General features: G+C 39.4%; 37 protein-coding genes and 6 pseudogenes. 2 read left to right on the top strand and 41 right to left on the bottom strand.

What is annotated here, in order from left to right:
• From H540_RS32740 to H540_RS35020, 9 genes and pseudogenes are all read right to left on the bottom strand, one after another.
• A pseudogene (locus H540_RS32740) lies at nt 1-244 on the bottom strand (IS4 family transposase); the annotation flags it as partial.
• A 421-nt stretch (nt 245-665) separates the two neighbouring features.
• The gene (locus H540_RS0126370; protein WP_034671981.1) at nt 666-1,511 is read right to left on the bottom strand and encodes an alpha/beta hydrolase; all 846 of its coding nucleotides are present in this window, start codon (nt 1,509-1,511) and stop codon (nt 666-668) included.
• Nucleotides 1,512-1,774: 263 nt separating this feature from the next.
• Nucleotides 1,775-1,906, bottom strand: a complete 132-nt coding sequence (locus H540_RS35330) for a hypothetical protein (RefSeq protein WP_281172549.1) — start codon at nt 1,904-1,906, stop codon at nt 1,775-1,777.
• A gap of 144 nt (nt 1,907-2,050) precedes the next feature.
• Complete coding sequence (locus H540_RS0126360) at nt 2,051-2,686, bottom strand: NAD(P)H-binding protein (protein ID WP_028403120.1); 636 nt, start codon at nt 2,684-2,686, stop codon at nt 2,051-2,053.
• 303 nt (nt 2,687-2,989) lie between these two features.
• On the bottom strand, nt 2,990-3,358 hold the full coding sequence (locus tag H540_RS0126355; protein WP_028403119.1) for a nuclear transport factor 2 family protein: 369 nt from the start codon (nt 3,356-3,358) through the stop codon (nt 2,990-2,992).
• Nucleotides 3,359-3,647: 289 nt separating this feature from the next.
• A complete protein-coding gene (locus tag H540_RS0126350) occupies nt 3,648-4,391 on the bottom strand; it encodes an SDR family oxidoreductase (protein ID WP_028403118.1) in 744 nt (247 codons plus the stop codon).
• 66 nt (nt 4,392-4,457) lie between these two features.
• Entirely contained in the window at nt 4,458-5,480 is a 1,023-nt protein-coding gene (locus H540_RS0126345; RefSeq protein WP_028403117.1) for an NADH:flavin oxidoreductase/NADH oxidase, read from the bottom strand.
• A gap of 523 nt (nt 5,481-6,003) precedes the next feature.
• Entirely contained in the window at nt 6,004-6,432 is a 429-nt protein-coding gene (locus tag H540_RS0126340) for a MarR family winged helix-turn-helix transcriptional regulator (RefSeq protein WP_028403116.1), read from the bottom strand.
• A 690-nt stretch (nt 6,433-7,122) separates the two neighbouring features.
• Nucleotides 7,123-7,248, bottom strand: coding sequence for a hypothetical protein (locus H540_RS35020; protein WP_425388187.1), 126 nt, complete (start codon nt 7,246-7,248; stop codon nt 7,123-7,125).
• 77 nt (nt 7,249-7,325) lie between these two features.
• Between H540_RS35020 and H540_RS0126325 the strand changes: the two genes are divergently transcribed.
• Nucleotides 7,326-8,540: a cytochrome P450 gene (locus H540_RS0126325; protein ID WP_028403114.1), complete on the top strand. Its 1,215-nt coding sequence runs from the start codon at nt 7,326-7,328 to the stop codon at nt 8,538-8,540.
• Between the two features lie 510 nt (nt 8,541-9,050).
• Here H540_RS0126325 and H540_RS0126320 read toward each other — a convergent pair.
• The 6 genes and pseudogenes from H540_RS0126320 to H540_RS35775 all read right to left on the bottom strand — a co-directional run.
• Nucleotides 9,051-9,461, bottom strand: a complete 411-nt coding sequence (locus H540_RS0126320; RefSeq protein WP_051317291.1) for a DUF7003 family protein — start codon at nt 9,459-9,461, stop codon at nt 9,051-9,053.
• Nucleotides 9,462-9,633: 172 nt separating this feature from the next.
• Complete coding sequence (locus tag H540_RS0126315; RefSeq protein WP_028403112.1) at nt 9,634-10,419, bottom strand: 4'-phosphopantetheinyl transferase family protein; 786 nt, start codon at nt 10,417-10,419, stop codon at nt 9,634-9,636.
• Nucleotides 10,420-10,591: 172 nt separating this feature from the next.
• Entirely contained in the window at nt 10,592-11,869 is a 1,278-nt protein-coding gene (locus H540_RS0126310; protein WP_051317290.1) for an MFS transporter, read from the bottom strand.
• A gap of 145 nt (nt 11,870-12,014) precedes the next feature.
• A pseudogene (locus tag H540_RS35785) lies at nt 12,015-15,941 on the bottom strand (non-ribosomal peptide synthetase); the annotation flags it as partial.
• 108 nt (nt 15,942-16,049) lie between these two features.
• Nucleotides 16,050-17,411 (bottom strand): annotated as a pseudogene (locus H540_RS35780) (amino acid adenylation domain-containing protein); the annotation flags it as partial.
• 141 nt (nt 17,412-17,552) lie between these two features.
• Nucleotides 17,553-22,034 (bottom strand): annotated as a pseudogene (locus H540_RS35775) (non-ribosomal peptide synthetase); the annotation flags it as partial.
• On the opposite strand from H540_RS35775, the gene H540_RS35015 reads away from it, so the two are divergent.
• Nucleotides 22,016-22,165, top strand: a complete 150-nt coding sequence (locus H540_RS35015; protein WP_245592365.1) for a hypothetical protein — start codon at nt 22,016-22,018, stop codon at nt 22,163-22,165. The pseudogene H540_RS35775 and the gene H540_RS35015 sit on opposite strands and share 19 nt — an antisense overlap.
• Here the strand turns inward: H540_RS35015 and H540_RS30975 are convergent.
• From H540_RS30975 to H540_RS0126190, 26 genes and pseudogenes are all read right to left on the bottom strand, one after another.
• Nucleotides 22,156-24,642, bottom strand: a complete 2,487-nt coding sequence (locus H540_RS30975) for a non-ribosomal peptide synthetase (protein WP_051317289.1) — start codon at nt 24,640-24,642, stop codon at nt 22,156-22,158. The genes H540_RS35015 and H540_RS30975 overlap by 10 nt on opposite strands.
• 167 nt (nt 24,643-24,809) lie before the next feature.
• Nucleotides 24,810-25,529, bottom strand: coding sequence for a thioesterase II family protein (locus H540_RS0126295; protein WP_028403109.1), 720 nt, complete (start codon nt 25,527-25,529; stop codon nt 24,810-24,812).
• 43 nt (nt 25,530-25,572) lie between these two features.
• Nucleotides 25,573-26,754, bottom strand: coding sequence for an aminotransferase-like domain-containing protein (locus H540_RS0126290; protein WP_051317288.1), 1,182 nt, complete (start codon nt 26,752-26,754; stop codon nt 25,573-25,575).
• A gap of 18 nt (nt 26,755-26,772) precedes the next feature.
• Complete coding sequence (gene hppD, locus H540_RS0126285; protein WP_028403107.1) at nt 26,773-27,897, bottom strand: 4-hydroxyphenylpyruvate dioxygenase; 1,125 nt, start codon at nt 27,895-27,897, stop codon at nt 26,773-26,775.
• Nucleotides 27,898-27,928: 31 nt separating this feature from the next.
• Nucleotides 27,929-29,290: an FAD-binding oxidoreductase gene (locus tag H540_RS0126280; RefSeq protein WP_028403106.1), complete on the bottom strand. Its 1,362-nt coding sequence runs from the start codon at nt 29,288-29,290 to the stop codon at nt 27,929-27,931.
• Between the two features lie 29 nt (nt 29,291-29,319).
• Nucleotides 29,320-32,883: a beta-ketoacyl synthase N-terminal-like domain-containing protein gene (locus H540_RS31610; RefSeq protein WP_051317287.1), complete on the bottom strand. Its 3,564-nt coding sequence runs from the start codon at nt 32,881-32,883 to the stop codon at nt 29,320-29,322.
• Nucleotides 32,868-34,121 (bottom strand): ACP S-malonyltransferase, encoded by a 1,254-nt coding sequence (gene fabD, locus H540_RS30965; RefSeq protein ID WP_211241935.1) that lies wholly within the window; start codon nt 34,119-34,121, stop codon nt 32,868-32,870. The genes H540_RS31610 and fabD overlap by 16 nt, the downstream gene beginning before the upstream one ends.
• 313 nt (nt 34,122-34,434) lie before the next feature.
• Entirely contained in the window at nt 34,435-35,124 is a 690-nt protein-coding gene (locus H540_RS0126265; protein WP_028403105.1) for a hypothetical protein, read from the bottom strand.
• Between the two features lie 263 nt (nt 35,125-35,387).
• Entirely contained in the window at nt 35,388-35,513 is a 126-nt protein-coding gene (locus H540_RS35325; protein WP_281172548.1) for a hypothetical protein, read from the bottom strand.
• 175 nt (nt 35,514-35,688) lie between these two features.
• Nucleotides 35,689-36,954, bottom strand: coding sequence for a helix-turn-helix domain-containing protein (locus H540_RS0126255; protein ID WP_028403104.1), 1,266 nt, complete (start codon nt 36,952-36,954; stop codon nt 35,689-35,691).
• A gap of 696 nt (nt 36,955-37,650) precedes the next feature.
• Complete coding sequence (locus tag H540_RS35010; RefSeq protein ID WP_245592363.1) at nt 37,651-37,866, bottom strand: helix-turn-helix domain-containing protein; 216 nt, start codon at nt 37,864-37,866, stop codon at nt 37,651-37,653.
• Nucleotides 37,847-38,203, bottom strand: a complete 357-nt coding sequence (locus H540_RS35005; RefSeq protein ID WP_028403103.1) for a hypothetical protein — start codon at nt 38,201-38,203, stop codon at nt 37,847-37,849. Before H540_RS35005 ends, H540_RS35010 begins: the two co-directional genes overlap by 20 nt.
• A gap of 169 nt (nt 38,204-38,372) precedes the next feature.
• Nucleotides 38,373-38,507: pseudogene (locus H540_RS32730) on the bottom strand (SDR family oxidoreductase); the annotation flags it as partial.
• Nucleotides 38,503-38,690 (bottom strand): annotated as a pseudogene (locus H540_RS35770) (DDE-type integrase/transposase/recombinase); the annotation flags it as partial. The pseudogenes H540_RS32730 and H540_RS35770, both read right to left, overlap by 5 nt.
• A gap of 22 nt (nt 38,691-38,712) precedes the next feature.
• Nucleotides 38,713-39,894, bottom strand: coding sequence for a pyridoxal phosphate-dependent aminotransferase (locus H540_RS0126245; RefSeq protein WP_028403102.1), 1,182 nt, complete (start codon nt 39,892-39,894; stop codon nt 38,713-38,715).
• Between the two features lie 210 nt (nt 39,895-40,104).
• The gene (locus H540_RS0126240; RefSeq protein WP_028403101.1) at nt 40,105-40,497 is read right to left on the bottom strand and encodes a VOC family protein; all 393 of its coding nucleotides are present in this window, start codon (nt 40,495-40,497) and stop codon (nt 40,105-40,107) included.
• A gap of 48 nt (nt 40,498-40,545) precedes the next feature.
• Nucleotides 40,546-41,331 carry an SDR family oxidoreductase gene (locus H540_RS0126235; RefSeq protein WP_028403100.1) on the bottom strand — a complete coding sequence of 262 codons (786 nt, stop codon included), beginning with the start codon at nt 41,329-41,331 and terminating at the stop codon, nt 40,546-40,548.
• Between the two features lie 26 nt (nt 41,332-41,357).
• Nucleotides 41,358-42,233: a fumarylacetoacetate hydrolase family protein gene (locus H540_RS0126230; RefSeq protein ID WP_028403099.1), complete on the bottom strand. Its 876-nt coding sequence runs from the start codon at nt 42,231-42,233 to the stop codon at nt 41,358-41,360.
• 317 nt (nt 42,234-42,550) lie between these two features.
• Nucleotides 42,551-43,576 (bottom strand): homoserine dehydrogenase, encoded by a 1,026-nt coding sequence (locus H540_RS0126225; RefSeq protein WP_028403098.1) that lies wholly within the window; start codon nt 43,574-43,576, stop codon nt 42,551-42,553.
• Nucleotides 43,577-43,618: 42 nt separating this feature from the next.
• On the bottom strand, nt 43,619-43,804 hold the full coding sequence (locus H540_RS0126220; RefSeq protein WP_028403097.1) for a hypothetical protein: 186 nt from the start codon (nt 43,802-43,804) through the stop codon (nt 43,619-43,621).
• A gap of 289 nt (nt 43,805-44,093) precedes the next feature.
• Nucleotides 44,094-45,347, bottom strand: coding sequence for a dicarboxylate/amino acid:cation symporter (locus H540_RS30960; RefSeq protein WP_081415288.1), 1,254 nt, complete (start codon nt 45,345-45,347; stop codon nt 44,094-44,096).
• Between the two features lie 888 nt (nt 45,348-46,235).
• Nucleotides 46,236-46,367, bottom strand: a complete 132-nt coding sequence (locus H540_RS35315) for an RAxF-45 family protein (protein WP_281172546.1) — start codon at nt 46,365-46,367, stop codon at nt 46,236-46,238.
• 42 nt (nt 46,368-46,409) lie between these two features.
• Complete coding sequence (locus H540_RS0126205) at nt 46,410-47,582, bottom strand: MFS transporter (protein ID WP_028403096.1); 1,173 nt, start codon at nt 47,580-47,582, stop codon at nt 46,410-46,412.
• A 228-nt stretch (nt 47,583-47,810) separates the two neighbouring features.
• Nucleotides 47,811-48,665, bottom strand: coding sequence for a class II fructose-1,6-bisphosphate aldolase (gene fba / locus H540_RS0126200; RefSeq protein WP_028403095.1), 855 nt, complete (start codon nt 48,663-48,665; stop codon nt 47,811-47,813).
• 38 nt (nt 48,666-48,703) lie between these two features.
• On the bottom strand, nt 48,704-49,549 hold the full coding sequence (gene iolI, locus H540_RS0126195) for a 2-keto-myo-inositol isomerase (RefSeq protein WP_028403094.1): 846 nt from the start codon (nt 49,547-49,549) through the stop codon (nt 48,704-48,706).
• Nucleotides 49,550-49,732: 183 nt separating this feature from the next.
• The coding region (locus H540_RS0126190) for a sugar phosphate isomerase/epimerase family protein (RefSeq protein WP_028403093.1) at nt 49,733-50,236 on the bottom strand (504 nt) is incomplete at its 5' end.

Below are 50,236 nucleotides of genomic sequence, written 5' to 3'. Positions count from 1 at the left end.
GCCCCTCAGGGCTCAATAAGATTCCTGTTGAAGTTTCTAATTGACTACAAAGTTGAGTAAGCGAGGTAGTAGCGATTTGTTGATTTAACCATACACACAAAGATAAAAAATGGTGTCCATAACACTTCCGTTTTCGTTTCATTCCGCCTGCTTCTATAGCTAATTGATTCAATGCAGCGGGAGACATATACCGATACAACTCTTCGGCAAATAAAGACAACTCTTGTTTTTGACGCATATTCATAAAAAGCACGTCACCCTTTCTCATTAACATAAGAGAATAGTAACGTGCTTTTAACTTTAAGAATAGCCTAAATGCTTAAGTTGATGGATGTGGGGTAGCACCACATGCCCATCAAGCTAATATTTTGAAATACCCCCAAAATGAAAATTTATCTCTTCATCGTTGTCCGTGGGAATTCAGCTCATTTTTTTCGTTTTGGGGAACAATGAATTTCTAAGCTTGATGGATATGGGGTCCTGCCGACATTTCGCGGATTTTATACACTAAGAAACAACCAACAGCCCTTTTGGGACTGTTGGTTGACATAAGATTCGGGAAGCGGAAGTAAATTTTCCTTATTCCTCACCTTCGTGTTCGCCGCGCAGAAAAAATAAAGGAAGTCTATGTACAAATTGATACAAATCTAACAACCAAATTTTACTTATTTATTATGTGTATTCAAAAAAGTAAGCATAGCATTTGTTATCTCCCTCGCTTCAGTACCTGCAGAAGGAACTCCGATCAGCTTTGTTACATCACTGTGAGAAATATTGGTATATCCGTAGAACGATGCTTCATTTCGGTTCTGCTTTACAATGTCAATAAAGCGAAGAGTAGAAGTGTTTTGTTTGCTCGTGACAAAAAAAGAAGGCGGAAGCTGCTGGTGTCCTGCGTATGTGATCGGGGAAGCCATAGCCCACTCTTCTTTGTTCTCTCCAAATACTTTTTTGTAGGATGGAAATCTTTGTATAAAGGATTCGAGATCAACAGGCCCGTCTAAATCTACGAGTGAGTGGATAATACCGGCTGGTAAGTTGCTGGCTTGTAAATACTTAGGATTCGTACCGATAAGCATAATAAGATGGCCTCCGGCGGAATGTCCCATTAGGTTAATCCGCTCTTGGTCTAGATTATATTTATCAGCGTTTTCGTATACCCAACGAAGGGCTGTTACAACATCCTGAGCCATTTCTTCGTATGAAGCTTTCGGATGCAGGCGATAGTTCACCGATATGAACGCGTAACCATTTTTAGCAAAAAACGCAGGCTTAGCCGATACATTCTCTTTACCGCCTCCTGACCATCCGCCCCCGTGCACGTAGAGGATTACAGGTATATTCGTTCCTTTGGGAGTATACAGGTCTAGTGCTTGCCCATCTTCTCCGTATGTAATATTAGATATTGTCTTATATTGCTTTCTATCTATCGGAAGGAAATAATACCAAGTGACAGCTATCATCAGAAGGAAAGCAGCCAGTACATATACATTTTTTCTTTTTAGTCTCAATCTTAATTTCTCCTCTATGGTTCTGAAAAATGAATGCCAGGGCGCAACAATTTTGCGCTCTGGCATTTTTGGAATCAGAAAACATGTAATTTAGCTATACACAATTTCGTGCTCTTCGCGTTTCTCATACAGTTCCCAATATTTCTCTGTGATTAATTCAGGCGCAAAGTGAGTACCCGGAGCGACGTTTCCGGCAATTATTAGAAAAATTTATTAGCAATTCTATTTAGCGACAAGACTGCTATTTTTGTAGAAATCCCATTTTACTCAATTACTTTGAACCAGCCTGGAGAGGATTGAATTACATTCCAAAGTTTTTCCGGAATGTCAAGTTCCTCTACCTTTGAAGCTTTCAAGACCGGCTCAATTTCATCTTCTCGTCCATTATCAACCATTTCAACCCAATTTGAATTTATAATTAACGCCCTATTCTAGTAAGAAAGAATGAAGCGCTGAAATACTTATCCTTCTTGCTAAATGAAAAGTTACAGTGCAGCCTCCACTACCCAATACAATGCATGTTGGATTAGTTCCAAATATTATAAATTCCGCAAAGCATCTGCTATAGGAGTTTTGCCATCGCTCATTGTTATGACTTTACCAATGGCAGCTGGCTCTTGCAAACTTTGGACTAAAGTATCAACTACATTTTCTATAGAGTTTTCAGCAGGATAATCAATATTGACATTAATTTTTCCAGATCCAGGGGTTTCTTTTAAAACTCCGGGCTGTAATATTGTATAGTCTAGCTTTGTATTATTTATAAGCCACTGATCAGCAAAATGTTTGGCAATATTATAGTCCGTTATATCTTTTAGAAAAGACTCATTCCATTTGTCTTGATCTAGAGAAAAAACTGAACTGAGCATGATAAATCTCTTTATGTTCTTGTTCTCAGCGGCGCGCATAACTTTAACAGCACCATTCAAGTCAATCTTCAATAAATCTTTTCCCCTAGAACCAGCCACAAAGAAAATTGCTTCTGCATCATACATCTTTTCAGCCATTTCCTTAGGACTAGCTAATAAATCAAAATGAACATAACGAACATTGCTCGAATTACTAGCAAGGTTATCTCTTCTTGCTCCTGCGTAAACGAAATGTCCGTTTTTAACTAGTTTATCAACAAGGCACGATCCTACTCGACCATTAGCGCCTACTACTAACACCTTCATAAAAAACCTCCTAAAAAATTAGTTCTAATCAGAACCTATAGTATAGTGAATAATTCAATCAAAGGCCTAACTTTAGCTTACTTTCTCAGAAGACACCACTTTTTCTTCCTTTCGGACCATGGGTGTCCACATAATTTTGATCTATTTCTTTTTCAATAGCGTGGTGTAAAAGTCCATGAATCATCGACGCCACTTCCGCCGATAAACACGTCAATAAGAAAAACTAAATCAGAACGACAAACCCGTTTACCCTACATCAAGTAAGGTTGAACGGGTTCGTTTTTTCTGATGGGAATCTGCTTTTTAGGAATGCCGGTGGAATAGTTTCGAAATCACTTTCCATTCACCGTCTATTTTAAGTAATTGATGAAAGTCAGTGTACGTAGCACCATGCGCATTCTCTAAAGCTATACGAGCTGATGCGACTGTGCCTTCAACATCTAGGATATCAATCCTTGCTTGAAGATTTTGCGCGGACCCCGCTTGATCAACAAAATCATATAAATTTTGAATAGATCCTTCGACTAGACCATCAACTTCAAATCCATACATAATCGCATCTTTATGGAAAGCTGGTTTCATTACTTCGCTTTTACCCGAAGTAACTCCATCAACATACTTATTAATTGCTTCAATAATTTGGTCATGATCTTTTATTGTTGCTTTACTCATTTTTCCTAAATCCTCCTTTAGTAGATGTTAAGTTATTATCTGAAACACTGCTTTTACAATTTCCAAACCAAATAATTATTATCTCTTTAACTTAAAGAATACTAATGATATCATGGTCAGACCATCGTAGGTACATACTTACCCCACTAAGTTTAAACAACACTGTAAAACCCGAAGCTCATTATTTCAGATTTTTATTTCATTCTTATGGAGATGATCAAGCATGGCCAATCGGTCAAGCAGATTCCTTTGCTTTAGTAATCAGAACTACTCCTTTGTAATTATTTAATTACCACTCTTGAGCAGTAGGTGTAACAATAACATCATTAATCATCACGTCAGCAGGCTTATTAACAACAAAACCAATTGTTTCAGCGACATGCTGTACGTCTATAGCAATCTTGTTCAACTCTTCAAGTACTGGTTTTACATCTTCATCCGTAACTGCATCCTGCCATTTAGTTGCAATTACACCTGGTGATACTAAAACTGCTTGAATATTATGTTTTACGGATACCTCTTTACGTAAGCTTTCTGTAATGGCTCTTACAGCATACTTGGTAGAACTATACACGCCGTGACCTGCTCCGATAGCATGACCTGCAATCGAACCTACATTAATAATTTGGCCACTTCCTTGTTTTTTCATATGAGGCAGCACTGCAGCTATTCCATACAGTACTCCTTTAATATTAAGGTTGATCATTTTTTCCCACTCTTCTACGTGTGCATTATCCCACATAGAAAACAACATGTAACCTGCGCTATTAATTAGCGTATCTATGCGTCCAAATTTATCCAGTGTAAAATCCACCAAAGATTGGACTTCTTCGTTGACAGTGACGTCTGTTACCTTATAAAGGGCAGTGCCTCCTTCATTTTTAATACGTTCTGATAAATCTTTTAGCTTGTCTTCATTTCTTGCTGCTAGTACCACTGATGCACCATGCTTTGCAAGATAAATTGCTGTCGCTTCACCGATACCACTTGAAGCACCAGTAATGATAATTACTTTATTTTCGATATATGACATATCTGATACACCTCCAAAGAATTAACGATATACTAAAATTTAGTAGTTAATTGAATTTAAACTTTTTTAAAAACCAGTTGAATACTGTTTTGGTACAGCAGTCTCTTTTTTCAGTTTAGCTGCAGCTTCTAATGCCCAATGAGGGTTTCTTAACATACCTCTTCCGACAGCTACAAGGTCTGCATCCTCATTTCCTATCACAGCGTTTGCCAATGCAGGATCATCCAATCTTCCAACTGCAATAACTGGAACATTAAGAGCTTGCTTAATATCTCTTGCAAGTGGTACTTGATAAGCAGCATGAGTACCAGGTTTTCCCCAAGCAGCAATAGGTCCTTCTCCACCTGAAGAGATGTCAAAAATATCTATTCCTGCTTTTTGATATTCTTTAGCGAATTCGATACTTTCGTTAATTCCATACCCGCCTTCTACGTATTCTTTAGCAGATATACGCATCATTAACGGCATATCTTCTGGTATCTCTTCTTTGGCTGCTTGAATAATTTCTCTTCCAAACTTAGTTAAATCCTTTCCATACTCATCCTCTCTTTTGTTTGTTAAAGGAGAATGGAATTGATGAATTAAATATCCATGAGCGCCATGGATTTCAATGGCGTCAAATCCTGCTTTTACAGCGCGCTGTACGGCCATGCGAAACTTTTCTACTAATTCTTTCACTTCATCTGTTGAAAGAGCTCTAGGTGTTTTTGAATTTTCATCAAACGGAATAGCTGAAGGAGCAACTGGCACATCAGCATCTTCTGCTTTACGTCCGGCGTGGGCAATTTGAATACCAACTTTCGCTCCATATCGGTGGCATGCCTCTACAATTCTTGCTAAAGCAGGGATTTGTTCGTCTGACCATAACCCTAAGTCATAGTCTGAAATGCGGCCATCAGGCTCTACATCTGTCATTTCAATCATAATAAAACCAGCTCCGCCTATAGCGCGGCTTACATAGTGCATATAGTGCCAGTCAGTAGCTACTCCATCTTTTTTTTCAACTGAATACTGACACATTGGAGACATCACAATACGGTTTTTCACCTCCATTCCTTTTAACTTATAAGAACTAAATAAATGCTCCATCATAAAAACTCCTTTTTAGTTAAAAATAATCAAGTTAATGCTGTAAAAATATATGATTTTTTCATGAATTTTTACAGCATTATACTTTAAATACATGCGCATGCATATAATTTAACGTCATTTCTTTCATCGCATTCATCTATATATTTTAGTACACTTAAAACATATGGATCCTACAATCGATAATTGCATGCTCATGCATATAATTATCGATTGTTCTTTCTTCTTTGTCAACTTATAAATTGATACCATATATTTATAGGATAAATACTATAGTGCACTTAAAACATATAGATCCTACAACCCACAAATGCATGCGCGCGCATATAATTTACCATTATTCTTTCTTCTTTGTCAACTTATAAATTGATAACGCGTATTTATAAGATAAATACTTTACGAAGATTTTTATAAAAAATAGCCCAAGTAGATTTTACTGGGCTAAGGAAGTAACAACTCATTCCTATCTAAATAAATAGAAGTAACTGCTTTTACTTAAATAAAACAAACATAGGAGGTCACATTATAATTTCTGCATTAAAGATTGTAACTCACGTTGAAGATTTCCTTTTGAAAAACAAGATTGCAGAATATTATGAAAAGTATCTAAGGCTCTCTGTAGTTTTTCTTCTCCTAACGTAGTTAAAGATGTGTAGATACCTCTACGGTCTTCTTCACATATATGTCTTTGTAAAGCTCCACAACTTTTTGCTTCAAGTCTGCCTACCAGCCTTGATATAGCACTTTGACTTAACCCGACCATTTCTTGTAATTGCTGTAACCTTAAGCTTTTATCGCTTGTTTGAGATAAAAAGTAAAGAACGTAAAACTCTTTTAACGATAGGTTATGATTTTTTTGCAAAGCACTTTCTAGCTCATTGATAATGCTCATTTGAATATTAGTAATGGATAGCCAATTATCTAAAAGTTCATTTTCTTGGTTGGTTTTCATACACATTCCACCTGTTCTAGACTATATAATATAGCATTCTAATCAGATTAGAATACATATAGATATGATACTCAAAACCATATTATATAATACTTCATTAACAATTGATTATACCAAAGTAAAGTTTGAATAGTCAATAAAGTAACAAGCGTCACTAATTTTGGAGCATTCGTAGGTATGCGTTAAAGTGCGATTTAATGCGAAATTGAATTTATCCTATAAGGGGGGCAATACATCCCCTCTCTTGTAGAGGACAGAATTATCCTCTCATTAAATACACTTTAAATTACCAAGCAGTTGAAAATGTTCTTGGCTAATTGCAAGCCATAAACAGGCTAATAATTCCAATCACCACGACAATACCTCATATGACATTTGAAGTTTTTGCACCAGAACCACAACATGCCCTCTGACATTTTGGCATATTTGCCGTTTGCGAAAACCAATTTGGCACGCCTTTCAAATTCCTCCGAAACAATCAATGATGTTTTCCGATCTGGTTGTCTTTGAACAACGAATCTCTTCTTCTGACCAAATGTAGTCAAAATACTCAGAGTCCGCCTTGCCTTCCCCCAATTTCAAGGCTTCTTCCAAGGAGGTTGCCTTTGTCTTCTCATTTTACCTCTTACAATTATTTATTGTGATAATGAGGCAGCAGCAAAGAAAATTGTTTGGATCGGCATCATCGGTTTACTGCTTTCCTTCTTCATTAAACGTGTTTCGCAAGCCTCCGAGGAAGAGTCCGATGTAAAGTTGGTCAAAGAAGCCTGAGAAAGCACCGTGAGCAGGTTGGTCAAGCCGCCATTTTGCAGACAATGAAAAACCTGTTTTGCAAAATTGCGCCATTAAAATATTGTTTCGCTTATTTAAATAGATCATAAGGAGTGATTGTTATGAGTTCAATTGACCAAACCATCCTTTTGCACGAAATCTCGAAGCTCAAATCCAAGCAAGCGCAATGGGAACCTTATGCCTGGTACAAAGAGGTGAGGGAGAACAACTCTGTCTTTTACGATACCGAGCAGGATGTCTGGAATGTGTTTTCGTATGAACATGCCAAGCGTGTGCTGTTTGACCACCAGTTATTCTCCAACAAAAAAGAACGAAGCTTGGTTACCGTTCCCAGAATGGATAATCGAAGCAACGTCAATTTCGTCGATCCGCCGGAGCATCGGAACAGGCGCGCCCTGTTAGCCAAAGCGTTCACTCCCCGCGCCCTCGAAGTGTGGGAGCCTCGAATCCAAGCCGTTGTAAACGAATTGATTATGGGCATCGAGGATCTGACGACCATAGATGTCGTGGAGAAGCTGGCGATCCCACTTCCGGTGACTGTCATCGCGGATTTGCTCGGCGTCCCTTCCAAAGATTGGGCGAGGATTAAATTCTGGTCGGATATCATCTTCCTCCCGTATGCCAAAGACACTTACGACGACATTGCCGCCCAGAAAGCACAAGTCATGAAGGAATTTTATGAGTACTTGTATCCCATCGTGCTGGAGAAACGGAAGCACCCTGTCGATGACATTATCTCCGACTTGACCAAAGCCGAGCTGGAGGGTGAAAAATTGACGGATGAAGAAGTGGTCATGTCTGCCATCGGATTACTCGGTGCGGGAAATGAAACGACGACGACACTTATTTCCAATGTGTTTTATTCCATGCTTTTTGACAAGCCGGGTGTTTATCAGGAAGTGCGAGCCGACCTGTCATTGGTTCCCAACTTGATTGAGGAAGTGCTGCGTTTCCGCTTTCCGGCTCCCATGGATCGAAAGGTGACTCAGGATACCGATGTCTTCGGGCACCCGATGAAGCAGGGGCAGATGGTTGTGGCTTGGATCGGCGCCGCGAATCGGGATGAAGCTCAGTTCGCCCATGCCGAAGAGTTCGATATCCACCGCCCAAATAATCAACACCATCTCACATTCGGGGCCGGTCCGCATTTCTGTTTGGGTGCCCCGCTTGCCCGCATGGAAGCGCGTATCGCGCTCGCCTCCTTTGTGAAACGTTTCGCCAATATCGAGCCGGCTCCGGGCTTTGAGTTGACCGAACATTTGACCGATTCGGCATTGGGCCAATCTCTCAAGAGCCTCCCGATTCGATTAGCTTAGACCATATTAAGTATGAAAAATCATCCGGAATGATGAAAAGGAAGAGGCGAAGGGAGCAGGTTCATAACCTGCTCCCTTTACCTGAACGTCCTCAATGTAAAGCTGTTTAGAACGGATTGAAATTGTTCCTCTGCCTTCGCGAGAATCATTGAAATCATCTTCTCAGTGCCGGTTTTAGCGGATTAACGTTACATTTCTACCGCCATTGTGGCAAGATTCACGCCGTCAATTTAAGTGATTGGTAATACTTTCGCACAACTAATGGGATTTCTATGACATTTTAAGATGAAATCATTCAGTCTCAAATATCATCATTTTTGAGATTAAATAAATCCCTTGGAGTAGTAAAATCAACGTTTTTCCGTGTCGAATGTAGTGTAGCTCTTTCCGAAGACATATTTAATAAATCTATCTCCCGGAAAGAGCTGTTTTTGCTGTTTTGAGATTCAAATTTCACTTTTCACCCTCATTGAAAGGACAAGGGGATAGTGTATAGATTTTGTATACTCGTTATTCATCTTCCGAATCCATGTCACTCCAAGCCCGATTTAGCCAGTTCGTATTGCTGTTGTCAGCTTGAATGATTGATGTATCTCGTGTTTCAATAGCTCGTGCCAGTTGCTGAAAAAACGGAATATCACTCGGCATTTGGCCGCCGCTTACATCTGGGTGTTCCCACTGCTCGGTTTGATAGAATAAATCCATCTCTGGGTTCGCACCTATTTCTGTTAACAGGTCTTGGTTCGAAAGCCACAGGCGATTCTTACATTTAAAACTCAAATAACGAGCCAGCTTTGTCATTGTAAACGGCTCTATTTCGATTCCCGCCTGTCTATATTCTTCTGTCGGAAATATCTCTACTAACTGTTGCAGGATTAGTAGTCTCATATGTAAAGGATGTACAAAAAAAATCCCCTTCATCGTCATACCACCATTCATCACCTTCCAAGCAAACTAGATGGATCCCTTGAATTCTCTATCATACTCTTTTATAACAAAAGGAATCGTTCCTTTTTCAGAGATATGTTCTGTATATTTAATAAAACATAACCACTGATGCAAGTGAAATTTCAAGATAATCTGTTAGCTGAAGTCAATACAGCGGGTACTTTACATCCTTAAATTGAGTATCATCTGAAAATAGGTGAGAAAATGTAATTTCCTTGCATTTAAAATTTATTTCTATCTTATCTGTCCTACGTACAGCAATTGAAATCATTTCACCATCCATCGGATGAAAAGTATAGTACAGATAATTTTCATCCATTATTCTTTCTCCGTGAACAGGCACCGCAAATGACAACGGCGGAAGTGAAAATCCTTTTCCAATCGCTTTCATTACAGCTTCTTTACGTGTCCAAACTCTGTAAAACGCCTCCACTTTCTTTACAAAGGATTCCTCTGCTTCAACAAGCATTTGCTCCTGAGGCACAAAGACTACTGGCATTACATCTAGAGGATTTTTGGTGATACTCTCGACATCAATACCTGCCTCGTCAAAAGAAGAAATCACGCAGGTAACAATTCTTTTCGAATGTGACAAGTTAAAAAATATTGGACCCTTTTTCATTTCATTGACGTACTTTGGATGTAAATATAATTTTCCAAATTGATTCTTCTCAAAAACAACCCTCTTTGGTTGGATCTCCAACATCTGCCCAAGTATTTTTTTTAACAGCAATCTTCCAGAGTAAAATTCAATTTTCTTTTGATCTACTAGATACCGTTCATAAGTGATTCTTTCTTCTTTATCTAATATATCTAAATCCAATATCCATTCTGATAAGTTTATCTCCTCAGGGATTTGTACCCAGTATACGTTTAGTGTTGACTCTACCTTCATTTCATTCACATCCACCCCTAATTGAGTACCAATCACTTATTCCTCCCATTGATAATACAACTTGATCCCCCCATCCATATTCTCTGTTGGGCCTTTGTCCTTCCAGGGATGGGGAGAGTATTGCAGAAACACTGGATTTCTCACGAATATGGTGTAATACACAATCCAATTAACTGGACTGAGCGATCTTAACACCCATCTCTTTCCCTTATACCACTTGACTTTGTTGTTGTTCTAACTTTTTTGTAATGCTCATAAACGGGATATGTACTACAATTTTCAGTAGCATACCAATCCCAAAGAAAATAACAGCATATAATAATGAATCTAAGCTAAATAAATAACCAAAAATCTGAAATCCAAACAATCTTCCTAATCCGTTTAATACCATCATTCCCGCTCCATATCGGCCAAATAGTTCTTTCGGAACCACCGTTTGATAAAATGAAGCAAAAAAGACCAGATAAAAACTAAATGCCAGGAAAAGCAGGAAACTAATCAGGCCAAAAAATAACACAGGATAATGTACATTTTCTTTTAATATCTGTATAAAATTCGGATTACCTAAAAGTAATAACGGAATAACAGGTATGCACATGCCTAGGATACCAATTCCAATATTGTTGGCTACTCCAAATTTCTTCATAGGGGGCACAATCAAGATTGCAAGGATCGACCCAATTGTGGAAATGCTTTCTACGATACCATAGTCTGTTCCCTTACCGCCGAGTACCGTTACAATGATATAAGGAAAGCCAAGTAAGATAAACGGATACATAAAAAAGTGAGTTAAAAATGCATTGCAAACAATTGAAGTTAATCGTTTATCTATAAAAAACACTTTAAATCCATCCCACACATCTTTAAACAAACTCATCCGTCTAACTATCGCATTCTCCGCCTTGGGGATTACCATAAAGAAGATTGCTAGAGCGGAGATTAAAAAAGTAAATCCGTTAAACAATAAGGCCGGTCCTATTCCTACCAAGCTGTATACTAGGGTTCCAAGGAAAGGAGCAAGGATTTTCATTGTTTCGTTAATCGTTTTTTCAAATGAATTGGCATCAATTAGCTCTTTTTCTTTTACTACACTAGGTAGCAAAGATATAAATACAGGTCCATAACAGATTTCACAAGTTGATATAAATAATACAGTGAAATAGATAAGAGGCATGGTGATCGTCTCAGTTAAACTAAAGACAAATAAACTAATACAAAGCAGACCCCGTAATACATCTAGTATAATCATCCATTTTTTTTTGTTAAATCGATCCGCCAACGCTCCAGCAATTGGACCTACGATGAGATACGGAACCATCCCTAGTGTTAAGACAGATGCAAATTTCTCCGCTGATCCAGTTAGTTTCAAAACATATAGTGCGAGTGCTGCATTCAAAAAGAAGGTGCCAAATAAAGATGTTGCTTCCGAAATAATTAATAACGCAAAATTACGTTGTTTAAATAATGAGAAATTCATTTTTTCCATCGTCCTCCTTCCGCTACAACAACGAAGTGACTAGACAAGCTCTTTACTTCCTGCCTATCCCACTGATCGGGCAATCCATAAAGAACTGTCTTAGTCCTTATCGTGTGTATTGATATATTAAGTAAAGTACGAAATTACTTTTCCCTTACGTGTTACTCGGTGCAAGCTGCTCCACCAAAGATTGGACGACTTGCACATATTGTTGCATCATTTCTAGTATTTTCACTTTGTTTAAACGAGTATTGTACATACACTCCACATACAGATGCGTCGGGTGCTCATGGAGCACAAGAAGCAAGTCACACTTCTCTGCGAATCGCATTTCTAAAGCAGAAGCACTTCTGCGCATAAATCCAGGGAGCAAAGCATTTTCATCCTTCACTATTTTCATATACCCTAGATCAATTAATGGATAGTTCAGGGAGACCGCTGCTTTTAACTGTGTTTGTACGATTTTGAACAGGTCTGAAATCTGTTCAATCTTACTTAGATCGATGGTTACTAAATTGACCTTATCGCTCCAATCCATAATCGTTGGAACCGTTATTTGATCTTGCTCAGTTAGCTCCGCTTGCAGATAGAGGAATAAAGCAAGCATTAACTCAGATTGATGAAGCTGCATATTTTCGGCAATCCCTTGTATGGATGCAAACATTTCACCCCCAATGGTGAAATCCAATGTACCATCAGATAATCCTTTGTCCATAGCAAAGTATTCTTCAGGATATGGAATTGCTTCTACGCTAGGTTTTTGATCTTGAAATGTAGTTTGACGAATATACTCTGCTAATTTTGAAATCGATGGGTAAGCAAACAAATCCGTCACGGTCACATTTATATACATTGGTTCAATGAGACTATGCATCTGGATCAATGACATCGAGTTTCCGCCAATATCAAAGAAGTTATAATGCGTTCCCACACCCTTAATCCCCAACACCTGCTCCCAGATCTGAACTAAATCTTGTTCTACTTGATCCAATGGGGTTGTATGCTCCACTTCCAAACTTGTTATTCCTTCGACTTCAGGTAAGGCGCGCCGGTCAACTTTCCCGTTTTGTGTAAGTGGGATCTGATCCAATACCGCAAATTGTGCTGGAATCATATAGTCAGGTACTTTCTTTGCCAAATAATCTCGTAGCGCGGTAAGTGTAAGTTCTTCCTCTGTGACGATATAGGCAATAAGCGATTGACTATCCTTACAGATGACCGCCGCTTGATGAATCGACGGGTGAAGAAGTAAATGGCTTTCGATTTCCTCAAGTTCTACCCGATACCCTCGAATTTTCACCTGATGATCAGCACGACCAAGGAATTCTACTCTTCGATCTGGCAGTAACCGTACAATATCCCCGGTACGATAGATTCGCTCTCCATCCACAAAAGGATTGGTTATAAATCTCTCTTCAGTCAGATCTGGCCGATGGAGGTAGCCTCTCGCCAATCCTGCTCCTGAGATAAACAATTCACCAGGTACACCTACAGGTACAGCCTGAAGCTCTGAATCTAAAACGTATACTTTATTATTGTTAATCGGCTTTCCAACAGGTATATTGCTTCGATCTACTAATTGTTCTGGATCTACAAATCCTGCAATTGCACCAACGCAGGTTTCTGTCGGTCCATAATGATTAATTACCTGAACATACGGATACGTTTGAAGGAAGCCTCTCATTTCCTCTGCATGCATCGGTTCACCACCTAGTACCACTAATCGCAAGGTTTCACATGTTTTACGCCAATGACCGGAAGATGCATGTAACATCATGCGGAATAGTGATGGTGTCCCTTTGATAAAACTAATTTGATGATCACTCAAGTATGCTAATAACGCTTCTGGAATTCGTACCAAATCTTTATCAGCAATATGAAGCTCACATCTATTTAATATAGATGAATACAAACTAGTATAGCCAAGGTCAAATGCATATGAGGAAAGTAGAATTGTACGATCATTAGCAGTTAACTTTGCCATCCCAGTAAACCAAGTAACGTAATTGACCATACTCCGATGCTCAAGCATCACGCCTTTTGGGTTACCCGTGCTACCGGATGTATAAATTACATACATCAAATCATCTGGCTGATTCACACTCTCCGGATTCGTTTTTGGCTGTTTCGTTAGCGAATGATCATGGATATCTACAACCTTACCTTTGTAATCGACTTGATCTAGCAACCCGGTTTGTGTAATCAACACATGTGCACCGCTATTGTCTAATAAATAGCTGACTCGTTCCGATGGGAGCTCCGGGTCCACTGGGACATAAGCCCCGCCCGCTTTTAAGATTCCTAGAATTCCGACAATCACTTCAACAGATCTCTCTACCATCAGTCCCACGATTGTATTGGCAGTTACACCCTGGTGACGAAGTTGCCAAGCCAACTGATTAGCTCGTTCATTTACTTGAAGGTATGTTAAGCTAACTTCACGATGAACAACAGCGATCTTATTTGGTGTTTTACGCACCTGTTCTTCGAATAACTGATGAATGGTCCGATCAGTCGGCGCCACTGCCTCAGTTTTATTGAAGTCGAAGAGAATCTGTTGTCTCTCTATTTCCGTTAACATTTCGATACCCGCCAAGCTCTTCTCCGGCTGGGCTATGATGGATTGAAGAATTCGCTGGTAGTGCGAAGCCATCTGTTCCATAGTTTCTTTTGTAAACAACCCAGTTGAATATTGGAAAGTAAACTGGAGCTGTTCATCGATTTCTTGTGCATATAAACTAAGATCGAACTTAGCTAACGGATAAGGTGTCTCATAAGGCATAAAACTGATTTCACATGTGCTGCTTTGTGGAATATCAGGGTACTCCATCGAAAACATTACATCAAATAACGGATTTCTACTGAGATCCCTTTTTACTTTTAATTGATCAACCAAATACTCGAATGGGTAATCCTGATGGCTATACGCCTCTAATGCTTTCGATTTCACCTCTTCTACATACTGTAAAAAGGTCTTATCACTGCGAGGATTCGTACGAATAGCCAAGGTATTAATAAGCATTCCAACCACATTCTCTACATCTGCGTGTGTTCGGCCAGCGATTGGCGTGCCAATGACCACATCGTCTTGGCGGCTATATTTTGCCAGTAGCACTTTAAAAGCTGCCAATAGTACCATATAGTTCGTCGTACCAGTATATTCGGTTAGTTTCCTTAAACCAGCAATCACAGAAGAATCTACAACAAACGATACTGAATCCCCATCGTATTTTTTTACTGTAGGACGCTGGAAATCTGTTGGCAATTGGAGAATTGGAATCTCTCCTGCAAATTGGTTCACCCAATAGTTTTCTTGCTGCTTCATCGTTTCTGATTGCAATAACTGATTATGCCAGGATGCATAATCTTTATATTGTATTCTTTGCTCCTTTAACTCTCGTCCTTCATATAAATCCATAAGCTCACGAAGGATTACTCCAATCGAGGCTTCATCCGAAATAATATGATGCATATTCATTACCAGGATGAAATCCTTTTTCGTACGTTCCAAAACTGTTGCTTGAAAGAGCGGAGCATGTTTCAAGTCAAACGATTTGCTTACCAGCTGTTGTAACCAACCCACTTCAGCTTCAGATGAAACTGGAATGAAATCGACTGTGCGTGGAACAGGCGGATGGACCTTCTGCACAACTTCCCCCTTGACTAGCTCGAAGCTGGTGCGTAAGGATTCATGTCGTTCTATCAACATGTTCCAACTTTCTTGGAATCGCTTCTGATCTAAATTCCCCATGATCCGAATGGCAATAGGAATGTTATACAGCAGTTTGTTATCTACAATCTTATCCAAAGTAAACATTCGTCTCTGTGCAGAAGATGCTATGTAGTACTCCTGTTGCTCGACTACTGGAATTGACTGGTGCTGCAGTTTTTCCGCTTGCATCACAAACTGGGCTAATCTCTCCACTGTTTGATACGTAAAGATATCTTTAATCTCGATTTCCACTTGTAATTCTTGGCGCAACTTACTGACAAGAATGGTTGCTTTCAATGAATGGCCACCCAATGAAAAGAACGATTCTCGAATACTAACATGTTCCAGGCCCAATACTTTTTGCCATACCTTAGCTATTTTGGTTTCCCACTCATTACGTGGTGCGATAAACTCCTCTTCAAGATAATCCCCATCTTGCGGTGCTGGTAATTGTTTTCGATCCACTTTGCCATGCGCTGTCAGCGGGATTTGTTCAAGTTGTATGAAATAGCTTGGAATCATAAAATCAGGTAATGATTCAGCTACATACTCACGCAGCTCAGACACAGATAATGGTTCCGATCCAATCACATAGGCACACAGGTATTTCTCATGTTGATCTTCTCTCGCGATGACTACGGCTTCTTTTACTTTCTCTAGTTGTAATAATTTGTACTCGATCTCGCTAACCTCTACTCGATAACCGCGGATTTTTACCTGCTGATCGATTCGTCCAAGAAACTCCAGAGTACCATCAGGGAGCCATCGAACTAGATCACCTGTTTTATATATTTTTTCGCCTGTTTGGAACGGGCTCTCAATAAACTTCTCTTTCGTCATTTCAGGTTGATTGAAATATCCTCTCGCAACACCTTCTCCTCCAACCCATAGTTCACCAGGTACTCCAACCGGACGCAGTAATTCTGTCTTTGGATCAACGACATAAGCCGTCGAGTGGCGCAGTGGCTTACCAATTGGAAGGGATGAATCAAAATCGCGATTCACATGATATGTTGTAGAAAACGTCGTATTTTCGGTTGGTCCATAAGAATGGATCACCTTAAGTTGTGGACAATGTTTTCTTACTAAATTCACATGACTTGTGGATACAACATCTCCACCTACCAATAACGTCTGTACAGCGGAGAACATCTCTGGATTCTCTTGTGACAATTGACTAAACAAAGGAGATACTAGATGAACGATGTCAATTTGATTGTCCACTAACTCACGCTCGAGCTTTTTGGGATCAAGCAGTTTCTCTTTATCTAGCAAATGTAGAGTTAACCCATTTAATAGTGATCCCCAAATTTCTAATGTAGAGATATCAAAGGCAAAGTTTCCTGTCATCAGCAAACGATAACCTGGCAAAAAGTCAATAAAGTCTTGATTGATGACGAGTCGAACCACGTTGCTATGCTCAACCATCACACCTTTTGGCTTTCCTGTCGAACCCGATGTATAAATGATATACGCCAAATCTGATGGATCATTCACATCTGCCAAATTATGCGGATTCCCATTCTCTCCTGATATATGACACAAATCAATGACTTCACCTGTATAATGGAAGACTTGGAAGCTCTCGATCCATTCTTGCTTTGTTAATAGCAAGGATGCTTTACTATCCTCAAGTAAATATTCAATCCTCTCTGCCGGGTACTCTGGATCGATTGGCAGGTAAGTCCCCCCTGCTTTTAAAATGGCTAGCGTCCCAACAGCCATCTCAATTGAGCGTTCCACCATAATCCCTACAATGGATTCTCGTACAACCCCTTTTGCACGTAACATATGGGCAATTCGATTTGCTTCTTCATTTAACTCTTGGTAAGTCAGTTGTTTTCCTTCGTAAACAACTGCGATTTGATCAGGAGTTTTTGCTGCTTGTTCCTCAAACCATTGATGGATGGTTTTGGATCGTAATACAGCCAACTCATTCTCTGACTCTGGTTGGTTAAATATAGTTACAATCTGATTTCTTTCCACCTCCGTCAATAAGTCCTGTTCTTCATAACGTGCCATAGAATTTTGGATGATAGACTCCAATGCCTTCTGATAATAGCTGGACATCAAAGCAATTTGTTCTTCACAGAACTGTGTCTGATCCCATTGAATTAAAAATTGCAGATGATCTAACTGATCTAACATAAACTCAGTTGACAACGCAAAGTTGTTATAGGTTCTCTCTGTGAACTCCAGTACTTGGAAATCATCCAATTCCTGTAATGAATCAAGCACATGGAAATGGGTAAAGTTAAAAATTACTTCATATAATGGTTTCCCACCCAAGTCTTGCTGAATTTGTGCCAAAGGATAACGGCGATATTGTAAATAGGATTGTTCTTGTTTAAAAATTTGATAGATGAAATCAGTCCAAGTTTCACCGGACAATTTAACCCCAAACGGCAACGCATTGAGAAAAAGCCCCAGCGTTCTTTCGCCATCATGACCTTCCGTTCGTCCATTGAACGGCACACCCGTAATGACCTCCGACTGTCCGTTCACCATCTGTAGCACACGGAAATGAGCAGCAAGCAAAATGCTTTTCAATGGTACTTTCATCTGACTAGCAAGCTGTTTTAACGAGTCAGATACAGCTACCGGAATCTCAACTCTCTTTTCACGTACTTGGTGTTGCTGCTCCGTTTTAGAATTATGCCAACGAGGAATCTCATGGAATGAGTATGATGATAATTGTTCTTTCCAAAATCGTTGGTGTTCCTCAGACTGCAATGCCTCTCCTTCCATAGCAACATAATCACGGAATTCGGCTTGTGGTGCCTGCCAATTTTTCTCCTCGTGATTCATGAAAGTAACATAAAGGCGGAATACCTCAGCAAATAAGGATGCCACACTCCATCCATCTAAAATCGCATGGTGTTCAATACAGGTGAACTGAAATGTATCCTTAGTACGAAGATGAATAACGATTTTAAACAACGGAGCATTTGTCCAATCAAAATAAGCAATTTCTTTCTTTTCCTTCCAGTCGGCCAACCATTTTTCTTGTTGCGATGAAGACAAATGACGTAGATCAATCACTTCAAAAGGAATGGCCACATTTTCATGTACCAACTGTAAAGGCTGGCTATAGCTGGTTAAATCAAACGATGTCCGTAATACTGGATGATCGTTCATTAAACTAGCAACTGCTTGCTCCCATGCTTGTGGATGGAATAGAGCCTTTAGATGGTACGAAGAAACATTGAGATAAGTCATGGAATCTTGATGATAATTACTGTGAAATAGCATCCCCTCTTGGAGTTTGGTCAGCGGATATGCATCAACAACCCCCGAAGGCAAACTGGTGCGATCCTCATCCGTAATCAGCTGGAATGGCGCAGTTACAGGTAGATGATCTTCAGTAACTTTGGAATCTTCAATCATCTGAGCCAATTCTCTAATTGTCTGGAAACGGAATAGATCTTGCACCGTCAATGGATAACCCAGTTTACGTACTTCACCCAAAATTCGAATGCTTAAAATTGAGTCTCCACCTACTTCAAAGAAATTATCATCTACTCCAACCGTTTGAACCTGTAGCACATGCTCCCAGATCAAAACTAATTTCTCTTCTATATCAGTGCGAGGAGCAACGTGGATTCTTGAAGCATTCGTAAAATTAGGTGCTGGTAAAGCAGGATAATCCACTTTTCCATTATGGTTGAGTGGGATAATGCTTACTTCGACAAAGGCCGCTGGAATCATATAATCAGGCAATCGCTCATGTAAATAACTACGCAGACTATCCGTCAGATCAGATGATTCATCCTTTTCTAATACCACATAAGCTACTATCCGTTTCCCAGCCTGTTTATCCTCTTTCACTGTTGCAACTGTCTCACGAATACTTGGATGTTGTACCAAGGTCGACTCAATTTCTCCCAGCTCGATCCGGAAACCGCGAATTTTCACTTGATGATCAATTCGTCCATGGTATTCTAGCTCACCCCCAGGCAAGTAACGGGCTAAATCCCCTGTCTTATATAGCCGATCCCCAGCTTCATTAGTGATAAATCGCTCTGCTGTTAACTCAGGTCGCAGCAAGTACCCACGTGTGACACCTGCTCCACTTACATACATTTCACCTACTACACCCGTCGGTACAGACTGTAAATGCTTATCCAATACGTAAACTTGTAAATCAGGAATCGGGATACCAATTACACTTCCTTTTCCTGCTTCAAGATCCGCTGAGGTAATCGGACGATAGGTAACATGGACCGTGGTTTCAGTGATCCCGTACATATTAACCAGCTGCGGCGTTTGATCCCCATATAACTCAAACCAAGGGCGCAGGCACTGCAGTTCTAGTGCTTCACCACCAAAGATTACATAGCGTAATGCTAACTTCCGGCCCGATGGATCTGTTTTGGCCATTTCAATCAATTGTCGGAAAGCGGATGGCGTTTGGTTTAATATTGTCACCTGTTCCCGTTGAAGTAATTGATAAAAATCTTCCGGTGAACGACTGATCCAGAATGGAACAACAACTAATTTTCCACCGTACAACAGAGCTCCCCAGATCTCCCACACTGAAAAATCAAATGCATACGAATGATAAAGTGTCCACACATCATGTTCTGTAAAATCATACCAATCTCCCGTAGCGGTAAACAGGCGCGTTACATTTCCATGGTCTACCAATACGCCTTTAGGCTTACCTGTTGTCCCTGAAGTGTAGATGACATAGGCTAATTGGCGTGCAGACACCGGCAGCTCTAGATTACACTTGCTTTGCTGACTAATCTTCTCCCAATCCGTATCAAGATGAACCTGTGTCACTGCCAGCGAGGGAAAACTTTGACTCACTTCGCTCTGGGTCAATAATACTTTGACCTGTGAATCCTCTAAGATAAATTGTAATCGATCAGATGGAATTTTCGGATCTAGTGGAACGTAAGCTCCCCCTGCTTTTAAAGTACCTATAATCGCAACAATCATATCCAAAGAACGTTCCACACAAATCCCCACAAGGGAATCTGCATTTATCCCTCGTTGTACCAACTCATGGGCCAATTGATTCGCTCTTTCATTGAGTTCTTGATAGGTATATTGTTTTTCCTCACAGACAACAGCAACTGCATGAGGGGTACTGGCCACTTGTTGTTCAAATAATTGATGAATCGCATGTTCTGTATCAAAACAACGCGTATTTTGCTTCATTTGGGCGATGTCTTGTGCTTTTTCCTCCGCTGTGACCATCTGTAAACAAGTTAGCAATTGATCTGGAGTTTCCGTTCCATGCTGAAGCAATTGTTCAAAATGACGAGCCATACGCTGAATTGTTTCTTTATGATATAAATCTGTATTATATTCAAAAGAGCATGCTAATCCATTCGCCTCTTCTACTATGGTCAAAGTCAAATCAAACTTCGCCGTGTGATTATGAAGTGGAACCGGGGTGCAGGTAACACCTGGGAATTCCCATGCCGTAACAGGAGTATTTTGTAGGACAAACATCACTTGAAATAGAGGTGGATGTGCCACACTCCGCTCAACCTGCAATTCATCGACCACTTTGTCCAACGGGACATCTTGATGATCGTATGCATCTAACGTCACATGACGAATATGATTCACTAATTGTCTAAATGACCACCCTTCTCCAATTTGGCTCCGCAGCGCTAACGTATTAGCCACAAAACCAATCAAATCTTCCATTCCAGCTTGATTACGGTTGGCGATTGGAGTCCCAACCACGAGATCATCCTGCCCTGAGTAGCGATACAGCAGCGTTTGATACGCCGCGAATAAAGTCATGAATAACGTAACACCTTCATCTTTACTAAAACTTGATACGGTCTCTGTCAGCTCCTGACAAATAGAAAAGAAATAAGAAGCTCCTCGATAGGATTGCACTGCTGGTCGAGGTCTATCTGTTGGCAATTGCAAGATTGCTGGGCTGCCTTGCAATTGCTGCTTCCAGTAAGCGATCTGATCGGCCATTTCACCTGACTCAAATCTATCTCTTTGCCATTCTGCAAAATCTGCATATTGAATCGATGGTTCAGATATACTCATAGGTTGGTTTTCAACAAAATCACGATACAATTCCAGCCATTCTTTTATAAAAATAGCCATTGACCAGCCATCTGTAATACTATGATGCATGGTAATTACTAAGAAATGCTCATCCTCTGATACTTGCAGGAGGTATCCACGAAGCAAAGAATCGTTTTGTAAATCAAACAACCGGCTGGATTCTGCCCTAGCCCATTCTTGAATCCAACTTTCTTGATCAATGCCGGATGAAGGATCGATGAGAGCGACTGGCAGAGAAATCGTTCGTTCGGGAGCAATCACTTGAACCAGTTGATTCTGTTCCATACGAAATGAAGTTCTAAGTGATTCATGCCGATTAACAATGACCTGCAGACTTTTTTCCAATGCATTTCTATCTAAAGTACCTTGCATATGAATCAGATACGGTAGATTGTATAATGGACTATCAGGAGCCATTTCATAGAAAAACCATTGGCTTTGTTGGGCATACGATGCTGGAAAAACATAATATTGTTCAGGATCCGTTACATCCTGCTGTTTCATTTGTTGGTTTTGTTCGCTCATTTTTTGCTACTCCTTATCCTTGAAGATTACGCGCCACTCGTTTTCGAGGGGCGATGATATTAGAAGTTGTTTTGATCATTCCTTGCTTCTGTGCTTCTGTAATTACTTGTGCCTGCTCGGCAATAGTTGTTGCTTCAAATACCTTTCTCTGAGTCAAATCAACTTGAAACTCCGAACGCATCCTCACAAGGATTTGTGCTGCTAAAATCGATTGACCACCTACATCCAAGAAATGATCCGCTACTCCCACAGATTCTAACTGTAAAATGTCACACCAAATCATGACCAATTTCTCTTCAATTTCATTTCGTGGAGCAACATAAGATCCTTGCATAATCTCTGGCTGAGGTAGGGCTTGACGATCGATTTTTCCATTAGCCGTTAATGGGATTTGTTCGAGTGGCATAAAAATTGACGGAACCATATATTCAGGTAGTTTTTGCTGTAAATACACCCTTAAACCCCTTATGATTTTCGAATATTCCGACTTATCAAATTCTATTTCGCTTTGCGTCGTAAAGTATGCGACTAATCGTACATCAGTCGAGTTAAATTCCTTAACAACTACTACGGCTTCATACACATCAGGATGTTTCATTAAAGTTGATTCAATATCCCCTAGCTCAACCCGAAATCCTCTTATTTTTACTTGGTGATCCATTCGACCCAAGTACTCTAGGTTGCCATCTTCCACATATCGAACCAAGTCACCTGTACGATATAATCGTTCATTTGGTTGGTCGCTAAATACATTGGGAATAAATTTTTCTTTCGTAAGTTCTTCTCGATTTAAATATCCACGCGCTAAGCCAGCTCCACCCAAATACAACTCTCCTGGCACTCCAATCGGAACAGGCTGCAAGTGTTGATCCAGTACATAAGCTTGTGTATTATGAATTGGACGACCGATAAAAACAGGTAGATCCAGCCCTCGTTCTACACAAATGTATGTAGAATACGTTGTATCTTCTGAAGGCCCATATAGATTGATTACCTTCTCAACCGTTTCTACTTCATAGATTTGTTCAACAAGTGCACGCTTTAATGGTTCACCACATAAATTCACCGTACGCACTGTAGCAGGAATTCCCTTCATCCTCACCAATTCTCTGATTGCTGAAGGTACTGTATTGATTAATGTTACCTCACTAGCTGCTGGCAGATGAGGGAGCTGTAAGGCATTCTCAGCTAAAATCAATTTTCCGCCCATACTCCAGGTGACAAACATTTCAAAAACAGATAGATCAAAATTGATTGAAGTAGAACCTAATACACCAGCGATTTCCTCCGCTGTATATACTTCTTGGGCCCATTGAATGAGAGCGATGACACTGCCATGCTCTACAGCAACTCCCTTCGGCTTACCAGTAGAGCCGGAAGTATAAACAACATACGCCAAATGATTTCCTGTAATAGGAACCAAAGTACGAGGAGTATGGCTACCTGCCTCCATAATTGCATCCCAATCTCGATCCATGTAAACAACTTCTATTTCATGCCCAACAAAAGATGCTGCCAATGACTCTTGTGTTAATAGTACTGGAGCTTTCGTATCTTCTAAAATATAGGAAAGCCGCTCCGTCGCATATGTAGGATCCAATGGAACATAGGCCCCCCCAGCCTTCAAAATCCCTAAGATTGCGACCGCCATGTCAATCGATCGATTCATATGAACCCCAATCAGGGCCTCAGAACCAATCTCTTTTTGTAATAAATAATTTGCTACTTGGTTCGCGCGTTGATCCAGTTCAGCATACGTTAGCCTTTCTTTACCATAAACGACAGCTACTGCATCTGGAGTCCGCTTTACTTGTGCTTCAAACCAATGTGGAATGCATGGATTTTGTGCCGGCTTCGTACTTGCACTGTTCCATTCAAATAGCATCTGCGTAAATTCTTGCTCGGTAAGCAGTGGAATTTTGTCGATTTTGGCTTGTGGTTGGTCCATATAACCTACGAATAACTGTTGCAAGTGTCCTAACATGCGTGTAATCGCGGTTTCTTCAAAAGAATCTTCATGATAGAGTAACGATGCTGTCCATTCTGTCCCAGTTCGCACAATTTCTAGCGTAACTATTTTTTCTTCTCGTAGATTGCCAAGAGAAGTAAGAGTGGAACCAGTAAACGCAGAAGCAGCTTCATCCCGCATAAAAAATCCAGCATGAAGAACGTCTGGTTCAATTATGCTCATTTCATTTGCTTGTAAAGAAGTTGATCCATCCAGTTGCTTTTGTAACAACTTATGAATCACTTTGACTTGGTCACGAAAAGAATTCATCTCTGGAAAATCAATGGATAACGGAATCACCTTGCCCTGATGTCCTTCCATCTCAATTCCAACAATAACCTGTTCCAGTCCCGTATATCGATAGAATAAGCTGACCCAAGTCGCCAACAAAGTAACTTGAATCTCTATTTGTTCTTTATGGCTAAACGAAATAAGCTTATCAACAAGCTCATTTGAAAAACGAAATGACTGGTATTGGCATTTCGTTAACATAATCTCTCTCCTCCGATCGGGTTTCGTATAGAATTTTTATAATCATGACATTGCCAGCCACGATGAAAATAAGCAGGGAAGCTGAGAGAATTACCTGTAGTAAATTGCTACTGTTTCGGTACGGCAGGTAATCTCCCAACCTCAAAGCTAATGATTCATACAGACTGTCAAATCATATTTATACCTACATATTCATGCGCTTTTTGATTCACTATATCCACCACTTCTTTTGCACAATCATTAAGGTAGAAGTGACCTCCTTTAAAAAATTGATAATCAATTTTTTTGGTTGTATATCGATTCCATTCTTCTAGATTGGTAACCAAATGATCCTGTTCTCCGTTCAATATTGATATATCGCAGTTTAACGGAATTATTTCATCTTCTGTTGGATAAGTTTCTACCGCTTTTATATCAGCCCGGATGATTGGTAGAAACAAGCTGATAAAACCTGGATCATTTAATAATTCCTTAGGAGTTCCTCCAAATTGCAAAATCTCTTTCTTTAACTCCTCATCAGACAATTGATATCGCATTTTTTTCGTCGGCTGATTCGGACTAGATCTCCCTGAGAAAAAAATATGCGATGGACTTTGATTTCCATTTTGCATTAACTTTTTTGAAAGTTCATATGCAATCAAACTCCCCATACTATGGCCAAACATCATATAAGGCTTTTGATCAATGTCATGCTGAATCATTGAAAATACATCTTCTACCATATCTGCTAAATTAGTTAATAAAGGCTGAGTGAACCGCTTCCCTCGCCCCGAAAGCTCAATTGGAACGAGTTCGATAGCTGCATCCACATACTTAGACCAACTATGATAGATTTGTGCTGTTCCCCCAGCAGAAGGAAAGCAATAAAGCCTTATTTTCCGCTCCATGTTCAGTCACTTCCTATTTGGACAAGATTACTAATCATTTTTTCTAGATATGCCTTTTCACCAATCGGGATAAACGAGTAATCCCTTCTTCAATCTTGTCATGATTGTTAAATGAAAAATTCAAACGGATTGATGAAGAAGCAATTTGTTTTTGATTCACGGCAAAGACATTGCCAGGGAAAAAGGTCACTTTCTCTGTAGAGATCGATTCTCTGAATAGTTCCATCGTGTTGATATATTCAGGAAAACGAACCCAGATAAACATCCCGCTTGCAGGAGCCGTCCATGATCCAAGCTCCCCCAGTTGGGCAGATAAATGTTCTAACATACAATTTCTCCGTGAACGGTATTCCTGGCGTAAACGAAGAAGATGATTAGCAAACTCGTCTTTTTGCAGAAAGTTAGCGGCAATCTGTTGAGTTAGCGTTGAGGTATTAATATCAGTTGCTTCCTTAACAATCGACAGCTTTTCAATGACTTCCTCGTTCGCAATGATCCATCCCAATCTCAAACCAGGTGCAAGAATCTTGGAAAATGATCCAACATAAAATACCCAATCGGATTGAAAGGACTTGATCGCTGGAATCTCAGTATCTTCATATGTTAAAAAACCATATGGATCGTCCTCGATAATGGGCACTTCATATTCCGCTGCCAGTTGAGCCAACCTTTGGCGTTTTTCTCTATTCAATGTATAACTGAGTGGATTATGACCATTAGGAACCACATACATACAAGCCGGACGTTCTTCTGTCTGCAATACCTTTTCTACCTGTTCCACATCAATCCCCTTTACCGGATCAGTTGGCACAGTTAACATCCGGGATTGAAAAGGTTCTAACACTTGCAGAAACCCAGTATAGGTTACTTCTTCGGATAACACAGTCTTGCCAGGATCAAGTAAGAGCCGTGCCAATAAATTAATTCCTTGCTGCGCCCCTGCAGTGAGAAAGATTTGTGATGTACTACATTGGACACCACGTTGACTCATCAACAGTTGAATTTGCTGCTTCAACAGTTCAGTCGGAGGAGCATACTGTAGAAGCTTCGATTGTTGGAGTAACACTTCATTGGCTGAACGTGCCAGATGTTCCGCCGGAAAATACTCTGCATTGGGTAATCCCAAACCAAAAGAGATATACTCCGGACCACTTGTTAGCTCAAGCATATCTTGTAATGCAGAACGCTTCGTAAATTGTGTCCAAGTTGCTAACTGCTGAGTCACATGAATCTCTCCCTATTTTTATAAATTTCCTCTTTTTAATTGCTCACGCTCTACTGCTTCAAATAAAGCTCGAATATTTCCATTCCCAAAACCTCTTGAACCTTTTCGTTGAATCACCTCAAAGAAGAGAGTTGGACGATCTTCCATTGGATGAGCAAAAATCTGCAAGAGATAACCTTCTTCATCCCGATCAACCAAAATATTAAGTTGATTCAACATATCGACGGATTCATCAATCTCGCCAACACGTTCAGGCAACAATTCATAATAAGCATCAGGCGTATAGAGGAATTTCAGTCCATTTTTTTCTAAGTTCTCTACAGACTTGATAATATCGTCTGTTGCAAGCGCGATATGCCCTACCCCTTCTCCTCGGTTGTAATCAATAAACTCACGCACTTGGGATTTCTTTTTACCTGGTGCAGGTTCTACGATTGGAAATTTCACTCGTTCAGTATCATTTTGCATCGCCTTTGTCATCAAAGAGGAAGTATCAGAGCTTACTTCGTCTTTATCAAATGAATTTAATAAATGAAAACCAAATATTTTTTCATAATACTTAACCCATTTGTCCATGTTTTCTACATTGATGGCAAGATGGTCAAAGCGAGTTAAGCATGTATCATAGGAAGAAACGCTTTGATCTACTTCTTCAAAGCCAGGTAAAAATAATCCCGTATATTCAGTACGTTCCACCAACGTATGAACCATGTCCCCATAAGTACCAATCCGTGCAATTTTCACTTTTCCATACTCATCTTCCATCATTTGTGGCGGTTGGAGTGGAATTCCACCATTTTCAATCGCAGTTTGATAGAGCTTATCGATCTGTTTGACACGGAAGGCAATATCTTTTACACCGTCCCCATGTATATGAACAAACTTTGCTATTGGATGTTCTGGTTCATATGCAGAAGTAAGTACGAGATTAATTTCACCCTGCTGCAACAAATAGGAACAAACATCACGTGAACCCGTTTCTAGCCCTTTATAGGCAGCGATTCGAAAGCCAAATAACTTACTATAATAGAAGACTGCTTGTCTTGCATTCCCCACTAAAATTTCCACATAATCTATATCCTCGATAGGAAATACATCACTCACAAACTGCTCTGGTTTCAACTCTAGCTTTGTAGTACTCATATTTCTCCTCCTCCACACTGTTTATTTTTTCTCATTGAAAGATCTTCCCTGGATTTAAAATATTGTTCGGATCAAGCACTTCTTTTATTTTTTTCATCCATAACACAGCATCTCCATGCTCTTCTGTTAGATAGCTTTTTTTCCCAAGTCCAACACCGTGTTCTCCAGTACAAGTTCCCCCACGCTCTAGTGCAAAGCGAACAATCAGTTCATTTACTTTTTCCGCTTTCGCCACTTCCTCTGGAAGAGACATATCAATCGGAAATACCGCATGATAATTACCATCACCAATATGTCCAAGAATAGCACCTTGCAGGTCTTCCGCTTGCATCACTCCCCTAGCAAAGATTACTGCTTCTGGCAAAATTGATAAGGGAACACATACATCCGTTGTCATCAGTTTCTTCTCTGGTGCAGATGCTGCTATGGCAAGGGCCGCATGTCGCCTGGCATCCCACAGCTGATCACCAAATTCCTCATCAAACGTATAGTTCCATTCACTAGCGCTCTCATCTTGTATTATTTCTTTGACTCGATCCCATTCATCAAGAACAGTGCTTTTCCATCCGCTTAACTCTAAAAATAAAGTAGGTTTTGCCTCATATTTCGTCTGTTTGTATGAATTGATCGCCTGAATCGTATATTCATCTACTAACTCGATCTTACTGGGTTGAATCGAACGATATAGCATTCGGTTCGCAGCCTTACAAGCTTTTTGTAAATCAGGAAAAACCACTTTTGCATAAAGAAATGCCTCTGGTAGCCCATATACGCGCAAAGTGAGCTCCGTAAATACTGCGAGCGTTCCTTCTGATCCCGTTAGTAGATGGGTTAAGTTATAGCCTGCTGAAGATTTTTTGGCCAAGCTTCCAGTGTGAATGAGTGAGCCATCCGCTAAGATGGCTTCCATTCCTAAAATTTGTTCTCTCGTCGTCCCATAACGGACTGCACTACAGCCGCTGGCATTGGTAGCTGCCATGCCTCCCAATGTTGCATCCACCCCCGGATCGATTGGAAAGAAGAGGCCATATTTCTTCAGTTCTTGATTTAGTTGTACTCGCGTCACACCCGGTTCTACCCGTACAGCAAAATCTTCTTCTCTAATCTCTAAGATTCGGCTCATGTGGGTGAAATCTAAGCTTATCCCTCCTTGGATGGGAACCACTTGCCCTTCTACACTTGTTCCCAATCCAAAAGGTACGATAGGACAGCCTATACGATTGGCATAAGCTACAATCTCTCTTAATTCTTCTTTATCCCTAGGGTAAAGAACCACATCAGGCAAATGCTGTGCATGATAAGAGGTAAGATCCTGGCTGTGTTGCTGACGAATAGCCACACTAGTGCTGATTCGTTTAGGGTCACGTATGATTTTCATTAGATCTTCTAACATCTCTTATATTCTCCTCCGGTTACAATTACTCAGATGAATTGAACCTCTATACAATGATCTAGCATTTTTTTCAATTGTTCTTGATTTGGCCTTCTCCAAACCAGCCCAAATTGCTTCAATAACCATTCTGTTTTATCTGAGAGCATAACAAAGTGTGCACGCTCTTCCTCTTCTAGTTCCTCAAAGAAACCGAAATGAAGTAATAGATTATGAATATAAGGACCAAAATACTCATCTGTATAGTTATCGCTCATAAAGTCAATAAATTCACCGTAAGGAGCCACTTTCACGGATAAACCAGATGATTTTGCCGCTTCCCCCAGTTCATAGAAGCTGGTTTTATCTAAGTTCATCAGATGATACGTTTCATTGCTTAAATGTGCCCTATTAAATAGTAGACATATACTGCGGCTGACATAGTCAATGTAGGTAAAATCAATCTCACCATGGCTGCTATCAGGGAACATATTCATTTTGATCATAGATCGGATAATGGTATACAACCCGTTTTCTTCTATGTTTTCTTGGAATTTACCCGTTTCGGAGTGACACATAATATTTCCAACCCGGTAAATATTGCAGTTTAATCCTTGTTTTCTTGCTTCCACAATTAGTTTTTCTGCTTCTAATTTACTCTCACCATACGGATGACCCACTTCTTGGCCAATGTCATGATCGTATTCAGTAAACACAACACATTTGCGATCTTGTACTTTTCCTTTGGAAACAGCTGTAGTCGAAATGAAGTTGATATCTTTTGGTTTTTGTTCATGGGCAAATCGGATGATTCGCTTCGTACCATTTACATTTAACTCTTCAAATTCTGAGTAATCACCAAAATGTTTCACTGTCGCCGCAGAGTGGACGATACAATCTACAATCCGAGCGAGAGAATTATATACTCCATCTGCCAAATCAAACTTGTCATGTACTAGATCTCCATTTACAATGGTGACTCGAGTTCGATCAAATGAGTTGAATCCAAAATAATACTCCCATTTTTCTGCCAACCGCGCTTCAGCCTCTGCTTGTGTCTTTCCTCTAACAAGGACGTAAAAATGGCTGCTTGTTTCCTTTAGTAAATCGTGTAACAAATGAATACCTAAGTAACCAGTTACACCTGTCAAGAAAATATTGGAATAATTTTTCACCTTTGTAAGCTCTAAACGTTCTAATTCCTTATATCGCGCCTCATATTTATGAGTTGCTTCTTGAATAAACCGTTGCATTTCTGTAAAAATCGCAGGTCGTGACTGTGAACTCTTCTTTAATTTCTCTAACTTTACTTCAGGACTATCTGATTGTTCTTTGATGTTTTTAGCAAGCTGGCAGATCGTTCGATGGGTGAATATATCGTTTAGAGCCACTTGATATTTTTTATGGAGTTTCGAAACAAATTGAATTGCAATAAATGAGTCTCCACCTAGATCAAAGAAATCTTCATGGATATTCACAACTTTTAGACCCAAAACCTTTTGCCAAACAACTGCGATCTCCTGCTCCTTTTTACTATAGTTGTTATCTTCTCTACCAGTCATTTCAATGATTTGTGAAGGCGATTCACACTCATTTGGCAGAAACTTCTTAAATGTATCTAACCACTTCTCCACCTTCATCTTCGTTGTTGAATCAAGGCTTACTTGTTCTTCTAAGTAGCCTGCTACCTCTTGATAGGTTTGTAGCAGCTCCGGATTTGCCATATTGATTGCAGGTGTTTCAGGAATATCAATCCAGCATTGAACACGATCAAATGGATAAGCTGGAAGTGATACTTTGCGTGGGGACCTCTTACTATATAGCTTGCCCCAATCAATATCAGCTCCTTTTACATATAGGTCTGCAATCATTATAAGCAAGCTCACATTTCCACTGCCGGTTCCAAGAACTTGTTCGACATGCTGATTCGCTTCTTCACTCTCAAATGACTGAGTTGTATGTTGGTAATACACATTTTGTTCCGTTTCTTCACAACCATCCTGAGCTAATTTCAATAGTTTACATTGAAGGTCCCGTAAATCATTTACAACCATAGCAATACGATATGGATAATGCCCTCTTCCTGTACTAGCTGTATAACAAATATCCTCAAGACTTACCTGTTCGTTCTGTTTCTGGGCAAGATCACGCAGATAGTCAATCAACAACTGGCGTAAGGCTGTTTCTGTTTTGGCAGAGAGCATAAATAAATGAGGCCCTTTTTGTACTGCCTGGTCCTCTTTCTTTTGTGGAGCCTCTTCCAACACAATGTGACAGTTGGTCCCACTCATCCCAAAAGAACTTACTCCACAAAGACGAGGCTTTTCATCCGTTTCCCAATCTGCCAATTGATCATTGATATAAAGAGGTGATTCTTCAAAGGAAATATTTTGATTCGGTTTATGAAAATGTAAGCTAGCAGGAATTTGCTTATACCGTAAGCTTAACGCTGCTTTAATCACCCCTGTAATACCAGCCAAACAATAAGTATGGGCATAGTTAGATTTTACTGAGCCAATTGCACAAAATTGTTTCTTATCTGTGTAACGCTGAAATGCATTAGTAATTCCCGAAATCTCAATTGGATCACCCAATTGAGTTGCTGTCCCATGCGTCTCAATATAAGAGATGTGCTCTGGATTGATACCTGCATCCTTCCATGCTTCTACAATAACGGCTTCCTGTGCGATTGGATTAGGAGCCGTTACGCTGATTGCACGCCCATCATTATTGGATGCACTTCCTTTAATCACCGCATAAATATGATCATGGTCTCGAATCGCCTTACTTAACGGTTTAAGGATTAAGGCTGCAGAACCTTCACCCATTGTGGTTCCGTCTGAGTTATCCGCAAAGGTTCGCGTCCGGCCATCGGATGATTCCATGCCCACGCGAGATCCAATGTCGATTGGAAGCAAATTAATCTTAATTGCCCCCACAATCGCCTGATCCATCTGACCATTACGCAACATTTGAACCGCCACATTAACCGCACTAAGTGAAGAAGAACAAGACGTATCAATCAACATCGTAGGCCCATGCAGATCTAGTAAATAAGAAATGCGGCTTGCTGTCATCGGTCCCGAATTCCCTGGATAGGCTAGATAAGTCGATTCTGGTTCTACATCCTGGACTATCGTTTGGTAGCTTAAAGGTTTGGCACCTTCACTGCTCACAATCACACCTGTTTTTGATCCGACCAATTTTTTGCCACCATAACCAGCGTCTTCTATCGCTTTCCAAACAGTTTGCAAAAACAACCGTTGGTTTGGATCCATCAGTTCGGCTTCTTTCGGTGTTATCCCAAAAAAAGAATAATCAAATTCGTCAATTTTCTCTAAATAAGATCCTCGAAAATACTTGATAGTATCATTCAAAGAGTTTTTAAAGCGTAAGTAGGCTTCGATGTCTCCTCTACGCCCTTTTGGAAAATCACCTGAACAGTCCATTTCATGAATCAAATTGCTCCAAAACTCATTTTGATTTGCCGCTTTAGGATAATGCATTGCCATACCAATGATCGCAATTTCTTTCGTCGATACTTCATTAATGGCTGTTGTGGATGATTCTATTTTGCTTGTATTGCTTTTTTTATCAAAATTCAGAAGTTTGGCCATGTGAAATCCCCCTGTTCTGACAGTGCAAACTCATGTACGGCCGGCTTACGGAGTAATTGTTTTAGCCGTTTTTGCTGCTCGCTGTGCGGTACCTTTTTTGTTTCAAATACAGAACGTAGCATCAATAGAGCTTCTACCATCTGCTCTCTGGTTGGTTCTTGCTTGGTTTGATCCAATAGCATAGATATTTGCTTCACCTTTTGGTAAGGTTCAATTACACCTTTCACATATGCCTCATTATCCCAATTGCGATTTTTTGTCGCTACTGCGATCGCTAGGCACTTTCCGATAAAAGAAGGTTCGATATTCTCTCGATTGAACACTCCCTTTGTCTTTGGAATATCTCCAGTCTCTCCTAATGATACTGTTTGAATGGAAGGTGCATTTTTTTTCATTAAATTTTGCAGTACTTGCTTAGGCCCGAGTTCAATGGCTATCTTCACATTTTGAAGCTGTAAATACTCCATTGATTCCTGCCATCTAACCGGTTCTGTCATTTGTCGAGTCAAGAGATCCCTCAAATGATCCGATTCATGCGGAAGAGCAGTCACATTGGAAATCACAGGATAGTCTCCTAAGCAAAAGTTATACTGAGAAAGCATATGTTTAAACTGGTCGGCAGCTGGCTCCATCATTGGACTATGGAAAGATGCACTCACTTTTAAAGGAGTAACCGTTGCTCCCTCTATCTCTAACAGTTCAGCCACCTTACTAACAGCCTCTTGATGGCCTGAAAGTACGAGTTGTTCCGGTGCATTGTAACATCCGATCACGACCGGCTTCTCCTTTGTTGAGATTCGCACACACAATTCCTCAACCCGTTTACGATCTACCTGACCAACCGCTGTCATTATACCCAAACCGTTTGTAACAGCTTCTTGCATCAATATGCCGCGCTGACACACGATTTTTAGAGTATCGGCAAATGAAATCGCACCACTACAGGTTAATGCAGAAAATTCTCCTAAACTATGCCCAACAGCAAAGCTTGGTTTAAGCCCAATCTCGTCCATATAAACACGATAAGCAGCTACACTTGCTGTCAATAAAGCTGGCTGTGTATACTCTGTTCTTGTTAATTGGGACAACTCCCCCTCAAAACACAATGAAGATAGATTGATCTTCAATACATCATCTGCTTCTTCAAAGGTCCTTCTAGCAATAGGAAATTCGTCGGCAAGACTTTTGCCCATCCCTATGTATTGAGAACCTTGACCAGGAAATAATAGAGCAATCAATGGGATATCCTCCTGAAAAATTAATTTTTTGCTCACAAGCGCGAAAAAAATCCAAATTTTGTTAAACTCAAGCATAATCAAAACTGCTAAGTATAAAATACATACATGTAAATGTTTAATTAAAGAAGTAAAATTACATGTATTTTTTCTAGATTCGTGGAGCCATTTTTAAGTTCTATTTTCTGTGGAGAAACACTCTTTCTAAATAACAGTTTTCTCATTGAAAAACTATGAATTTAAATGAGATCTAAACGAAGTAAAGAAATAAGGAAAACAAACACATATAGTCTTTACTTAAAAAATGGAATTGTCGTTATTCGTCTGTTACTGCATCCAACTCCGTGTGATTCTTTGTTATTTCTTGGATCCATTGAAATACACACATCAGGTTAGAAAGATTTGAAGAAGGTGATATTTCCTGAGAGTCATGATGAAAAAAATCGATTGTTTTCAATTCTTTCAATCCGCCATGCAGTAAGAGTAACTGAGCGAGTCGATCCATACTAGCCAACAACGTACTTGCCATTTCAGCTGTAGTAGATCCTAAACATGGGCTTTTCGCAAAGTAGCCTATGGCTAAATCTAGGTTTAAATCGTATTTGGCTTGTAAGAGTTTAAAATAATATGATAATTCATCTGGAATCCCGCCCTGCCAAGTATATTTTTCCTCATCAGCATGAAATAAATAAATTCCCGGAGTTTTAAATCCCTCCACCGCTTTATTCGAAAGAATAAGAATAGCAGGCGTGAAAAATTGTTTAAATTCCTCTTGTTTATAGACAAAAGCTTCATAAATCATTTGCCCTAAAGTGTTTTTATGAATTAAATAATATGGAATCCATTCTTTCGATTCTGATTGATCATCCTTATATTTATTGATAAAACAAGATACCTCCGGAAGCTGTACTGGCTTTAATAGATGCGAGTCATCCCCTATGGCTCCAAGCGTTCCACTTTGCTTTAGATCATTTAAAACAGATTCTAGATTCAATTCAGATATCAATACCCACCACCTCAAACCAATTTATTTTCTTTAATCTAACAGTACATGTAATCGAAAGTTTAGTTCAATTAGTAAAATTAATATGATAATAAATGATTTCGTAATGTGAGTTTTCCCTTCCGATTTAACAAAAGAATATAGTCTTTATTCACACTCTCTACAATTACATGATAAAAATATAAAAAAACCTTAACGGATTTCGCAATCCACCAAGGTTTTCATACATTAAAATTTAATTGTAAATTATAAAACCTTTAAATCTGTTAATAAGGTCCAGGTTGATCATCAAATGTTCTAGCTACCTCATTAACCATTTCATTTCCACTCGAATCTAAAACAGCTCCACTTAACAGACTAAATAACATAAGAACTAAAAATAGTTTTTTCATATTCCTCTATCCCTTCGTAATCTGTTAAATATAATTTATATTAGGTGGACTGTTAAAAATAAGAAGTAAAATATATCGATTTTTTTCTTCATTTAAATCAATTTTTTCAGTCTGCATTAAACAAACTTAATATATATGTTTACTCCAAATCTATTGTAGATGACGTGTAATTCATCTATACTTCATAAGCTAAAGATAATTTGTAGTATTCAGCAGCTTTCTTGTATGCTCTTTTTTCAACAAAATGATCTCCTAAATTACTAGCCATTTCTTTTGCCAATCTAATCTGATTAGTCTCGATAGCCAGATCTATTATTCTTTGAGTTTCTTTCTCATATTTTGCCTCATCAAAGCGGTCTTTATAGATAGTGGCTTTCATCATATGGAATTGAATATAACTATATGTCAATTCATGTTCTTTCGCGATTCGAATGGCTTCTTCAAGAAATTCATTTACCTTAATCCAATCTTTTAGATTGTGATAAATTTGTACCAGCCGTTGGTAGGAATGGATTTTCTCTCTCTCTAATGACATACTATCCCGTAATTCAATACAGCGTTCATAGTGGATAATCGCTTTATCATATTCTCCCTGTTCTTGATATACTCGTCCAAAGTTATATTCAACCATAGCTTGAAGATGCTCATTTGGATTTTCTTTAATCCTTTGGTTTGCTATTTGTAAACAATCCACTGATTTGCTATACTTCTTTGCTAGATTGTATTGAACAGCTTGTGTGATCAACACTTTTGTTATATCTATATCCTGGCCACATTCACTAAAAATCTCGTACGCTTTTTTAGAGTAATACAAGCTGATATTTTGATCTATAATCAGCTTTTGTTTCACCAAACTAATATTATAATATAGTTTACCTAACTCTAGGCCCTCTATTTCCTTTACGAAATTTTCCGCTTTTTCATACAACTCATTTGATTTGATATAATCTTGTTTGTAATAATAAAGATTCCCGCAGCTGACGTAATAATAGTAGAAATCGATACTCTCTTCGTCAGAAGTCGTTTCTGGTATAAATTTAATAGATAAGTCATAGATAGAATTTGCTTCTTTCATCTTATTTTTATCAAGATAAAGGCTTATTAATGTAGCATAAATTTGAAGATATACTTCATGAGAGTAAGTTTCCAACGAACTAATTCTAAGAAAATATTCATCCTCTTCACAAATTTCCCTATTCTTCCTATACTGCTGAATAATTTGCGAAATCCGTTTTAAGCGACTCTTTCGATCACCATCCGTCAAATCTTCTGGATCAATTCCTAACTTATTTGCCACAGCTATTAAAAAAGATTTAGAAGGACTAGTCTGACCATTTTCAATCCTACTTAGATATGTAATTGAACAAACTCCTTCTACAAGCTCTCCTTGTGTCATATTTTTGTGTATTCTAAGCTGTCTAATTCTCTCACCAGGTCTCAAAAAAAACACCTCCACACCTATAATTGTACCAAACATTCCCATTAAACAGATTAAATTTTTGTAAAAAAAAGACTATTCCAAAATTTCAGGAGCTTCCCGCTAAGGAATTGACAGCAACAAGTTATCGGCAATTTTAGGGTGCAGCGAGGGTTTACTCCCCATTTCGTGTAAACGATTAGGGAGAGTTGGCCATCCGACTGTAAAGAGGATATCAGCAGTTTGCTCTTATTCTTTTAAAGTCTTTTCTATAAGTTTCTCTTCCATAAATTTTTCAACTGATTCTCTTGTCCAATACGGTACGCCCCGATCACCGCATCCTCCCGAGGGAATTTTCCGCTTTTTCTTCATGTAAATGGTCTTACACCAGTTTTTCGTCATCATTCGAGCGTTAAGAAAAATTCAAAAAATGGGCTAAATTAACAAATTTATTGAGCTTCTAAGCAAAGCAACGATCCTATATCCCTGATATTCTTAACACATGAAATACATCACAATAAACGAAAGGAATGATTAGGAAGGTCAAGTCAAAACGTATCACCTATTACCACTGAGAAAGGACACGATTTCCCGTTATAAGGCGAAAACAACTGCCTTTTCAATGGAGAAATCGAAGAGTGACCCGACTCTATTACCAGCACATATTTATTGGTGTAACAAATATGCAATTAAAACGTAACATCGACACTTAAGGAGGATTTAGGAAAAATGAGCTATGTTTTCGAAGCCAGTTGAGAAACAAACATCGGATACGGATAATGACGTATGTGTCAGAAGTTCTTTGGCTTTATCCAGTCTGCGGTTACGAATCCATTTCATCGGAGATGTATTGTAGATTTTTCGAAAGTCACGCTTGAACGTTGACAAGCTTCGTCCAGATAAATAAGCCAACTCGTTAAGAGAAACGGGATTCATCAAGCATCTCTTCCTTTAGGAAAAACATTAAACCTACATACCCAGACTCTGCTTCAACCGATTTTTCATACTCGATTGCAATCGAGTTTTGCAGAAACACCATTTCTTTACTGCGGACCGTGTGCACCTGATTACCAAACCGCACAGTATAAACTCCCTTAAGAACGAACAGCAAAAGATGGTCCTTTAGGAACATCGTCCCCATTCTGTCTTGTGTGTGCAAGCAGAATTCGATCACGGAAAATCCCAGTATTTTTAAGCTTTTCTGCTTGTGCTTGTACGAAGCACTTGTCAAGTCTTGTGGTACCTTTATCGTCTTGGTAGTTCGTATAGACATCATGCAGATCTCCTTTCCTACTATCATCCAGTGCTTTAATTTCTCATTATACGTGAATTAGATAAACTATATTGATAAAACAGAAGTTGTCTGCGAATTGAGGTCGAAAGTCAATGGTACCTCAAGCACGAGTTTACAATATTAGTAGCAAGCGGTTGTACATAAGTTTTTAGGACCAATCAGATGACTTTAACATACCTCCATCAACTAAGAAGGAACTTCCTATCATATATGTATTTGCATCGGATACTAAGAACGTCATTACATTAGCAAATTCTTCAGGATCTCCATAACGCTTCATAGGTTAGGTTCTTGTCCATTGTGACAACACATGGCTTTGAAATATGAAAAGACCGCAAAGCCTTTTAAAAAAAGCGCTTTGCAGCCTTATGATCTCTTGCTTTACTTAAATAAAAATCAATCGTATTTCCTTCTGAATCAACGCACGATATAGGTACATCCATTGACCTTTGACTTTCACATACGTCTTACTCATCTTCTCTTTTCAATCACCCTTTAATTTGCATTAGAGATTCATTTAGCCGTCCTATAGCAGCTTCGATGTCATTGTAATCCGTCGAAAAAGCCATTCGTATATGACCTTCACCCACCTCACCAAAAGCGGATCCCGGAACACAAGCAATACGTGCTTCTCTTAGTAGGTATGTCGCCAGGTCCTTAGAACTCCTTCCAAAACCTTTAAAAGATGGAAAAACGTAAAACGCTCCTTTAGGTAAGACACAGTGTACACCGGGAATCTGATTCAATGCTTCCACTAGAAGTCGCCGGCGACGGTCAAATTCCTTCACCATGTCTTCAACAGGTTCTTGTGATCCATTATAGGCCGCCACAGCACCGTACTGCGCGAAAGAGGTTGCACTTGTTGTATTGTACTGATGCACTTTTAAAATTGGTTGAATTAACGAAGGAGGGCCAGCCACATACCCTAATCTCCAACCATCCATTGCATAAGCCTTCGAAAAACCATTGACTGTAACTGTCCGCTCAAACATTCCTGGTAAACTAGCTATACTTATATGTTTAGCTTCATCGTAAATGATCTTTTCATAGATTTCATCTGATAGGACCAAGAGATCATGTTTAATCGCTAAAGCCGCTAGCTCTTTTAAATAGCTTTCAGGAAGTACTGCTCCCGTTGGATTGTGCGGCGAACATAAAATCAGCATCTTGGTCTTACTGGTTATTCTGGAGGCTACTTCTTCAGGATCCAATAAAAAGTCCTTATCTTCATGAAGCGGAACCAGTACAGGGATCCCGCCCACCAGTTTAACATTGTGCTGATACTCTAACCAAGAAGGATCTGGAATTAAAACCTCATCACCTGGATTCACGTATGCCAGGAGAATGTCTACAATTGCTTCTTTACAACCAATAGTTACTACGACACCCTCATCAGGATCAACCTCAATATTGTTCTCTCGTTGCAACTTTCCTGCTATAGCAGCTCGCAGCTCCTGAATACCACTATTTGATGTATAGTGCACATGTCCTTGCTGTAAGGCCAAATTAGCGGCCTCTTTAATATGTTCTGGAGTATCGAAGTCAGGACGTCCAATCTCCATATGCGTCACTTTTACCCCTTTTTTTTCCATCCATCCAGCTTCTTCGAAAATTTTCCGTATGCTAGAAAATGGAATATCTTTGATTCTTTCAGCAATTGTAAGAGACATTTTTTAAAATTCCTCCTTTAGATTAATTTGCAAATAGGATTTAATCCATATTAATAAACTTTATATTAGGAGATCGCCAACAAAATCTATTACGTTAATATTATGGTCAGACCTTTATTGCGATCATATATTTGTGATAAAATCACATTCCCTCATCGTCAAATTCATTTGTCATAACCTTCTAACAAATAACCTTGTCACCATGTTCGATTACTTGTTTTTCAGATTCGGCTCAACTAATTGAAGCAGTTCTTGATTTAGACCTGAAAAAAATATCGTCTTTGCCCCATCGATAGCAATGTTGGGTGTTTCTGAAAGGAAAGAAATTCCCTTTTCCTTATAATAAGCCATCGCTGTCTCAATACTTTCTACTGTAAAAGCCAAATGATTAACGATTCCTTTTTCAGCGTATTCCTGTGGAACGAGATCACGGATCAGTTCAATTTCAAATCCAGACTGATTTTCGTGGAATAAAAAACATATTTCTCTTACTTTGCTTTCTCCTCTTGTTCTTACCTTAAACCCAAACATTGTCGTATAAAAATCTATTGACTGATTCATATCACGAACAATTAGTGCAACATGCTCCACTTTTTTTATCATGGTATTTTTCCCTCAGCCTATCCTTTCTTTTATTTTCACCCTTATTTTTTAGATGGATTTTATCATGCCACCATCAACCAAGAAGGAACTCCCAGTCATATAGGTGTTGGCATCGGACACCAGAAATGTCACCACATTGGCAAACTCTTCCGGAGTTCCATAACGTTTAAGAGGTATGGATTTCTTCGTTTCTTCTTCAATATCTTCTTTAGTCACACCTATTTTACTGGCTTTCATTTGATCAATGAACGCTGTCCTATCAGTACTAATTTTCCCTGGAGCAACGGTATTGACTAAGATATTATAAGGTGCCAATTCTTCTGCTATAGTTTTGGTGAGCCCTACAATTCCCAAACGGAAGGTATTGGATAAGATCAGTCCTGGAATCGGTTGTCTAATCGATGAGGAGGCCAGGTTAATAATTCGACCGCCCACTTTTTTTAATTCAGGCAGAACTTCTCGAATGACTCGAATATAACTCAACAAGTTCAGTTCGAATGCTTTTTGCCAATCCTCATCGGTGAACTGTTCAAACGTTCCTCCGGGAGGTCCACCCGCATTATTCACTACAATATCGATCCTACCAAACACCTCTCGTGTTGCTTGCACTAACAATCGTATGTCTTCCGCTTTGGTAATATCAGCCTGATGATAAGCGACCCTTCCACCCTGTAATTCCTGTAACTCTTTTTGCACACTCTCCAATTTTGTACCGTCGCGGCTCGTTAACATCACATGTACCCCTTCTTTAACTAACTGCGATGCTATAGCTTTTCCAAGTCCCTGACTTGATGCGACAACAAGTGCAACCTTATGGGTTAGATTCAGTTCCATATCTATTCACCTCTATTAGATTTCTACTAAGCTTTTAAATCTTTTACTGGATTCACTAATTTCTCAAATCCATCAATGTGACATTCTACAATATCCCCATTACGGATGACGACAGCTCCTGGCGTACCGGTAGAGATAATATCACCAGGCAACAATTTCATTACCTTAGAATGGAAGGATACGAGGTACCATGGGCGGAATGTCATATTGGAAACAACATTTTTCCGATGAATATTACCATTGATTACGGTAGATACATTCAAATCTAATACATCATTAACTTCATCAGGAGTAACCAAGTGAGGCCCAAAACTAAAGAACGTATCGAAACTTTTGGAGCGAGTCAAATATCTAGGATTTACCTGCAAAATATCCTCTGCTGTCATATCGATAATCGTTGTAAAGCCCGCAATCACATTAGGCGCATCCTCTTCTGATACATCTTTGCACTCTTTTCCAATAATGATTCCCAGTTCTGCTTCCGCGGTAGTTCTGTCAGATTGCAAAGGAATCTCAATGGTATCATGAGGTCCTATAATAGTGGTGTCCGGCTTCATAAAGCTAGCAGGTTCTGTGCTGGGTGCCTTTTCGCTTAAATCAGCTGCATGCTCCACATAATTCAAACCGATTCCCCAGATCTTCCTTGGATGACGATATAGAGGTCCATACTTTATTTCTTGAAAGGGGATCTTAATAGCTCCGAGTTCTTCCACTCTATTTTTACCTTCTGTTTTATACCACTGCTTCATTCTATCTAATTGTCCGGAACGAATGATTTCAAATAAATTCGTTGACCATTCCTGATTAAGTTCCTGATTTAAATCTTCAAGCAATAAAACCCCATCACGGGCAATAAGTGCAGCCGTTTCTCTTCCGTCTCTTTGAACCGTTGCTAGTCTCATATAGTAGTCCTCCTCGTCCTAAACTTATTATATTATTATGGTCTGACCATAATATATTTTATATAATAACCAGAATTTTTTGACTTGTAAAGCGTTTTAGACTAAGTTGTTAAATTAGGGGGCCTGACGCATGCATCCAGCCCCTATTAAGTTACATCAGGATTACTTGGAATTCTGATTATATACTTTTGCTACAACTTTCCATTCGCCGTCTATTTTCAGTAACAGTGAACTACCCGCCACCTCTAAGCGTTAGCGTAGGTGGCGGGTAGTTCACTCGATTCAAAAGCCATTTCACTTTTCCCTTTTTTTATATATTAAAGGAGCGTTCCTCTATATAAATTGATGACATCCTTTAATGCAGCGGCTGCAGCTCCTCTCGGATGTGATGCGCCTCCTGTTGCACAAACAGTTCCCATTTCGATCGTTTCAAAAACGATACCCTTATTAGTTCCATTGACATGAGCTAAAGGATGCTCGCTTTCAAGCTCACATGGTTTTACTTCTACGATCACATTCTCAGCTTCTTTGTAAGCACTAGCTAGAAGCTTAAGCGTACGGCCATTTTGTTTAGCCTCCTGAATGTCTCCTTTAGTGACTTGTTCAATCCCTTTAATTTTTACATCGCCCATTAATAAGCTACTTCCGAAAAATCCATTAGCGAGGAGGAGAATTTTGCAAGCCGTATCAAATCCTTGCACATCTAAAGCAGGGTTTGCTTCCGCAATTCCTTTTTCCTGTGCAATTTTTAGCGCTTCTTCAAAAGATAAGTTGTGCTCGCTCATGCTTGCTAAAATGAAATTGGAGGTTCCATTTAAAATGCCTTCAATACGAGTAATCGTGCATCCTGCTAAACTGTATTCTCCGATATCAAGCGTTGGCAGGGCTGCCGCGGTTGCACCGCTGTATTTTAATCGGCTGCCATGCTTGGCTGCTTGTGTTTTGATTTTATCGAATGACTTCACAAGTGCTCCTTTTGAAACAGAGACGATATCCATCCCATTCGCCATAGCTTTCTGAATATAGCCAAGTGCTGGTTCTCCCGTTTCTATATTTGTCGGGGTGCATTCGATCAGGACATCTCCTTGAAAAATTGGTTCGGTAAAAGGAAGCTGGAAACATTCCGAATATCTTGAAAGTGCTTCCGAACCCGTTCCGAAATCGATCAAGCTTGAGAGCTCGATTCCTTTTTCTTCATAAATCATTCCTTTACTGCTAACGATTCCGGTTACGAGTAAGTCAAAGCCGTATTTTTCTTTTATCAAAGCTCCGTTGTGAATAATCAGTTTGATTAGCTCTTTTGCAACGGTACCATACCCAGTTAATATGATTTTCTTCTGCATAGAAATCCCCTTCTTTCAAAACTCCTTATCAATATATCAAAATTATTTTTGGAAAACTTTCACCTTTGCTCTTTTTAATAAAGAGCCTTTCGCATAGTAATGGTTGATTAAATGACCATGTGATGCAGCGAGTATTTGTTGAAACAGCATGCAAACGACTACTGGAACTGCTACCTGTGGAAGGAAGAAACTCACGGTAACAACGGTACCTGCACTAACATTTCTCATTCCACTTTCAACCTTTTTTTGCTAGATCCTTGTCAATAAACTCTGCAGAGATACTGATTCTAACAATAACACCATTGTGTTGTTATTATGGTCATACCAATTTAATGTGATTATTTTATAAACTTTGAACTTATTATACCCTTTTAAAAAAAAATTTTGCAAATACTTTTTTTGTTGATTTATCTAATTTTTAACTACACTTTATGAACTCAAGTTATTAAATTAGCCAGACGTCTTCCAATTTATAACGAATTAATACGGAGTTCACCGCTCTAGACAGTAGCATTGCTCAATCTAAGCTCTTATATCGAGCGGTGTACTGAGAGACTTTAACATCTTCTTGTTTTTTTTCATCAAGCAATCCTTCAGATTTTGCCATCACAAGAGTTGCTAGTGAATTTCCAATAACATTGGTTGCGGTTCTTGCCATGTCCATAATAAAATCAACTGCCATTAATATTGCTATTCCTTCAAGTGGTAACCCCAACGCCGTTAAAGCACTCATAATACATACCATAACTGCAGAAGGTACTGCAGCCATACCTTTTGACAGCATCATAACCAGACCGATGATTTCTAATTGTTGAACAAACGTTAAATCAAGACCATAAGCATGAGCAATAAATAAAATGGCTGGTGCAATATAGAGCGTTCCTCCATCTAAATTGAAAGTATATCCAAGGGGAAGCACTAATGAAACAACGGAATTATTGGCACCATAGCGTTGCAAGCGTTCCGTCAAGGGAGCAAACACAACTTCTGAACTTCGAGTAGTGAATGCGATTAATAATAAATCCCATATTTCTCGTATCATCGCAACATATTTAATTCCAAAGATTCTTGCTATTATAGGGAATATAACAAGTACTACAACCAACAAACCAACATAGGTAACCAAAACTAAACTTCCCACCATCTTTAAGGTGCCCCATCCATAATTAGCCATACTGTAAGCGATATAACCAAAAACACCAATTGGTGAAAATTTAACGACGAAATTAAGTACTTTAAACATTATTTGAGAAACTGCCTCTAGGAAGTCTTCCACAATCTTGGCTCGTCCAGCTAGCGATGCCAGTCCTAAACCAAAGAAAATACCAAAGAATATGATTGGTAGTAACTTACCTTGAGCAAAAGCATCAAATATATTTTTAGGTATAATTTCAAGCAAAAACGTTTTGAAATCAATTCCTTTAGAAAGATTAGCTATCTTACTAGTGTCTCCGCCTGTAAGATTGGCTCCAGCCCCAATATTGGTGATTGAAGCCAACCATACAGAGAAAACAATTATTATGGTTGTTACAACTTCGAAATACAAGATGGCTTTTCCAGCTAGTCGCCCTAGGGTTTTAACCGATTTCATTTGAGCTACGCCAATTACAATCAATGGGAAGACTAAAGGCACAATAGTCATTTGAATCATTCGAATAAAAGCATCCCCAAGTACTTTTAATTCAATGCCGATCGTTTTACTTGTTACCCCTACAATCCCACCCAAAATAGCTGCTATCAACACTTGCAAACCAATTGGTATACGTTTCATGATACACCTTCCTTAAATAATAGATTTTATTTAAATATTGATCTACGAAAACGAAAAGTAAGTCATACCAAGGATACTAATAGAGTTATTCATATATTATGGTCATACCAATTTTGATTAAAAAATTCTGATAGGTTTCTTACAGTTTGTGATCCTAACCTTTAGACTGATAAGAATATATTAATGATTATAATTTGTATTAAAATACTCCTATTTTAAGTGATAAAGATAAACTACACATTGGGTCTCTTACAATGCACACTTGACCTCTAATGGATGCGCTTACAATTCGTCGTAATTAATAATAGGATATTTCATCTAACTACACAAAATTTTTTATACTAATCTAGGATGTTGTACTCCCAATAAGCAATCATATTAATCATGACATCCCCAGGTATAGTATAAAATACCCAAGCTTAGAGAATTAGTATTTATTGATTTTTCACCTAAGTCAGTTACAGTTAATAAAGGTCTTACCATTCTTTTTAATACAAAAATACACTTATAAATATAATATGGTCATACCAATATATACCTTTAATCTACATATAAACCACTTGCATGTCCCCTCCCCATAAGTTTATAAGGCTATTTTAATGGGAAGCGGATACACTTGTCAATATTTTCTGAAAAGTCATTAAGTTTAAAAAATAAAAATTCCCAATGTTTCCTGGTCTTTTTAAGATAATAGAGCTCCAACCTATTTTTCAGAAGGTTTTAGAAAAATAGATTTTAGGTAGAAAGATTTTAGACTTAAATACTGTCTGGCTTTATTTCCTGTCCGAATGTTGCGTTATCACTGATCACTGGAACGTCGCCGCAGAATTACGAGAAAGTGTTGAACCGTCAGCTGGACGGAGCGTTCTTTACGGGCGAAGAGAATACTTACTTTTTTACAGCAGATGTATGTTTGTTAAAAGACAGACTGATCCCGTTAACAGCTGCGACATGAAAAATCACACGACAAATGTAGATAAAATCTAAAAATTGCGCGCGTGTAGTCAAAAAGTAATTCATCTCTTCCCCACCTTCTTCTCGTACGGATAATTGTAGATAGTATTAACGTGACCCAGTTTCATTTCTATTCCAAACGATAGTTAGAGACGCAGCGACTACACCTAATATACCTGCAAAATAAAACCCCGCTGCGATCCCCATATATGAGTTCAAGACACCTGCCAAAAACGGTCCGGCGAACATACCGATTGCATACAAAGCCTGATATGCCCCCATTGCCGTGGCCCTTTTTTGGCGAGGAATAGATTCTATCGCCATCCCCAACAACAATGGAAAAAGGAGCCCGAGCGAAAACCCATTAAACCCTTGTATGGTGCAGAGCAATCCTTTTGTATGGACAAATGGGGTTAAAAGCGTAAAAGACGCGGTTAATAAAAAGGCTAGTTTTAAAGATCCCCACTGGCCAAACATCGGAACAAATACTTTACCCGCAAAAAGAGTGGCGATAGCGTGAGGGATCATGAACGAAAATACGATCAGGCTGATATCACCGGCCTCTAACCCGATTTTCAGCGCATAGGCAGGAATGAACCCGAACATGGTCGTAAAGATAATGCTGTGCGCCAAAATAGACAATAAAGAAGTTTTCAGCAGCAGCGATTCTCGCATGACAGATGTCAAATCTATCAGTTTTACAGGCTCCCTTTGAATCCCTTCTTTAGGTTCGAAAATAAAAAGGGACAGTACCGAACCCAGTATACCAATCATTCCGCCAATCCAAAATGGAGCGTGCCACCCCCATTCATCCACAATATAACCGCTTACGCTCATACCTAAGAGTTGCGCTAAAACAACAACAAAGGAAATGCTGCCCATTGCACGATGGATTTCCTTGTCAGTAAAATAACTGGAGTACAATACCGTAAAAGCGACCCAAGTTGCCGCAGCCAGCCCAGCCAAGGAGCGGGATAAAAGTATCCATCCTAAACCATCGGTTAATGCGAACGCCAAACAACTAAATGCACTTACTAACATTCCAAATATAATGAACGGTCTTCTTAACTTTATAAGATCCGAAAAAATCCCAAAAGGCAGCCGAAATAGAAACTGCATAAATCCATAGCTGCTCAACACAAGACCAGTAAAGGCATACTTACCTCCCATTGATTCGATGTAAGGAGATAAAATGGGAATGTAGATAAAATGCGAAAACCAAAAAATAAAGGAAACAACCAAAAAAATGTGTTTGTCTCGAGCAGCATGTAAGGTATTCAAAGCATCACTTCCCAATTTATTTGCCGTCTAAGCAATTTATCATTTTTATTCGAGAAGCCCCATCCTTAAGTAATGTGAAGGATGCAACTCAGTTGGGGCGGGAAATTATCCGTAGAACTGGGCGATAGCTCATTCACAGGAATCCTCCACTTTCAAGCGTAGCTAAACGGTGGAGAGTTCAAGTGGAAAAAGGGCACCCAAAAGTTACTTTGGGGACGCCCTCTTGCCTTATGCTTTATGGCTTGTTTTAAACTCTCTCATTTTGCTTTTGACCGTGGCTACGATCGCCTCTTTAGCTGGTGTGATAATAGACCGGGGCTCATATACTCTCCCGTCGGCAGCCAAAACTTCACGAATGGCTTGCGCCCATGCTTGGATGCATTCTGTATTGACATTAATCTTGGCGTGCCCGAGTTCAATCGCCTTCTGGATTTGATAATCAGGTATTCCGGAGCCCCCATGCAGGACAAGCGGCACATTGGTCAACTCAGAAATTTGTTTCATTTCGTCAAAGCCCAATTTAGGTTCTCCCTGATACGGTCCATGAACCGAACCAAGGGCAGCCGCCAATGCATCTATCCCTGTTTCTTTTACGATTCGCAAACATTCATCGGGATCGGCATATTGAATTCCGCCAACTAGCCCGTCCTCCATACCGCCCACTGTTCCGACTTCCGCTTCCACAGATACTTGCCTTGGATGTGCATAGTCAACGACTTGTTTTGTCATCGTAATATTCTCATCAATTGGATGATGGGAACCGTCGATCATAACCGATGTAAATCCGGCGTCAATCGCCTTTTTGCAGCGTTCAACGTTCATCCCATGATCCAAATGCAACGCAACCGGAATGGTTATCCCCATTTCTTCTACAAGGCCTTTAACCATTGCCGCAATGGTCTTGAAGCCTCCCAAATGATCAACAAGCCGATCGGAAGCAGCCACTATGATAGGTGCCTGTTCCTCTTGAGCGGCCTGTAAAAAAGCTTGTGCCGATTCAAGGTTATTGATGTTGTATTGTCCGACAGCGTAATGACCTTCCTTCGCTTTAAGCAGCATCTCTTTCATAGATACTAAAGGCACCGGCATCTCCCCCTTTCATAAAGATATTGTTCTGCCAATTATACCGGCTGTAAGTCGTAATATTTCGATACTACTTTGAGTGTTGTTTCTTTTGCCGTCTTGATGGCTTCTTCTGCATCCAATTTATAGTATTCCGGACGGAACAATTCAACGGAAACAACATCGGAGTACCCGATTTCCTTCAATGTGGATAGAATGCTGTCTAAATCAATCGCTCCAAGTCCAGGCCATACTCGATCTTCATCCGTCAAGAAACCGATTGGAAAGTCTTCCGTGTCGTCGATATGTAAAATAAAGATTTTCGACGCATCCGCTTTTTTCAGATCCTCCAAGTCTGATCCCATTGCATGGAAGTGGAAGCAGTCAAATACCAGTCCAACGTTCTCGCGGCCAACGGCTTCCACAATCTCGTACGCCTGACCGAATGTATTAACTGTGCACTGCGGATGTCCGATGAATTCGACTGCAATTTTCACTCCATACGACTCTGCAATATTCGATAGCTCTTTTAGCACCTCTACACAGCTGTTTTTAATATGTTGTTTCAATATCTTCTGTTCTGTTACGAGCGGTACTGCTACAACGTATTTCACGCCTAATTTTTTAGCTGCCTCCATCATCTCTTTGAATTCATTAATGATCTTCTTATATCCGGCTTCATCGCGATTATTAAAAAACACTAGCGCATTAAACGCTAACGGCTTAATATGATGCGTGTTGAAAAATTCAGCCAGATCATCAAGGGACTTCTCCTTCAAATACTCAGGCAATTTGTCCATTGTACGGATTTCAATGTAATCATAACCATGTTTATCGCAGTACTCTAAGTCTTTGGCTAGATTGGAGTTTTCTAACGTCGTAGCTTGGTTAAAACAAAGTTTCATAGTAATTCCTCCCATTATTTTTTATAAAGCCTATGAAAGGCTGCCACGCAATTTTAATTCGACCTTCCGGTTTTAAAACCGGAAGGCCAAATCAAAAACATTTTCCGTTAACAAAATTGGATTTAACCGTTATCTGCTGCATGTTCAGCTTAGTATTCTTATACACCAGTTGGAATATAAAAGTTAGATCCTCATATTAAATATATTTAATCCCTCTTTAATGGACTTCAGTGTGACTTCATTGGACCATTCTGGTTTATCAGGATAAGCGAAGACTGAATTGGTGACAATTCCATCAAAGTTCATTTCTCTTAATTTCCGATATAAGGCAGCAAAGTTTACTTCCCCTTCACCAGGGTTCAAATGCTGGTGAATGGTTACGTTTGCATTAGGAGGATTCACAATATATCGCAATCCAAATGCGGCTTTATGATTCAGAGTATCGGCAATTAGAACATGAGCAAGTAAATCCCCTGCTTCTTCTAAGTGTTTCTCTACATCGCCAACACCATCATCATAAAAGAACGCATGGGCAACCGAATAGACCAGCTTAATCCACTCTTTATCGAGGGCACGAATCATTCGAATGGCTTCTGTATTCAACTCAATAAAATCGTTAGGATGGGATTGTAAATTCAGTTTAATCCCTTCTTTTTCAAAAAGTGGCATGAGCTCTTCCATTGATTT

The sequence above is a fragment of the Ectobacillus panaciterrae DSM 19096 genome, assembly GCF_000430785.1.
In the GTDB taxonomy this organism is placed as follows: domain Bacteria; phylum Bacillota; class Bacilli; order Bacillales; family Bacillaceae_G; genus Ectobacillus; species Ectobacillus panaciterrae.
This window is presented reverse-complemented; position numbering and strand designations above follow the sequence as displayed.

What these genes read in the sequence shown, in the direction of transcription:
- H540_RS35330 (WP_281172549.1), bottom strand. Translation starts at nt 1,906, where the DNA reads ATGGTTGATAATGGACGAGAAGATGAAATTGAGCCGGTCTTGAAAGCT.
- H540_RS0126360 (WP_028403120.1), bottom strand. Translation starts at nt 2,686, where the DNA reads ATGAAGGTGTTAGTAGTAGGCGCTAATGGTCGAGTAGGATCGTGCCTT.
- H540_RS0126355 (WP_028403119.1), bottom strand. Translation starts at nt 3,358, where the DNA reads ATGAGTAAAGCAACAATAAAAGATCATGACCAAATTATTGAAGCAATT.
- H540_RS0126350 (WP_028403118.1), bottom strand. Translation starts at nt 4,391, where the DNA reads ATGTCATATATCGAAAATAAAGTAATTATCATTACTGGTGCTTCAAGT.
- H540_RS0126345 (WP_028403117.1), bottom strand. Translation starts at nt 5,480, where the DNA reads ATGGAGCATTTATTTAGTTCTTATAAGTTAAAAGGAATGGAGGTGAAA.
- H540_RS0126340 (WP_028403116.1), bottom strand. Translation starts at nt 6,432, where the DNA reads ATGAAAACCAACCAAGAAAATGAACTTTTAGATAATTGGCTATCCATT.
- H540_RS0126325 (WP_028403114.1), top strand. Translation starts at nt 7,326, where the DNA reads ATGAGTTCAATTGACCAAACCATCCTTTTGCACGAAATCTCGAAGCTC.
- H540_RS0126320 (WP_051317291.1), bottom strand. Translation starts at nt 9,461, where the DNA reads ATGAAGGGGATTTTTTTTGTACATCCTTTACATATGAGACTACTAATC.
- H540_RS0126310 (WP_051317290.1), bottom strand. Translation starts at nt 11,869, where the DNA reads ATGGAAAAAATGAATTTCTCATTATTTAAACAACGTAATTTTGCGTTA.
- H540_RS35015 (WP_245592365.1), top strand. Translation starts at nt 22,016, where the DNA reads ATGGACTATCAGGAGCCATTTCATAGAAAAACCATTGGCTTTGTTGGG.
- H540_RS30975 (WP_051317289.1), bottom strand. Translation starts at nt 24,642, where the DNA reads ATGTTAACGAAATGCCAATACCAGTCATTTCGTTTTTCAAATGAGCTT.
- H540_RS0126295 (WP_028403109.1), bottom strand. Translation starts at nt 25,529, where the DNA reads ATGGAGCGGAAAATAAGGCTTTATTGCTTTCCTTCTGCTGGGGGAACA.
- hppD (WP_028403107.1), bottom strand. Translation starts at nt 27,897, where the DNA reads ATGAGTACTACAAAGCTAGAGTTGAAACCAGAGCAGTTTGTGAGTGAT.
- H540_RS0126280 (WP_028403106.1), bottom strand. Translation starts at nt 29,290, where the DNA reads ATGTTAGAAGATCTAATGAAAATCATACGTGACCCTAAACGAATCAGC.
- H540_RS31610 (WP_051317287.1), bottom strand. Translation starts at nt 32,883, where the DNA reads ATGGCCAAACTTCTGAATTTTGATAAAAAAAGCAATACAAGCAAAATA.
- H540_RS35325 (WP_281172548.1), bottom strand. Translation starts at nt 35,513, where the DNA reads ATGAAAAAACTATTTTTAGTTCTTATGTTATTTAGTCTGTTAAGTGGA.
- H540_RS35010 (WP_245592363.1), bottom strand. Translation starts at nt 37,866, where the DNA reads ATGAATCCCGTTTCTCTTAACGAGTTGGCTTATTTATCTGGACGAAGC.
- H540_RS35005 (WP_028403103.1), bottom strand. Translation starts at nt 38,203, where the DNA reads ATGTCTATACGAACTACCAAGACGATAAAGGTACCACAAGACTTGACA.
- H540_RS0126245 (WP_028403102.1), bottom strand. Translation starts at nt 39,894, where the DNA reads ATGTCTCTTACAATTGCTGAAAGAATCAAAGATATTCCATTTTCTAGC.
- H540_RS0126240 (WP_028403101.1), bottom strand. Translation starts at nt 40,497, where the DNA reads ATGATAAAAAAAGTGGAGCATGTTGCACTAATTGTTCGTGATATGAAT.
- H540_RS0126235 (WP_028403100.1), bottom strand. Translation starts at nt 41,331, where the DNA reads ATGGAACTGAATCTAACCCATAAGGTTGCACTTGTTGTCGCATCAAGT.
- H540_RS0126230 (WP_028403099.1), bottom strand. Translation starts at nt 42,233, where the DNA reads ATGAGACTAGCAACGGTTCAAAGAGACGGAAGAGAAACGGCTGCACTT.
- H540_RS0126225 (WP_028403098.1), bottom strand. Translation starts at nt 43,576, where the DNA reads ATGCAGAAGAAAATCATATTAACTGGGTATGGTACCGTTGCAAAAGAG.
- H540_RS0126220 (WP_028403097.1), bottom strand. Translation starts at nt 43,804, where the DNA reads ATGAGAAATGTTAGTGCAGGTACCGTTGTTACCGTGAGTTTCTTCCTT.
- H540_RS30960 (WP_081415288.1), bottom strand. Translation starts at nt 45,347, where the DNA reads ATGAAACGTATACCAATTGGTTTGCAAGTGTTGATAGCAGCTATTTTG.
- H540_RS35315 (WP_281172546.1), bottom strand. Translation starts at nt 46,367, where the DNA reads ATGAATTACTTTTTGACTACACGCGCGCAATTTTTAGATTTTATCTAC.
- iolI (WP_028403094.1), bottom strand. Translation starts at nt 49,549, where the DNA reads ATGAAACTTTGTTTTAACCAAGCTACGACGTTAGAAAACTCCAATCTA.